Here is a 57,671-nt window from a genome sequence, read left to right on the forward strand (position 1 = left end):
AGGCCCATCTTTCCAAGCCCGATCATTGCAAACTTCATCATTTATCGCCTCTCTTTTGATATATTAATATTTCACTATACCAATTATACAGATTTTTAAAAACACACGCAAGCGTTTTCATTACATAATATTCTTTTCAAAAACATCAAACTTTTCTTCTGCTTCAAAAATGCCATTTAAATATGCAATCCCCAAAGCTCTATCATATAAGCCATAACCTGGCCGTCCAACTTCTCCCCAAATCATTCGACCATGATCAGGACGTACGTATCCATCCCAACCATTTTCTACAAGAGTATGCACAACCCCATACATATCAATAGAACCATCGGAAGTCAGATGAGAAGATTCATGAAAATTATTTTTCTCCTCATCCATAAACTTAATATTACGTAAATGAACAAATGGAATACGATTCATCCTACTTAATTTTTTCGTAATTTCAATTACATTATTTTGAAGATTTACTCCCAATGACCCTGTACATAAAGTAATACCATTATAAGGACTATCTACTGATTTCACGATTCTTAACAAATCTGACTCAGTACTTACAATTTTAGGCAATCCAAAAATGGGGTACGCCGGATCATCTGGATGTAATGCCATTTTTACTCCTACTTCTTCACATACAGGAATAATATTTTTCAAAAAATAAACTAGATTATCAAATAATTGCTGATTATCAATTTTCTTATATTTGTTAAATAAACTCTGAATATCATCCAAACGATCTTTTTCCCAACCAGGTAAACTAAAACCATTTGAACCAGATTCCATATTTTTTATAAGTTCATCAGCAGTTTTAGGAACATCATTTTTAAAATATGCCATAGCATTAGATCCATCTGATAAAGGATAAGCTAAATTTGTACGTAACCAATCAAACACTGGCATAAAATTATAACAAATCACCTTCACACCATATTTACTTAAATTTCTAATAGTAGTTTTATAGTTTTCAATATGCTGGTCCCTTAAAGCTCCTCCGTTTTTGATATCATCTGATACATTAACAGACTCAATAACTTCAGCTTTCAACCCAGATTGATTAATTTCTTCAATCATTACCTTAATTTTATCTTCAGGCCAAGCTTCTCCTACTGGAACATCAGATAAAGCTGGCACAACTCCGTTAACACCTGGAATTTGCTTAATTTGTTCTAAAGTAATGCTATCATCATTAGCTCCGAACCAACGAAAAGTCATTTTCATAATATTCTACCTCTTTTCACTATATTAGAGAACAAAGATGCTTATCTGTTTGAAATATTAATATATTAAATATAATAAACTTCAAGTAAGCGCTTTCTTTATAATATATCATATTCCACAATGAACTAACTACATTCTTGCAAAATTTCTGCCTTAATTTTTAAAACTAAATTAGAAAATTCATTTATTATATCGTATCCCTATATAATTGTTCTTCAATTCTGAATGAATGTAATGGCCAATTGGATCAACTCCTAATTGAGTAAAATCTACTGTATGTTCTAACCGGGCCACCCCAGTTGCTACGTTAACCTCTGCTCCTGTAAATATTTATAAAAGTGATTAGCTTCCCATAGTGGCACATCTAAATCGGTTGCTACAAAATCTGCCATGGCTTCACCCATTGTTACAACTTCACTCATTTGTACTACTCCTTTATTTATTTTTTGATGAATTTTATTATAGATACCTTTTTGAAAGGTTAACAATCAACCTTATTAAAAACTCTTCTTAATTACTTTTTTATTATAAATTATTTTTAATGCTCATATAACGTTCCATGTATTCATGAGCATTCTTTGTTAATCCTTCCCAATCATCGTTATCAGACGGTTCTAATAAGTCACCACCCACTCCTACAGCTACAACTCCTGCTTCAAACCATTTATGCATATTATCTAAATTAACCCCTCCAGTGGGCATAATATTAACTTGTGGTAGCGGACCTTTGATTGCCTTAACCATGTCAGGAGAAGTTTCAGAGCCGGGGAACAACTTAATAATATCTACGCCATATTCTAAAGCAGATTTCATCTCTATAATTGTCATAGCCCCTGCTATATACGGAATTTGATATAGGTTAGATAATTTTGCAATCTCAATATCAAAATAAGGAGACACAATATACTTCGCTCCAGATAAAATGGCCAATCTAGCAGTAATAGCATCTAAAACCGTTCCAGCACCAATTAATACATCTTTATTCATATATTTATTCGTTAATTTTTCAATTACATGATCAGCATGTGGAACTGTAAAAGTTAATTCGATATCTCTGATCCCTCCAAGCACCAACTGATCTACTATTTTAATGGCTCGTTCCTCACTATCAGCTCGTACTACAGCAATCACTCCTGCATCAGTTAAACTTTTTAATATCTCTAATTTATTCATAATAATCTCCATATTTATTTTTATTACAAAGACTCGTTTTATATTCTAGACATATAATCATCGAACTAAATAGCCTCCATCAATGGGCATGGCTGTTCCTGTAATGTAATTTGAAGCATCAGAGCTCAGAAAAACTCCCCCTCCCATTAATTCATTAGTTTTACCCCAATGACCTGCTGCAATTCGATTTAATATTTCATCGTTTCGTTCTGCCCCAGCCCTGATTTGAGCCGTATTAGCAGTTTCTATATATCCTGGTGCAATTGCATTCACTTGAACATTCCAGACACTCGCCTTTGATGCCAAAGCCTTCGTTAAACCAACTACATCATGTTTAGAGGCAATATAACTAGGAACATATTTTCCACCAAAATAAGACGACATAGATGCAATATTAATAATTTCCCCATTTACTATGACTATCTTTCCATTCAAATTAAATAAATCCATATTGAAATTTTTTAAACTATCTGTACGATCTTTAATTTCCTCAATTGATTCTTTGGATCCCGCCATAATAGTGACTATCTTTTTACTTTAAATCATGCATATCAATTGCATCCATATCATCATATGCAATATTCTCACCGCACATAGCCCAAATAAATGAATATGAGCCTGTTGCAACTCCAGAATGAATTGACCATGATGGATTTGTGATCGCTTGCTCATTTTCCAAAAATATATGCTTCGTCTCATTAGGAGTCCCCATTATATGCATGGCTCGCGTATTTTTATCAAAAAAATCAAAATACATGTATGTTTCCATACGTCTCATATGCGTATGCGCAGGCATTGTATTCCAAGAAGATCCATTTTCTAGAATCGTATATCCCATTTGCAATTGGTTGGTTTCTACTTGATTGGGGTGAATATACTGATATATTTTTCGCTTATTCATATGATCTTGATCACCCAGAACTAATGGGGCTATCTTATCGACAGAAATTTTCTTAGATGGGTATTTCTTATGCGCTGGAGCTGAAGCAATATAAAATTTAGCTGGTTTATGTAAATCTACAGACTCAAATAATACTTCATGCGTTCCCAAGCCCACATAATACCCATCTTGCTTTTTTATAGAATTTTTTTGACCGTCAATAGTTATATATCCATCTCCGCCAATATTAATGACGCCTAGTTCCCTTCGTTCCAAGAAATATTGAACTCCTAATTCTGAATCCAAGACTACTTCTAAAGGCTCACTTGCGGGCGTAATACCGCCAAATATAAGGCGATCATTCATCGTATAAGTCAGCAAAACATCTCCTGGGTTAAAAATTTTTTCCATTAAAAATTCTTCCCTCATTTCCTCTGTAGAATAATGTCTTATATCCTTGGGTGCATGAGCGTACTTAATTTCCATATTAAAAGCCATATTGTCACCTTCCTTTTTCCTATAAAGAAATATAGTTTCTTTTTTATTTGCGATTTAATTATACCTGAAAACGCTTTCTTTGTCGGTCTAGAATTATTTTAATAAAAAAGGCAGGTTAAAATAGACCGCTTTTCTCTATTTCATTCAATTTAAAAAGTATTTTACATATAATGTTATAAACGGTTTCATAAGAAATGTTAATCTTTGACCTACTCTCCATAAATAAAAAACCTCAGTTATCCTGAGATTTTTTATAATTTTATTTAACTAGAAACTTAGGCTGATTACCACTTAATACAGCTACAATATCATGTGCCGCATCAACTGCCATCCGTTGTTTCGTTTCAACTGTATTCGAAGCAATATGGGGGGTCAATAAAACATTCTCAAATTGTGTTAAAGGATGATCTTTAGGTAGCGGTTCTTCTTCAAATACATCTAATGCCGCACCACCAATAATACCTTGTTGTAAGGCTTCTACCAACTCGTCTTCCACTAAGATACTTCCCCTGGCCATATTAATTAATACCGCATCGTTTTTCATCATCTGAAATTCCCTAGCACCAATCGAATGCTGCGTTGCAGGCATCGCTGGCAAATGAACCAATATATAATCAGATTCTTCAAACAATTGATCGCGTTCGACCATTGAAACATCATCATTACCTTGTGCTTTGGGATCAACGGCAATCAAACGAACGTTAAAGCCCCGCAATTTTTTAGCAACCGCTTGTCCAATTCGTCCAAAACCTAAAATACCAATTGTTTTACCAGACAAATCACGTCCCAAATGGGCCTTTTTATATTTCCATTCGCCATCATAAATGGACTTACTATTCCAATATAAATTCTTCGCAATCCCTAATAATTCAGCTACAGTATTTTCGGCGACTGCATCCGTTAAAGCAGTCGGAGTATTAACCACTTTAATTCCACGCTCATGAGCCGCTTCAACATCAACTGCGTCATATCCTACCCCATTACGAGCAATAACTTCCAATTGGGGCATAGCATCCATAATTTCTGCCGTAAACGGTTGCGTCCCGATTAAAACCGCACTAGCTTCGTGACCTTCTTGCATCATTTGGTTAGCTTGCCGCCCGCTCCCATTAATAATTTCATAACCAGCATCAATGATAATTTGCTCCCCAATTGCTGAAACTGCATCAGGTATTAAAACTTTCTTAGTCATTTTTTATCCCCTCTTTTTTGCCTTTAACAAAAAGTTCTTCAATTCATCAGGTGTTGGATATCCATCATTATCTCCTGGTGTCTGAACTTGTAAAGCACCAACTGCATTCGCCCTTTCCACTGCTTCAGGCATCTTTAGTCCGTCTAACAAACCAGTAATCAATCCAAGTGCAAAACCATCACCTGCACCAACTGTATCGACCACATGTTCCACTACAAAACCAGGAACTGTATATGTCGTTCCATCTTTTTGCTTTACATATGCACCAGCTTCACCTAATTTAATAATCACCGTTTCTGTTAATTCACTATTTTGCAAATAAAAATCAGCAATAACGCTAGGATCATCAGACCCTACTAAGATTTTACCTTCATTGATTCCAGGCATCACGATGTTACCATATTTAGCTAAATCATTAATAGTCGCAACCATTTCTTCCTTAGATTCCCATAATGCCGGCCGTAAATTGGGATCAAATGTCGTGGTAATCCCATGACTAATAAGTTCTTTCGCAAAATCACGAAAAGTCTCTTGCGCTGTAGCTGAAATCGCAGGGAAAATTCCTGATAGATGCCCAATTTTGACATCTGAGAAATCAAGTTCAGATAACTGTTCTTTAGTCAGATGTGCTGCTGCCGAGTTACGCCGAAAATTAAATGTCTGTGCATCCCCTACACTAACAAGTTCTTTCAATTGAAATGCCGTCCAATTTCGATCATCTACTGTCACATATTGATGACCAACCCCATACTTTTCAATTTCCTGTAGTGTAAATTTACCTAGTGGGTCAGCCCCTACTTGAGATACATATTCTGTAGAATGTTTGAGCCGTTCAATGCCAATTAATACATTTAATTCCGCTCCTCCCAAAAATTTAAAATAATTAATACTGTCAACTAACCCTTGATCCAAGTCTTTACTCATAAAAGTCACAATGGGCTCACCTAATGTCATTACTTCACTCATTTTTTTATTCCTTTACTTTATCAATTTTTTAAATAGTTATCTTATTCTGCTTACCCAAAGAAAGCGTAACCAACTAAGGTGTTAATTATTGAAACAACCCACATTACAGGTATGCCCATCTTTAAGTAAGTTTTAGCATCCAAACCGGAATAATCCAAAGCCCATGTATTCCATGATTGCGTTAAATCAATCGAAACCGCCATGATACTAGCTGTATATAACAATGGTAATAATAAATTAGGCGAGAATGTCCCCGTTGCAGCCAATACTGAAGCAGTCGCAGCTCCGGCCCCCCAAACATGTAACGGTCCACGAAATAATGCTAGTGGTGCCAAAATACCAATAGCTAAAGCCAAAACTAAAGCGCTATTTGGAACAATAACCTCAATAATACTCTTGAAGTGTGGCACATTAACCGATGCAGCTCCTACGAACATAATTAAAGCCATTAAGAAGAAAATCAAACCTGAAATGTCATTAATCGCCTTTTTAGTGGTTGAATTAATAAACTCCAACATTCCTTTCCAACTAGCCATTTTATGCGTCATTAACATTGCTAAGATAGTAGAAACCACTAGCGATGGAATGGCATCCCACTTGAAAATAATATTAAAAGCAACTGGTAAGATAGGAATCACATATGTCCAACGATTTACGTGCACATCATTGTCCACATTATCTGTTTCTCCTTCAATCACTTCCGGTGTACCATTTTCAATTGCCTTTCGGTTTAACAAAATGAAAATAACGACACCTATTAATTGAATGATCATCGCTACAATTCCAAACGACAAATACTGACCTGAATAACTAACTGATGGGAAAAACACTTTGATTTGGTTAAATAACACCACATTAATATACATTGGCGCCCCAATTGCCATTGTAAAAGCTGGTATTGCAATTTTTTTAGGAATTCCAATAGACAACATAATCGGAATTAAAATAACTCCAATTGCCATTACTGACCCAACTCCATAAGCCGATGAAAAAATTAAAGCTGTAACTAATACCACTAAGATAGCAGCAAGTACTGGCGCCTTTCGTCCGACCTTTTCTGTTTGTCGAGAAATTGAAGCCGCAATACCTGAATCAACCAAAACACGTCCAAACCATGAACCAAAAACAATATATATAATAGTTGGACCATAATTTAGAGCTGGCTCTGCAATTACTTTTTGCATAAACGTATCAAGTGGAACGAGACCGATAATAGACCAGAGAATAGTCATTAAAAAGAATCCTACTAATAAATTACCACCTTTAATAATGTAGACAATAAATAATATAAAAGTAATTAACAATAATGTGCTAATAATAACATTAGTCATATTATTTAGCCTCCCACTTGTCTAATAACTCAATACCTTCTTCAATTTCATCAGACGAATTGGTTGGGTATTCTAAAGCAACCGGAATTTTCTTTGGCAAAATTTCTAGAACTTTCTGCCAATCAATTTCTCCGTGACCCAACGTTACGGTGGTAGCATTTGGATAAGTCCCAAATCCATCTTTGACATGAATATACCGGACATAAGCAGCTAATTGTTCCGCCGCCTTAATTTCATCTTGCCCCACATACCGCCAATTACCTAAATCATAAACATAACCAATATTTACACCAGCTTTCTCTGTTGCTTGCATAAATTTATTGATTACTTCGATTCTTCCAGCTTGTGGAGTTTGATTATTTTCTATATTAACCGCCATTCCCATAGATAATAAATTTTGTATTTGATGGATATTTTCAGCATCCCATGCCTCAAATTCGCCAATATTAAATTTTAAATACTGTACTCCAAGCTTTTTTGCTTCTTGAAAATATTCAATTAAAGCCGGGTTTAAGTTACCTGCTTTAAATAAATCTTCAGGGACTGAATAAAATAAAGTCATCTTTTGTTCGCTAACGTAATTAGCTATAGCAGGCGTTTCTGCATTAATATCATTAAAATATTCACGTCGTAATTCCGCATTTTTAATACCTAAACTATTAATTTGATGCAGCATTCCTAATTGTAATTCACCTTGCTGATGTGCCTGTTCAAATAATAAATTATTTAATACTACTTGTGTACTTTTCATGATTGATATCCCTTTTCACTTGATTAAAATTAGATCGGATTGATATTATTGAAAACGTAAACCGTTTTCGGAAACCGGTTTACAAAGATTATAGTAACCGCTTTCATTATTTTTGTCAACTTATCCCTAATTTTTAATTTAAGGTATAATAAAAACATGAAAAAAAAATTAACTATTAACGACATTGCCGCACAGGCCAATGTATCTAAAACCACTGTTTCACGCTTTTTAAATCATAAATATGACAACATGTCTGAAGCGACTAAAAACAAAATTGCTCAAACTATTGAAGCTTCTGGTTATCAACCTAATCGACAAGCTCAAACACTAAAAACCGCTAGTACTCATACCATTGGCGTCTCAGTTGCTGATCTTTCTAATCTTTATACATCTCGATTACTCAAGGGAATTAGTACATTCTTGCACCAAACGCAATACCAAATGATTATTATGGATGCAGATAATAACTTGCAACGCGAACAAAACAATTTACAAGTTCTTTTAAATGAAAATATCGATGGACTAATTATTCAACCATTAGCTCATCACCCAGATACTTATCAAATCATCCAAGATAATTCTTTACCTACTATTCAAGTTGATCGCTACGTAGAACCTTTTACTTGGCCCGCAGTTGTTTCTGATAACTTTCAAAAATCAGTAGAAGTGGCCAAATTGCTTGAAAAAAATAATTTTAAACACATTATTATAATATCTAATAACATAACAGGCATTAGTAGTCGAATGAATCGTGTTCAAGGTATTACATCTCATCTACAAGCGAATGATATATCTTACGAATTATTAGAAATTGATGGTTCTAACGACTGGCAGATACAACTACAATCAAAAATTAAACAAAGTTATAAAAAGGTAGCTATTTATGCCTTAAACAGCCAAGTACTATGGCCGATTATGCGCGTTTTAAATACCTCTAATTTAAAAGTACCACAAGATGTCGGTGTTATAGGTTTCAATGATGACGATTTAGCTGATTTAGTAGCTCCCGGTATTACCGCCATCGAGCAAAATCCAATTTTGATTGGTGAAACGGCCGTCCAGCAGTTAATCGACAATTTAAAACAGCACGAAAGCAATACAGATATCACTAGAATCGAAGCCAAAATTGAAATCCGCAACTCGCTCTAAATATCAAAAAAGGAAGCTCATGATAGAGCTTCCTTTTTGATGCACAAAACAATCGTCTTTGCTCCCTAGTATAAAGCAAAAGATCATTAATCAGCTAACCAAGTATGCATGGCGGCACTTAAAAATGAGCCACCGCCGGCAACCTTTTGATCATAATATGCGGTGAAATCAGGACTATCAGCATACATATCTGCTAATCCTGCATACGCCTGATCTGGAATATTTTTCCAAGTAAACCCTAACCAACGGCGATGCAACTCTACTAATTGAACGGCTAAGTCTGAGCTAGGATCTTTGGTTGCTACTGCAGCAGCCAACAAATTTAAAATTTCTTCTTCCAATTCTTTAAATTCTCGATATTTAGCTTCAGACATTTTTAATAATTGCCGATTACTCTCATCAACCATCGCATCCCCATAATCTCGTCGAACTTCTGTCCCATACTGCTCTTCATTCTCATCAATCAATTGTTGCTTAAAAGCTTTAAATTTTGCCGTATCTGCCATTTTTATTCCCCTTTGCTTTGTTATAATCGTCTGTCGAATTGTTTGAATGACCGCATCTAAATGTTCGCGTTGGTCTGCTAACAACTTGGCCTGAGCCTCTAACGCTTGAATTTCATCAAGGTTTGATTCCACGACTAATCGTTTGATTTTGTCTAATGGAAAATCTAGTTCCTTATAAAACAAAATCTGTTGAAGTTGATCTACTTCCTTTTCTGTATACATGCGATACCCCGCCAAACTTAATTGCGCTGGTTTTAACAGACCAATTTGATCATAATACCTTAGGGTCCGGGTCGATACACCCGACAACTGTGCTAATTCACTAATCGTATAATTCATTACATCCTCCCTTCACCTATTATCTTAAAGCTTCACGTTACGTTAAACACAAGTCTTTTCCTGCTTTAAATCAATATATTTTTCTACTTAAACCAATTAACCTGCTATTTATGTTTAACTTTGTAATCGTTTATACTTTTTTATAAACATACTTAATTAAATCAGCTTAACCTTTGCACTCACAATATTGTTTACAAAGGGACAATCTTTCTATCTAGACCACTCTTTAAAACAACTGTGTTATGACGTTACCACTCCACCATGAATAAAATATGGTCCCAAACAACAAAGCTGATCTAAATTTGAAAAGCCTTGTTTTTTATGAATAGATGGTGTAACATCGCTTCCTCAATTTTAAAATTACTATTTCTGAAGAATGTTTTCAGCAAATTATTGCCCAATAAATTATCTCATGCTATCAAATTTGGATTATCATTCCCAATTGGGTAGTTTTTTTGCACAAAAAAAGCCCTCACCAAGGCGAGCGCTTTTTGTTTCCCAAATGATAGTATAAAATTAACGCTTTGAGAATTGTGAAGCTTTACGGGCTTTCTTAAGTCCTGGCTTCTTACGTTCCTTCATACGTGAGTCACGAGTCAACAATCCAGCTGACTTCAAGGCTGCGCGGAATTCAGGGTCAACATTCAACAAAGCACGTGAGATACCGTGACGGATCGCACCAGCTTGTCCTGAGAATCCACCACCGTTAACATTAACCAAAACATCATAGTTTCCCAATGTTTCAGTTGCGTTAAATGGTTGAATCATAACCTCACGCAAGTTAGCGAAAGGAATGTACTCTTCGGCTGACTTACCGTTGATAGTAATTGCTCCATTACCAGGTACTAAACGTACACGCGCAACAGAGTTCTTACGACGACCAGTTCCGTAATATTGTACAGTAGACATAACTTAATTCTCCTTTCCGCTAAATTAGATTAAGCTGTTGATATCCAAGACTTCAGGCTTTTGGGCTTCGTGGGCGTGGTTAGCATCCGCAAAGACGTGAAGCTTCAAAGCTTGTTGGTGACCAAGTGAATTCTTTGGCAACATTCCTTGAACTGAAAGTTCAATCAAACGTTGTGGGTTCTTGGCCCGCAAATCACCAGCTTGACGCTCCTTCAATCCACCAGGGTGGTTTGAGTGGTGATAGTAAATCTTATCAGTGGCCTTCTTACCAGTCAAGGCAACGTTGGCAGCATTGATAACAATAACGTTATCTCCAGTGTCAATGTTAGGAGTGTAAGTAGGCTTGTTCTTACCACGTAAGATAGATGCTACGACCGTTGATAGACGACCCAAAGGTACATCAGTGGCATCAACAATATACCACTTACGATCGATCTCACCTGGCTTTGCCATATAAGTTGTACGCATGGAAATTTCCTCCAATAATTCTGTTTGTTTAACATTACCAATAATAAAAAGTCGTACCAGGACATTCCCACATGTGGTTATGGTAAACAATACCAACAATTAGTGTACCCTTTTTAACAGGGTTCGTCAATTAATTTATTCCGTAAAAAGCTAACTATCTGTTAACTTTTAAACCTTTTTATACAAATAAAATTAATGCTAGCACAACTAATTTAAATCCCACTAGTAATAAGTGTCTGATTGTGTTGCCCTGCCAAGGTATATACCGTATCCAAACCAATGTTTCGCGGATTCTCATCCATAATTAGATGCACATCTTGGGGCATGCTAAATGCTTTATATCGGTCGTAAATAGAATAATATTGGAGATGCGAAACTCCGTTCAAAAATAAGTAATTTTGATCATATCGATTTGACAACATCGCTGATACTACTTGATGCTTTGGTTGTTTTGAATTAATCACCGTCACTTTAACGCCATACCGCTCAAACAAGGCAACATAATTTTTAGGCTGATGCCAAGTCACTAGTACGACCTGCTTACCCTTCGTTTGCGCTAAATTCGTCTATTGGTTTTTAATATGACTTAATTCTTGTTGTAACTGCTGAATTTCTCAAACTTTTTTTTACCGTACGATCCAGACCAGCATCTAACTTCTACTCCGGCTGCTTTTAATTGATTTGACGAATAGCTTGAGCTTTTGCGCGACCTTGCGCTAATAATCTCGATCGAGTCGTTTGTTTTTTATTGCTGACATTCTTTTTGCTTATGATATTCATCATATCTGTTCCCAATTAATCTAACCCTTCATATTTTTTTCATCACATTTTTAATTATACCGAAATTTTATATCAGTACGGACTGTTGTTGGTTTTCAAGATTTTTTCAACACCAGTGATTTTAAATCAATATAAAACAATGACTCTTAAATAATAAATATACCATAGCATAGATAAGATAGGCCTTAAATGTCTTATTAGGTAAGACTATGCTTAACATTTAGTCCAAGCAGGACATGCCTAGAGCTGCCACATTAAATTAAGCTAAATGCGATTTAATTTTATAATAACTTTCATTGAACCCTTTTAGTACTGATACGCGTAATTCTAAATTACGCTGTCAGTTAGTCCAAGGGTTCTTTTGTATATTTTTATTCCTAAGGTATGCGCTTAATAGTCTTAAAGAAAGAAACCCTGTGAAAACTTTCAATGTAATCTATCTTTTACAAAAATTGATGTCGCCTATAAATGTACTAAAAAGTGCTGCAATTACAAAAACAAACCTTATAAACGGATATATTAAGTCATTTATAATGTCGGAAACTAACATAATATATTCGGTTCATACAAAAGAATATCATCGAATTCGTACGATATTGATGAAACCGTAACATATAAAACTTGCTTATATGCTGAAGTATTAACGACGACGTCATAAATAATTAGTTTTATAGCAATAGTTTGTTAGCTATCATTAAACAAAAAATGAATAACGATGGTATTATCGTTGATTGACATTCACTTTTTAAAATTAATATACTCGACTACACTAATCAAATTTTCTAAATAAATAATAAAAACCCCTTAATAGTGAGATTTCCTCACCATTAAGGGATTTATTTTTTAACCACATATCCTTACTCAACACTTTGTAAAGTTATGAATAATTCTATAGATTATTTACGCTTCTTCCATACAATTAATCCTACAATTGATGCCATTACTACACTGATAATTCCAGCTAATGCTAATCTCTTAGCGGCTGTATCTGGTAATACTGAATCCGCACCCTTAACAATTATGTCAATAATTGTAGCACCTGGTGTACTTGGTTGTGATGGCTTATCCGGCTTGTCATTTCCAGGTTTTTCTGGTGTTGATGGTTCATCAACTTTAGGCACATCTACATTTGGATCATCCGTCGCTGGCGTTCCCGTTGGTGTATCTCCTGTAATGTTAGCGATGTTTTCGATCACTGAACCTACCGCACTATCGTTAACCTTCGCTTGGAATTCTACCTTCACACTCTCGTTATACTTCAAGTTGATATGGTATGGATCCTTACTTGAGACCTTGATGTTGTTACCAGTCACCGCTACATTCACTTGCTTGGTAATGTCGTTACCGGCATTATCGTAAACCTTCACGCTTGCAGCATCGACATCTACGCCACCTGGCACATCATCGTTAATCACGACAGCATTAACGATAGAACATTAATTTCCTGTTAAATAATCACATTAAATAAATCTCTTCAAAAAATATAAAAATCTCCGCTAATATTACAATTTATTGGTTAAATCATACCATTGCCACGGAATTATCTAAGAACGCAAAAGAACGATAAGCAGATACAGTGCACTTAATGGGACATAAACATTTCAATCAATTTATGTTAATTATCGAAACGTCATTAGCGACAGTAATGAGCATACTTGACGATTAAACATCATTTTGAAACCCTCGCTGTAATACAACTTCTTTCAATGAAATAAAATTAATTGAATATAACTAAAAATATATAAAAAAATTGCATGATACCAAGCATTACGAAAATTTTCGTTCCACTTAATTTCATGCAATTTTTAATAAAATATGCCGTCGGTGGGAATCGAACCCACACTCTCTTGCGAGAACGGGAGTTTGAGTCCCGCGCGTCTACCTATTCCGCCACAACGGCATGATTACACAATGTAATCGAGATATATATGAGATATTAGTCTCGAGGGCGGATGATGGGAATCGAACCCACGCGTGTCGGTACCACAAACCGATGTGTTAACCACTTCACCACATCCGCCATTATATCAGCAGGGATAGAGGGAATCGAACCCCCACCAACGGTTTTGGAGACCGTCGTACTACCGTTATACTATATCCCTATTTAGTTTTTATGGAACTGGTGTCCCAATGGCGCGGGAGGGAATCGAACCCCCGACACTACGAGCTTCAATCGTATGCTCTACCAACTGAGCTACCGAGCCATTAACGGTCACAACGGGGCTCGAACCCGTGATCTCCTGCGTGACAGGCAGGCGTCCTAGCCAACTAGACCATGCGACCAATGGACGTTACAGGGATCGAACCTGTGACCCCCTGCTTGTAAGGCAGGTGCTCTCCCAGCTGAGCTAAACGTCCATTTTTAATTTGTTACCACCGCAACAACAAAAATAATTATATCGGATATTTGCTCAATTGACAACCCTTTTTTACAAAAAAGTTCCACTTTGTTTTTAACAAGCTCAATAAGGGCTTNACCCGCGATAATAATAAATGAAGCAAAGGAGATGGTGGGATTCGAACCCACGCGCCGGTTTCCCGACCTGACGGTTTTCAAGACCGTTCCCTTCAGCCAGACTTGGGTACATCTCCAGTATTAATCAACAGGACCTGCTTCAATGGACCCTGTCGGACTCGAACCGACGACCGGACGGTTATGAGCCGTCTGCTCTAACCNCATCTCCAGTATTAATCAACAGGACCTGCTTCAATGGACCCTGTCGGACTCGAACCGACGACCGGACGGTTATGAGCCGTCTGCTCTAACCAACTGAGCTAAAGGTCCTTGGCTAAGCCAATCGCGGCGGGGGGAATCGAACCCTCGACCTCCCGGGTATGAACCGGACGCTCTAGCCAGCTGAGCTACACCGCGAATACAATATTTCAAACGAAACACTATATTAATCGGGACGACAGGATTCGAACCTGCGACCCCCTGGTCCCAATCCAGGTGCTCTACCAAGCTGAGCTACATCCCGATATTAAACTAAAATAATCAAAGCAAGTGATTAATGCACCTGGCAGGACTCGAACCTGCTACCTTCTGATTCGTAGTCAGACACTCTATCCAGTTGCGCTACAGGTGCATATTATATTTAAATGCTGGATACCGGAATCGAACCGGTACGATGTTTCCATCGGGGGATTTTAAGTCCCCTGCGTCTACCTATTCCGCCAATCCAGCGATGCCGACTAAAGGACTCGAACCTTCGACCCCCGCTTTACAAGAGCGATGCTCTACCAACTGAGCTAAGTCGGCAATGCCATTGCCATAAAAATACATAAACTGGGCAATGGGTCGTCAGGGGCTCGAACCCTGGACCCATGGATTAAAAGTCCACTGCTCTACCAACTGAGCTAACGACCCAATGGACGTTACAGGGATCGAACCTGTGACCCCCTGCTTGTAAGGCAGGTGCTCTCCCAGCTGAGCTAAACGTCCATTTTTAATTTGTTACCACCGCAACAACAAAAATAATTATATCGGATATTTGCTCAATTGACAACCCTTTTTTACAAAAAAGTTCCACTTTGTTTTTAACAAGCTCAATAAGGGCTTTCTAATCACATTAATTCAACAAGCATTTTTACCAATACCTAATATTATAAACCCTTTATCACCTTTTGACCAACGTATAGCAGGTTAAAAGCCCGCTATACAAGCATTGCTTTTATGCTGGGATTCCCGTATAATACTTTATTGTTGGTAACAATGGTAGTGTAGCCAAGCGGTAAGGCATCGGTCTGCAAAACCGTGATCGCCGGTTCGATTCCGGTCACTACCTTCACTTACATAATCAAAAGCTTGAGGTAGTCATCTACCTCAAGCTTTTTTGTATCTTCATTAATCAGCTAACAATTGCTGCCAAGCAGAGCCAAAATTCGCTAAATCAAATGCTTGCGCTTTTTTCAGGCTTGCCTGACTCATTTGCTGCCAGACCTGCGCATCTTCCAAAATTTGTACGATTTTTTGTACATCTCCCGTAAATGGCAGATTTTTTAAACGATAACCATTAATCCCGTCCTCAACCACCGCGGTCGGCGTATAGCGATTATCCACCGTGATAAGGGGCAACCCCGCGGCCAAACCTTCAACCAATTGCATACCAAACGCCTCATGGCTCGAAGGATCAACTAACACTTGGGCCCGTCGTAAAGCCGTCTGCACTTGATTTGCATCCCCATATTCCGAAATAAAGACCTGCTCTCCTAAGCCTAAAGTTTGCACTTGGGCTTTAAATTGTGTCAAATAGTCCGGACTACTAGGATAACCCATGAATTCCATCGTTACATCCGGCAAATAATTCCGAATTGCCGCCAATAGCTGCAACGCTAATTCCGGAGCTTTTTCCGCGCTTAAACGTCCTAAAACTAATAAATGTCCTGGGATGCGTTGATCACGCGCTGGAACATGTTGCGACAATGTGACAACTGTATCCGGTGCCACCTGAAAATTTTGTTTTGGATAACGGACGTGTAAGTCTACACGTTGTTGCTGAGATGGAACAAAAATTGTATCAAAAGCGGGGGCTAACGATTCAAACAAATCCTGATAACCTGCATACAGCGTGCCAGCGGGCAATTCCGTATTTGTCACAGTGTGCATTTCATGCAAAATCGCATAGCGCTTGTCCATCCCCTGGACTTGACTCACCGCCCAATCCACGGTTCGCCGTTCTGACCATAAATTAACCTGACCATCATTTTGTCGGATTAACTCATTTAAAAAGAACCTAAATAAATTATCTTCCGTGGCAAACCGGTAATTTTTCCCATGATATTGTTTTAATTCCCAAATCGTTGGTTGTGAAACCCCATCTTTCACCATAAAGATAACTTCTAAAACGGGGTCTCCCGCTAAATTCAAATATTGAGTAACTTGCACCTGCCCATCCGGTGTAAAACGGTCAACTGAAGAAAGAAAGCCACGCCAATCCCAATTTTCACGCCGCGTGGGGTTACCAGCCCGATCATTATAAATCACCTCATTCACCAAGCCAACGGTGGCGGGCAACACTGTAATCCGAGCTACTTGTCGCCCAGCTTTTTTCACCAATGAAAAATTCGGATTACTACTATCTAAATGATCTGTTCGCCAATTAAAATCAGCTAAATCATGGAGACTCTGTTTTTGCATGGGGGCTGTTTGAGTACCTTGGAAATAATCATACATATTAATAACCATCTGCATATCCAAGGTTAAGCCGGCCGCGTCTCGAGCCAAAAAACGGTTATAATTGCGTGTTACATAATAAGCTGGCATACCAAGCTTTTGAAAAGCCCGTATCCGGCGTGCTTGCGCATGTTCCGTTCCAGAATTAAAGGCATATAGGTTTTCATTTACAAATAAATTTACTTTTGCCGTCATTTACCTTTCCCTTCTGGCAACGCTGCCCAAAACGCAGCGGCATCTTGAAATAAAGCGTCCCAAGCTTGATATACCTGCTCCTCAGAATAACGATGAGCTGATTCATACGCCCCTGTTGAATAACGTTGTGCTAACTGCGGGTCAGCTAAAATATCAAGAATTGCCTGGGCTAAAGCTACATAATCTTGATAAGCAACTACTCGACCATTCCAATCATCTTGAATAATTTCATTTGGCCCATAATTGACGTCATACGTCACCCCAATTAAGCCGTGCGAAACACCTTCCAACAAAGCTAAATTGAACCCTTCCATCCGTGAAGTTAGGCCATATAGCATTGCTTGCTGTTCAATTGCATCAATCTGATCTGTATAACCTTTAAGGTGAACCACTTGCTCCAAATGCTGGTCTTGAATTACAGTTTCAATCTCACGGCGAGCTCGATATTGGTCGGTGGGGTCCGCATAACCATACAGGTCTAAGGAAACAGCTGCATTTTGCTGATGCACCAGCCCGACTGCTCGTACTAAATCAACCAACTGCTTTTCTGGAGCAATCCGGGCAAAGGCCACAATTTTACCATATTGACGCTGAGCCACCGGGATTTGGGGTTGTTCGCATAGCTTTTGATCAACAATCCCCACCGGAATAGTCCATAATTTACTTTTAGGCCGAAAGCGCGTTTGCACATCACGGGTTTGTTGTGGTGTTGCCGCAACCACCGCATTATACCGGTCTAAATTATGTAAAGCATACTCATAATGTTGATTCAACGGCGCGGTTAACGGTTCCTGAGCATTACTAGTTTGTGCATTATGTAAATGCAAAACGGTATAGGCCGGCAAATCTAAATTCAATAGGGCCGCGTCCCCCAGATGTGCGCGATCCAAAATAAAAATATTCGGCGTTTCCGCTGACCAAAATTCATGATTAATTTGATTTAAAAAATGCGTCGTTAATTCATCCAACGTATCAAATTGAAATTGTTGCTTGTCCGTCTTTAATTGCCAATGCGTCGTCTCTAGATTACCTGGATTGCCCATTGTATACTTTCGATAATTTTCAATCACTGGGTGTCCATTCACATCCAACCAGGTCTCACCGCTGACCTGATTATTCGCAGTATACCACTGAACCATGGAAGGAAAGCCCCGCCAATCATAATATTCAGCTTTGTACAAATTTTGTTGGGTATCAAACCATTCCACCAAGCGCACTTGCTGATCAGCTGGATAATAATGCACCCGCGCAATTACTTCATCAGCTTGATTAGATATTAACCAACGTTGCTGTTCTGGTTCAATTTGCCAGATTAAAGGCGTTACCCCAAAGTCCAAATCACGCGCAGTCACTTTACACCAAGGTACCGTGGTCGCTTGCTGGTAAAAATCAAACATATTCAATACTAAAGCATCTGGTAAGGCTTCTTTTTGTAATTGTAAATGCAATTTAGGATCCCACTCCCTTAAAACTAACCTTTGGGATACTTGCTTTTGCGCAAACAATTTTATTCGCTTTAACTCGGCATGCTCAATGCCGGATTTATGAGCTGGCATGGTCGCATTAATATGAAACAGCATTACTTCCCTCACTTCTGTCGCGATGAATTAAAATTTCATCTTTATTTTCAATTATACACCCCAAGCTTAACTAAATTTAAAAGCACTCAAATTCCACTTTAACCTGCAAGCAGACCACCGTGTTCATTTTGTGGTCACTGGTCAATCAAAGCTGCGTGTTCATTGACAACATTAGCAAAAAGTAACCGCTTCCATCGTGAAAAATACTGTTATAATTAAAGTGAAACAAAATTTATCTTGTTCAAGAAAGGATTTTTAATATGCCAAAATTAAATTTAGGTAACTCCGGTCTCATGGTGTCAGATGTCGCTTTAGGTGTCATGCGCATGGCTGACAAAACCGCATCTGAAGCCCAGAACGTCGTTCAAACTGCCTTAGACAAAGGCATCAACTTTTTTGACACCGCCGATATTTATGCGGGAGGCCGTTCTTCAACGGCTTTAGGCCAAGTTTTACATGCTTTACAATTACCACGTGATCAATATTTCATCCAGTCCAAAGGTGGAATTATTCTAGAAAATGGGCAAATTAATGGGGATGGGTTTACCGGCCCACGTTATGACTTCAATAAAGAACATATCATTTCGGCCGTTGATACCGAGCTGCAACGGCTTCAAACGGATTATCTGGATGTCTTTTTGCTCCATCGTCCGGATACACTACAAGATCCAACCGAAATCGCCGAAGCCTTTGATCAATTAAAGATCAGCGGTAAAGTTCGTCAATTTGGGGTTTCAAATATGAATCCTTGGCAAGTTGAATTCCTGCAAGCAGCCTTGAATCAAAAGTTAGTGGCCAACCAACTTCAATTCGGGTTAATGCATACTGGCATGATTGATGCAGAATTCCACGTTAATATGCAAGATCAACCTTCAATTGATCATGATGGTGGCATCTTAGCTTACTCACGCTTGCATCAAATGACAATCCAAGCTTGGTCACCATTCCAATATGGTTTCTTTGCGGGACCATTTATTGATAATCCCGAATTCCCTGAGGTTAATGCCAAGTTACAAGAAATTGCGGATAAAAACAACACCAGCAAGAATGCGGTCGCGGTGGCTTGGATTACCTACCACCCTGCTCACATGCAGGTAATCTTAGGCTCAATGAATCCAACGCGGCTTGATGAAATGACCGATCATGACCAAGTGCAACTAACTAATCAAGAATGGTATGACCTTTACTTAGCCGCTGGGAACGATTTGCCCTAAGCTGTATCTAAGTTCAGTGGATTAATCATCCAGAAAGCAGGTGCCGATGCTTAATTTAATCTTTGCTTTTCCTTTTGAAAAACAGTCGCAAATTATCGAATTCATCCAACAAAAGGTTTCACAGGACTCGCCGTTTAATCTGCAAGTCGCTTTGATGGGAACTTCAAAACAAACCTTGAACACCGAACAATTAGCAACCTTCCAAAATTTAAAGCCAAATCAATTTCAATTATTGATCAGCCTCGATCCAATGCAAAGTCTCCACGAACTCCTCACTCAAGCAGATACTGAAGCTACGGAAACAACCGTAATAGTTGATCATGCCTTTGAATGGGCTGAAAGCATCATGGGACCTTATAATTGGATTGGGCACGACATCATGAAGTTGCATAACGCTTCAATTGAAATTATCTAACAATGTAGAATCGATTCAACAAGGATTATTCTTGTCGGATTGATTTTTTTATTTTTCCAACCATTAAAAAAACGCCGCAGTTTAAACTGAGGACGTTTTGAAAATTTTTATTCAATTAAATTAATTACCGATCTTGATAACCTTCTGGATGAGTTTGATGCCAAGTCCAGGCTGTCTTAATAATTTCTTGGACCGACTCATACTTAGGAGCCCAACCCAAAATTTCACGAGCCCGGGTTGAATCAGCAATCAATGAATCAGGGTCACCAGGACGCCGTGGCCCCACCTTGGCTGGAATTTCCATACCGGTCGCTTCACGAGCTGCTTCCACCATTTGCTTGACCGAATAACCATTGGCCGTTCCTAAATTAAATTGATTTGAATCATGACCTTGTGCCAAATAATCCAACGCTAAGACGTGTGCATCGACCAAATCCATCACATGGACATAATCACGCACATTAAAGCCATCTGGAGTATTGTAGTCATCCCCAAACATGGTAATTTCGTCACGTTCACCCAAAGCTGTTTGCAAAATGATTGGAACCAAGTGTGTCTCAGTTGGGTGATCTTCACCAATTGAACCATCAGACTTAGCTCCGGCCACATTAAAGTAACGCAAAGCCACCCACTTCAAATCGTAAGCCTTGTCTGCCCAGCCCATAATTTGCTCCATTTGCAGCTTTGACAAACCATAAGGGTTAATTGGCAATTGTGGTGTAGTTTCCTTGATAGGACTTTCTTTAGCATCACCATATGTGGCTGCCGTTGATGAAAAGACAATCTGCTTAACGTTATGCTTGATCATCACTTCCAACAATGCAATCATTCCCGCCGTATTATTATCAAAATACTTCAATGGCTTTTCCATTGATTCTGGAACAATTGAAGAAGCCGCAAAATGCACCACCTGCTCAATATTTTCACGATCAAAAACATCGGACAAGGCTTGCTTGTCACGAATATCTACTTCATAAAATGGAACGTTGGCTGGGACTGCTTTCCGGTGCCCGGTCGCTAAATTATCGACAACCACCACGTCTTTATTTTGACTAAGTAACAAATCCACCATATGAGAACCAATATATCCGGCTCCCCCTAAGACTAATGTACTCATTGCATTCTCCTTAATTATATGTAGCACGAATGGCTTTTATTCTGATGAACCGACATAATTACATCACATCATTGCCCTAATTATATGCTTTTCTTAAGCCTGCGTCCATTTGATTGCCACTTCCGCCGACAATTCATTCCCATACCAAATCTGATGCTTTGTTTCATTTGCTTGTTGAGCAATCTTAACATCAATCATTTCGCCCCACCGGACTTCATGCTCAAACTTAATATTAACTTCTTTTGGCTCGTGCGTCCGCAAAAAGTCCATTCCCAGCGGATCTTGCGCCCAATCCAGATATCTAGCATTATTAACATGCTGATTTGAATCAATATCTGAATACCGCACTTGATAGGCTTGCTCATAAGTAATCGCTTCATCTTCTGCAATACGGTCAGGCGTGTCGGGATGCGGGACACGCTTCACCTGATCCGGATCAAACACATCCACTAAATCGGCCGGAATGCGTGCCATCTTACGTTTTTTCATATCCAACATCGCATACAATGAATCAACCTGGATAATTTTATAACCTTGTTCATCGACAAAGGTATAATCGCGCTTGGCTAAAAATGGGTTGAATTCTTTTCCATGGGTACTAATCGTAATTGTTTCCCCATATTCAGGCCGCCGGTTAATCGTGATTACATGTTGTAGTACAATCCAGCCTAAGCCCACCTCATGCGTATATTCAGGACCAACTCCATATGCTAACGATTGCTTGGTCGAAGCCCCAATTGAGAGGCTTAAAATCTTAGGTAACGTTAATTTACCAGTAACATCAATTTCATCATCCAAAATTTCATGCTTGGTTTCATATATCCGCATTTCTAATTACCCTTCTTTTATTTTTCTAATCCTTGAACGGCTAAGTATAACGCCTGTCGATCAAGTTCACGCAATTTAGCAACTTGCTTGACTGCCTGGGTAGTTTTCAACCCTTGATGTATCAACGCCATTACTGCTTCAACATCAGTCAACCCTTCTAACGGGTCAATTACTGGATTTTGTTCAACAACACCATCCACCAGCAACACAAATTCCCCACGAATTTCGTTAGTTTGGGCCCAATTAGCTAATTCTGTGGCACTTCCCCGTAAAAATTCCTCATACCGTTTCGTTAATTCGCGTGCTAAAACGACTTGTCGCTCAGCCCCCAACACTTGACTAATATTCGCCAAAGTTTTAGCCAAACGATGCGGCGCTTCGTAGAAAATCATTGTTTCTTGATGGTTTACCACGTGTTCTAACGCCGCAATTCGCTCCTTTTGCTTACGGGGCAAAAAGCCATAAAAGGTAAAGGGCTGAGGGGCCAGACCTGAAGCAATCAAAGCCGTAATCCCTGCCGAAGCTCCTGGAATTGGTACGACGGGTACATCGGCTGCCAACGCTGCTACCACTAGTTCATGTCCTGGGTCTGAAATTGAAGGCATCCCCGCATCAGAAACTTGCGCCAAATCAAGCCCAGCTTGTATTTTTTCCACTAATTCTGGAATGCGCATTTCTTTATTATGCTCATGAAACGAAATTTGTTTCGTCTCAATTTGAAATTGATTCAATAGTTGAGCTGTATGTCGGGTATCTTCAGCAGCAATTAAATCAACTGCTTTTAAAACTTCAATAGAACGTTGCGTCATATCTCCTAAATTACCAATCGGCGTTGGCACTAGGTAAAGCGTCCCCGTCGCATGTTGTTTAAAACTTTGTTGCGTTTGCATGCCTTTCATCCTTCCATTCTTCATTTGCTACGCGCAATTAATGGGTTCCACCAAGCGCAAATTGGCATTTCAAAACGCCGGTTTCAACCGTGGTTTGAAAGCCTATGTTTTGTTGTAACAGTACTGGAAGTGTCAAAATTATATCTTGCGCTGCGAGCAACTGTTCAACTGAATATTTAGCTAAAGCCGTTTGCCAAGCCGTATTATCAACAAAGCGTAAATTAGTATCAGCTTGTATTTTCATCATTACCACATCGCGCCACGCTGCGGCCAGCATCGCAATTAAAACGCCTTGCCGCTCACGTTCTTTAGCTAAGGGCATGAATTCCATTTGCACTGAATTAAACGCTTCGGGATCGAGAATCAAAATTTGTGTGACTAACTTAACCACTGCTTCCTGACTCAACTTAAACCAATCATCTTCTAACCATGTTTTGGCCATTGATAAACTATCGGTTAACGCCATCACTAAGGGCGTCTCATATTCCGTAAAGCCTTGATTCAACAACTGTTGCTGATAAGCTTTTGGTTGCATTTGATGAAATTCAATCACCTGCGTTCGTGAAACAATCGTTGGTAAGAGTTGCTTGGGATTTTCCACCATTAAAATAGCAGTTTGTTGACCATGGGGCTCTTCAATAAATTTCAATAAACCATTGGCCGCATTGTCCGTCATTTTATCCGCTTCATAGATAATAAAAATTTTCTGAGCTCCCTCGACTGCTGTCTTCGTAAACTCATCTTGCAAATACCGAATTTGGTCAATTTTAATCGACAAGCCATCCGGATGGACTTCAATCACATCGGGGTGTTCGTGCTGACTAATCCGTTGACATTGAGAACACGTTCCATCAGGGTCACCATTGGCCATTGGATTTTCACACATCAAGCGCATTGCGAGCCATGACGCAACAGCCGCTTGTCCTTGTCCGTTTGGTCCCGCAAATAAAAAAGCATGCGCCAACTGTTGACTAGCGACCGCCTTTTGTAACCGTGTTATAACGGTTTGTTGCTGGTGATGTGCGGTTTGAATTACCTCATTTGCATCCATGGTCGCCCTCCCCTGCAAGTCTTAAAAATGATAAAATTGCTCAACATTTTGGATAAAGACTGTCGCTCCACCCACCTGTACTTCCATTGGCATGGTATTCATTGATTCAAATGATAAATCTAAACTTGCAGCCGGTGTGACATATTGTTTCCGCGCTTTAGCAGTTTCCTTAATCAAAGCTAAGACTTCTTCCACCCGTTCATCTTCGACCCCAATCATAAATGTTGTATTCCCAGCGCGTAAAAAGCCACCAGAAGTCGCTGTCCGTGTTGCGCGTATGTTGTTTTTCACAAAAACATTACCCAACTTATTAGCATCTTTATCTTGCACTACTGCTGTAATCATTTTCATGAGCTAAATCTCCTCTTTCATAGCTTGCCAAGTGTCTTCTACAACTTGGGTTAATGGTTGTTCCCCATTAATTACAATAAAACGTGCTGGGTTCATTTGGATTAATTTTTGATAACCCGCATACACCCGCTGATGAAATTCTAATGAAGCTAAATCTAATCGATTAACTTCATTTTGCCGTTGCTCTTGAATACGTTGTAAACCAATTTCAGGCCGAACATCTAAAAAAATTGTCCGATCCGGCCAAAAATCTTCAATGGCAAATTGATTTAAGGCTAAGACCGCCTCAAACCCGATTTCACGTCCGGCACCCTGATAAGCGATCGAGCTATCCACATAGCGATCAGATAAAACTAATTTATCTTGCGTTAAAGCTGGTTTAATTGTTTTTTGAATATGCTCACGCCGTGAAGCGGCATATAACAATGCCTCAGTTTTGACATCCATCGCTGGATAATTGGGACTGAGCACCACATCACGAATTGCTTCAGCCACTGGATTATGGGTACCGCCTGGTTCACGTGTCACCAACAACTGGTCTCCATACACTGCCGTTAAGCGTTGAATAATTTCACGTAAGACACTCGTTTTACCAGCGCCATCAGGGCCCTCAAAGCTAATAAATTTTCCCGTCATTTTCAGCCATCCTCACCTTTATTCAAACCAAGTACTTTGTTGAGGACCACGCCCCTTCATCTTCCGTTGACGCGCCGCCCGCAGAACAAAAAAATACTTTTGTTTGGCAAACGCTGTCTGAGCTTTAATCCAGCGCGGATCAATATTGCTTTCATATAAGGCTTCTTCTGAGGCCTTTGCTTTATCAAAATCATATTTAGCGTCTTGGATCGTATCAAATAAATCTTGATCATATTGCGCAGAATTTAATTTTGACTTATTAAATAGTCCAAACATTACATTTTTGTCCTCCCTTCGACTGACTTAATCAACGTAATTTCATCGGCATAGTCAATATCACTACCGACTGATAATCCAGTTGCCAAACGTGTCACCCGAATCCCAGCTGGTTTTAATAAGCGGCTTAAGTACATCGCCGTCGCTTCTCCTTCAGCATTCGCATTTGTTCCCACAATCACTTCTTCAATTTTTTCATTTTTTTGTAAGCGTGTCACCAATGATTCAATGTTAATATCATCTGGACCTTGTCCGGCTAATGGTGATAAAACGCCGTGTAAAACATGGTACAAACCATGGTATTCATTAGTATTCTCAAGGGCCATTAAATCTTTAACTTCCTCAACCACTAAGACCGTACTCTGATTACGTGTGTCATCTGTACAAATAGCACAAGGATCCTCTTCGGTTAAATTTCCACAAATACTACAAAACTTTAAATCTCGTTTAGCCGAAATTAAAGACTGTGCAAAATGTGTCACATCTTCTTCGTCCATATTAACCGTATAAAATGCCAGGCGGGTGGCCGTTTTAATTCCAATCCCCGGTAATTTTGTATAACTATCGATTAATTTGGCAATTGGCTCTGGATATTGCATAACCGCCCCTTTCATTAATCCTTTAATTATTAATCTGCATGCACTTCTACTAAATCATCACCAAACATTTCGCGGGCCTTTTGCACAACTGGTGCTGGTGCTTCAGCTTCAGGTAAATCAATGGCACTTTCTTCCAACGCCGGTTGCGCAGCTTGTTCCGCATTCGACTTGCTTTGCTTAATATGATGCTGTTGCACCCACGCACTCCGTAAGTCACTCCATTCTTCATTCGTGACCAAAACCAATTTGCGTTCATGCTCAGATCCGCTCAAAGTTTGCATTTGTTCCATTAAAAATGGGACCAAAGTTTCGTCACGTAACGTCTTATCTCGGAAAATTTCAAAATCAAACCCGAGGACCACCCCGTCAGGCGAAGCCGCTAGCGGTTTGGCTGTATTCAGCATGGCCTTTTTAGTGACTTCTAACTGGGCCAAAATATCTGCCCAAACGCCCTCCACTCGGTTCAAATCGCCCCGGGTTGCCACGTCCAACACGGCAAAAACATGCTGCTCATCAGCGCTAGCTTTTTTAACATTTGCCTTAGCAATAGTGCTGGTTGGAGTTGGTTGGCTTGGTACCACCGTTTTGGCTGGTGTCACTGGCTTTTCAACCATTTGTGCCGGCTCTTCGGCTGGGGTCGGCTGGGCTGCTACTTTTGATTGCGCGGCTGTTTGCACGATTTGCGCTTCCGCTAGTTTCAACTCTAAGCGACTCAACTTCACCGTTAAGACTTCCAAATAAATGCTTGGCCGGTTCGTAAACCGTAACTGTTGCTGAACCTCATTTAAAGTATCAATCATTTGATACCAAAGTTGCTCGTCTTCTTGCAATAATTCATTAAAATTATCATCAGGCACCAAATTAACTAGCTCCGGTGCTTCATGCGCAATCAATAAATCTCGCGCATAACTAATTAAATCTTCAATAAAGCGGTTAGCATCTTTCCCCTCAGCTAAAACTTTAGTGAGTTCTGCGAGCGCCTGATCTGTTTGGTGTGCAACAACGGTCTTTAAATAATCACCAAGTAAAGTCTGGGTCACGGAACCTGTCACTAATAGGGCGTTATCCAAAGTAACTTGTCCATCCCCAAAGGAAAGGGCTTGATCCAAAATACTTAAAGCATCCCGCATCCCCCCATCCGCAGAGTTAGCAATGACCTTCAAAGCCTTTTCATCATATTTATTGTCCCGTTGTTGCAGGATATAAACCATCCGCTCATACGCTTCATTAGCACTAATACGCCGAAAATCAAACCGTTGCGTTCGCGAAATGATCGTCGCTGGAATCTTTTGCGGCTCAGTCGTAGCCAAAATAAAAATTACATTGGCTGGAGGTTCTTCCAAAGTCTTCAACAAAGCATTAAAAGCTCCGGTTGAAAGCATATGTACCTCGTCAATAATATAAACTTTATACTTCGCCAAGGTTGGGGCATAATTCACATCTTCGCGAATTTCACGAATTTCATCCACCCCGTTATTTGAGGCTGCATCCAGCTCAATAATATCGCCCAATGTCCCTTGATCAATGGCTTGACATACCTCACAGGTCCCGTCAGCTTCGCCATCAACTGGATGTAAACAATTTACGGTTTTAGCAAAAATTTTAGCTGCTGAAGTCTTTCCTGTTCCTCGTGGACCAGTAAACAAATAAGCGTGCGAAATTTGTCCCATCCGCAACGCATTTTGAAGCGTTTTAGTCACCACTTCTTGACCTACCATATCCGCAAATTTTTGTGGTCGCCAAGTGCGATAAAGTGCTTGATACGCCATCTTACTGCCCCCTTCAAATCCGACTTAATATTATCACCATACGATTAAATTTCTCTTAAATCGCAGCCATGCCTTCATTTTGCGGTCCAAACTCCTCTTAAATTAACTGAGGTTTCCAACCACGGAAAGTGTCTCTTTAAATTATCAATATTAATTTAAAGCTTAGATTTTATTTTACCATTATTTTAAAAGCAAGCCCACCCAAAAGAGCGAACTTGCTAGAAAATAATTAAGGAGGGCAATTGCCCTTCATTGCAGCATTCTTCAGTTCTAAAAAACCAAAAAAAGAGGCTATGGTCATTCAACCACAGCCTCTTGTTAAATTCTACATTAAGGCACAGTATACGGTCTCCTTAGTGCTGCTGCCTTCCGACCCTGACACGGTTCGAAGTGCACACTTGCCTTTGTCTTTCGACATCTATAATATTAACATCTTTTAAATCTGACTGCAAGCTATTACCGGCTTTTTAAAAGGCATCATTTCCAGATATTTCTAGTAATCCACTGATTTTAAATATAGTCCGCTTGCCGGCGCCGTCAATCGGGCTTGTTGCCGATCTTTTGCCGCTAATAACCTTGGAATATCATGTACCGACCGACTGCCCATGCCAATTTCAAGTAAGACACCAACCATGATGCGAATCTGATTATATAAAAATCCCGTTCCCGTGAATTCAAAAATCAATTCATCATCAGCCACTTGCTCCAAGGTCGCCCGAGTCACCGTCCGCACCGTCGTTTTGGCCTGATACCCCGCCGCCGCAAAACTTTGCCAATCATGTTCGCCCACATAATCGCCAATTGCCATTTGCATTGCAGCAACATTTAAGTGGCGCGGCCAATAACCAGTGTAATTGCGGCGAAATGGATCCCGAAATTCCCGATTGGTCAGCCGATAACGATAGGTTTTGGTATGCGCACTGTATTGCGCATGAAAATCACTATCAACCCGCTGAATTTGTTTAATTTCAATATCGTACGGCAATATTGTCGATAAGCCTTTACGCACGCCTTCTTCAGGAATCTCAAATGGCAAATCAAAATGTGCAACTTGACCTAGCGCGTGGACGCCGGCATCCGTGCGCCCGGAACCATGTACTTTTAACGCTGGATCAGGATACTTAGCCATCCGATTCACCGCTTTTTCCAGTTCCCCCTGCACCGTTCGTTTGCCTGGCTGCACTTGCCAGCCCAGAAATTCTGTTCCATCATACGCTATCAGTGCCCGATATCTTGGCATCCTTATTTCCTCTATTTTCATCTTAAATTCAAACTACAACTTATCCAAAACGGTACCGTAGCCAAGCTAAACAGCAACTAAAAACAATAAAACTCAGCAGGGCCACGGTATCATCCTTTTGCCAATGATGTTGTCGATATTTGGTTCGTTCAACATCACCTCGATAACCACGTGCTTCCATCGCGTCTCCTAATTCAATTGCGCGTTTAATCGCATTAACAAAGAGGGGAATCAAAACAGGCACGAAGGCTTTGATGCGTTGCAAAAGATTGCCTTCATTAAAGCGCACCCCGCGCGCCCGTTGTGCATTCACAATTTTTTCCGCCTCATCAAGCAAAGTCGGGATAAAACGCAATGCAATCGATAGCATTAATGCCAATTCGGCCACTGGGACCCCAACTTTTTTCAATGGTTGCAATATTTGTTCCATCGCGTCTGCTAAATCTAACGGCGCGGTTGTGAGCGTTAGAACGGTCGAGATGAGAATAATCAACAAAAAGCGAATAAAAATCGCAATTCCATTCACAACCCCATCTTCAGTAATTTTCAGCCAACCCCACTGCCACCAAATGGGGCCTGTCGTCACAAATAAAATCTGTAGAGCGGTGGTAAACAACATCAAATAAATCAACGGCCGAATTCCACGCAAATAGACCCGCAGTCCCAGACCTGTCATCGCAACAACTAATAACGTAAAGAAACTGGCCCACAGATATGATGGCCAGCTTGTCGCCAAAAAAATCACAAAAATAAAAGCAATACTAACAATCAGTTTCACCCGGGCATCTAAGCGATGAATCCACGAAGTACCAGGAATAAACCGCCCGATCAAAATTTTATTAAACATCGCGGCCTCCTTGAATTTTGGCCACAATTTGAGCCGTCAATTGATCTAAATCAAGCGTTGGTGCTAACGTCACCCCTTTTTGCGTTAACAAATCAGTAAATTGGCGAACCATGGGTACATCTAATTGCCGTTCCCGCAACCACGCACTATCCGCAAAGATGTCGGCTGGTGCTCCTTCTTTGACCACGGTCCCCTGCTCAAAAACTACCACATGCTGCGCATACTGCGCGACAAATTCCATCTGGTGTGTCACAACGACAACCGTCAAATGCCGTTCCTGTTGCAACCGAGCAAACAAGGCCATCAAATCCGCCTGCCCTTTAGGGTCTAAACCGGCTGTAGGTTCATCTAAAATCAAAAGTTCCGGTTCTAAAGCTAACACGCCCGCGATAGCTACGCGCCGCATTTGCCCACCGGATAAATCAAACGGTGAATGGCTTTCAAATTCGGCATCCAAACCGACCAACCTTAAGGCCGTCCGCGCTCTTTGTTCCGCTTCGGTTGTACTAGCACCAAAATTTAAGGGACCAAACATCACATCTCTTAACACTGTGTCCTCAAACAACTGCGCCTCAGGAAATTGAAATACCAACCCCACATGCTCCCGCAATTGATTCGTCGTCTTAATCAGGGTGTCAGATCGTAACGTTTGGTTTAAAACTTCCACTTCTCCCACCGTTGGCAGAGTCAATCCATCTAGCAACTGTAATGTCGTCGATTTTCCCGAACCAGTATGTCCAATTAGCGCCGTAAATTGCTGTAGTGGAATTTGAAAATTAACATCATGCAGACCCGCGCTCGCAAACGGCGTCCCAGCTTGATATGTAAAGCCTACTTTTTGGAAATTAATTGCCATATCCACTCCGCCATTCCTTCCATTGTTTCATATTGAGCTGGTACTGCCACCCCTTGTGCGGCTAACTTCGCTTTTAACTGTTCCGCAAAAGGCACACCTAAGCCGAGCGCTTGTAATTTTTGCGCATCCGTAAAAATTTCAGCCGGCGCCCCCGTTTCAACTAATTGACCATCATTTAACACAATCACTTGATCAGCGCTGGCAGCTTCATCAATATCATGTGTAATCGAAATAACCGTTAAATCTGAATCCAGGTCAGCTTTTAACTGTCGAACCTCTTCCATTATTTCAAACCGGCCTTTTGGATCCAACATGGCTGTTGCTTCATCTAAAATCAAAATTTGGGGCTTGATGGCTAGAGCGCTCGCAATGGCCACCCGCTGCTTTTGTCCCCCAGAAAGATGCCCCGGTTCACGCTTGGCAAATTCCCACATATGCACTTCTTCTAAAACAGTTTTAACACGCTCTTGCATCTGCACATAGGGCATTTGCCGATTTTCTAAGCCAAACGCTACATCATCAGCCACTGTTGCCCCAACAAACTGATTATCAGGATTTTGGAACACCATCCCCACTCGATTCCGAATAGCATTGACATGGTCATCATCCACCGGAATTTGATCAATTAAAATTTGTCCTGCACTCGGGGTGAGTAAATGGTTTAATAATTTAGCCAGGGTCGATTTTCCCGAACCATTATGTCCAATTAAAGCCACCCAAGCACCTCGTTTCACCGTTAAAGATAAATTTTGTAGGGCCGCTTTAGTTTGATTCGGATACGTATACGTTAAATCTTTTATTTCAATTATTTTTTCCATGGTATTTATCCTTTATCAACATTACAAATATATTTTACCAAATTACACGCATATCTTGTTACAATAAAAATAACGCTAACCATTTTAGCTAAAAATGCTTGGCCAATTTATTAACGAAAAGAGGGTCTTAGCATGGCTGAGATTGATTTATCACACTCAAATGATTATCGAAATGTTACTGATTATTATAAAAACATGTCTGACGAAGCGATTCGGGCTGATTTAGACCAAAAACGCAGCCCTGCCGTGTCGGTTATGCAAAATTTAACGCATGATTTTAATAAAGCCACCGCAGTTCGCAATAGCAACGCCTTTGCAACCCGCAAATTAATTTTCTTAAATCCCATCAACCAATCATTTCCGGATCGACCAGAAGGAGCTAAGAAATGGGATCGACGCGGTTCAGTCGGCACTTATAACTATGAACACGTTGAACACCATCGTGTGACTGATTACCAACAAGTTTTTGATCAACTGCATGCGGAAGGTTATACCATTTATGCCATTGATAATATCGAAAGCTACCAACCACAAAATTTATTTACCACTCAATTAGCGACGAAAGCCGCCTTTGTCTTCGGAGAAGAACAAATCGGTTTAGCTGATGATCTAATTGCCGCCACTGATCAAATGTTATACATTCCACAAGCCGGCAGTGTCCGTTCATTAAACGTCTCGGTTGCCCACGGGATTGTGATGGCCTTTTATGCTGCACAACATCCAAAAAAGCCAGCTAATTAACCACCACCAAGATCATACAAACTATAAAATGAGAGGCTGAAACCTGGTTCCAACCTCTTTTTATTTCACTCAATTTACTTTTCAGCTAAATCATTATAACTTGCCTTGCTGTCACCAGTAATTAACGTCCCAAGGTTCTTCTTCAACCAAGGAATTAACCAATGATCAACGCCAAACGAGCGTCCCGCTCCATTCATCAATGCAATTCCCACAAAAGGCAAAAGCAATGCAGAAATCGAAAACGACGTACCCAGCATAATTAACGAAAGGATTAAGGTTAAAAAGCCAGCTAAAGTTGTCATAAAACCAATAAACAATGCGATGCCGACCAGGGCAAAGAAGCCACCGATGCCCCCACCAACTGCGACCCCGGTAATCATTAAGAAAATCCCCGTCGCCAAACGGAGTGGCACAGACCATAAAACATTACCAACATTCGCGACATTTCCTTGTTGTTCTGGTAACTTAGCGGCACTTTCAAAAATTTCACGCTGAATATATTTACCCATCTGATAAAATGAGCCAATTGAACGTAAGAAATTTAAATTGCTCCAGTGCTTGACGTGGCGCGCCAAGAACCCTGTCGTAGCTAAATGTGATTTCCAAACTGCAACGCCATACCGCGAGCCCACCGAAATAAAGATACGTTGCGTAGCCGGCTTAATTTTCTGAAGTTCGCCTTTATTGCGCACCTTTACCTGAATGTTATGTGCCGCAACCTTAGCTTCGCGAACAGCCGCATTCACATTTGACAAACGATCACCAGCCTTTTGAACTGCATCACCCACAGCATAAACATCTTTTAAGCCCTGCACTTGCATCAATGCATTCACTTCGATATGCTGTTGTGCGTTCGTCGGAAAGGGTGAATTAGTAACTTGTTGGCGTCCTTGCGTTCCACCTGCCCAAATCACCGTTCGACTCATTAATTGCGTGCCATCATTTAACACCACGCCCTCTGCCGTAACCATTTCAACCGCCTGATTCAAATATAGTTTCACACCTTGATGCTTTAAATAATTCGCTACTTTCTGGCTCACGCGTTTATCCGCTAGACTCGTTAATATCTGGGGCTGATTTGCCACTAAAACCAATTCAATTTCACGTTGCCGTAACTGATTAGCCTTCGCCAAAACGCGGCGCTCATCCAGCAATTCCCCAAGCATCTGTATTCCCGTATAATCACCACCAACGACCACTAATCGTAATTTAGCTTGACGTTCTTCCGATTCTAATTCAATGGCCCCCTGACGCACCATCTCTTCAATCCGGACCCGCAACCGTGTCGCTTGATCTAAACTCCACAATGGGAAGCCATATTCGGCTACTCCTGGAATTTTGGTTTGGGCTTCAACCCCAATAGCCCAAATTAATTGATTATACTCAATCGGACCGACCGATGTCGTTAGCATCTTCTTTTCAACGTCCACTTGTTCCACGTGTGTCGTCACAATTTTAACGTTTTTTTGATGCATAAATAATTGGCGTAAATCAAATTGAACATCACTCGGTTCAATTCGTTTCGCTGCTACTTCATGTAAACTTGTGCGATAGGTAAAAAAGGGGTGATCATCTAAAAGGACAATCTGATATTCTGACTGATTTTCCAACTGTTGAGCCAATTGATGTGTAGCCGTAACTCCGGCATATCCGGCTCCCACAATGACAATATTCTTTACCATGGCGCACCTCGTTTTATTTATGACTTCCTTTCACCTTATTGTACCTTATTCCCTATAAAAGTGCGATATCGCACGAAATCTTCTTAATAAATTTTAACAGATTCACTCAAAGCCAAACTAACCTAATTTCTTTAATATTTTTTTATGCAATCTGGTAAATGGAATTGAAGCCTTTGATACTGAACTAATCAAAAGGACATTGGTCTCCGGTTCAACGTTATATATATTAATAAATTTATTATGGCATGATGTAAACTTTCATCCGCTGCTAAACCCTCACTCCAGATGCTGAATACAAAATAAAGAGAACGATTGATCTAATACCAATCGTTCTCAATTATTTAATTCATTTTAAACCGCAAAACCGAGCTTAGAATTGGTCAATCAACAATTGACGGATTTCTTCCAAACGAGGTTGGCGAGGGTTTCCAGCAGTACACTGGTCGTTGTAAACCAAGTCCATCAACTTATCGATTGATGCATCGAAGTCCTTCTTAGAAACACCATTTCCTGACAAAGTGATGTCAACATCCAAAGCATCCGTTAACTTCTTGATTTCTTTCAACAAAGCATCGACTAATTCAGCGTCATTCTTTCCTTGCAAACCAAGGTGACGTGCGATATCAGCATAATCCTTTTGTGCAGTATAAGTCTCGTAACGTGGGAATGGTGTCCGCTTAACGTTACCCGTTACCGCATTAAACTTAATTACGTGTGGCATAGCAATTGAAATTGCCAATCCGTGTGGCAAACCAAATTCTCCACCAGTCTTGTGGGCCAACGAGTGGTTAATTCCCAAGAAGGCATTGGCAAATGATTGTCCAGCCAAAGTTGAAGCATAGTGCATCTTGGTCCGAGCTTGACGACCTTCCAAAGTTGGATGGCTTGGGTCATAGTTATATGAAGTAACCAAGTTCTCAAAGATCAACTTAATTGCTTGCAAAGCCCATGGACGGGTGAATTCTGAAGACATAACTGAAACGTATGACTCCAAGGCGTGTGACAAAGCGTCTAGTCCGGAATAAGCAACCGTCCGCTTTGGTACCGTCATAACAAATTCTGGGTCAACAATCGCAACTTGTGGGGTCAACTCATAGTCGGCCAATGGATACTTAACGTGGGTTTCGTCATCAGTAACCACCGCAAATGGTGTGACTTCTGATCCAGTTCCTGAAGTAGTTGGAATCGCAACTAATTGCGTTGAACGTGGCTCATCGAACTTAACAATTCGCTTACGGATATCCATAAACTTTTGTTGCAATTCTCCAAACAAGTTCTTCAAAGCCGCATCATCTTCCAAGATTCCTGGGTGGGTTGTTGAGTATTCGTACAAGAACCGTGAAATCTTTCCGGCATCAAGGGCTGATCCTCCCCCAAGAGCAATCACTGTATCAGGCTTAAAGTCTGACATTTGACGGGCAATTTCAACAGCTTGTGAAATGGTTGGATCGGGGCGCACTGTTCCGTACAATGAAGTCTTAACAGGGGTTGTACTCAAGTTAAATTGATCCAAGACCTTGTCAACAAAGCCAAATTGAACCATTCCTGGGTCAGCAACGATAAAGGCCCGGCTCACTCCGGTCAAATCTTGCAAATATGTGATTGAATTTGATTCGTAGTAAATATCCTTTGGTAAACGGACCCATTGTGGCCGGTTACGCCGCCGAGCAACAGTCTTAACATTTAGCAAATCGTAAGTTGAAAGATTGTGTGACAATGAATTCTTCCCCCATGATCCAGTTCCAAGCGTCAATGATGGACGCAATGCATCAGTATAAATGTCTCCAACTCCACCAATTGAATCTGGTTGGTTAACCAAAATTCGTGAAGCTTCAACAGCATCAGCATATTCCTTAACAAATGGGTCGTCTTGCGCCCCGATTTGGATTGCAGCGTTATGCCCGGCTCCTTGATAAGCCAACAATGAACGAACAATTGAAATTGCTTCTTGACGTGATCCAGCCTTATAAATTGACAAAACTGGGCTCAACTTTTCAGAGGACAAAGCTTCCCCAATATTCTTCTTGTCCAATTCAACTAACAAAACGTCAGCGTCAGCAGGCATTGAAATTCCAGCGCGCTTAGCAATGTTTTGACCAGACATTCCAGCAACCGGTCCTTGAACTCCATAACCATCGGCGTTCTTAACAAAGACCCCTTCAGCCAACTTTTCGTGATCCTTAACAGGTACTAAGTAAGCCCCTTGCTCTTGCATTTGCTTCATGAACTTGTCATAAATGTCAGCTGCAACAACCGCTGAATTCTCAGTAGCACAAATCATTCCATTATCGAAACGCTTTGAAAGCAACAAATCTTCAACGGCCCGTTCTACATCAGCCGTTGCGTCAATGTAAACCGCTCCGTTACCAGCTCCAACACCCATTGATGGATTTCCTGAAGTCAAGGCAGCGTGCACCATTGAAGGTCCACCAGTTGCCAAAATTGAGGCAATTCCTGGGTTCTTGATCAAAGCGGTCGTCCCTTCCAAAGAAGGCTTGTCAATCCATTGAATGAAGTTTTCAGGTGCCCCAGCTGCTATGGCTGCATCGTAAACGATTTTAGCTGCATGTGCTGATGACTTTTGTGCCTGTGGGTGGAAAGCGAAAACAATCGTGTTACGGGTCTTAGCAGCCAACATTGACTTAAAGATGGCTGTCGCAGTTGGGTTCGTTGTCGGAACGATTCCAGCTAAGACCCCAAGTGGGGCTGCTAATTCAACTTTACCAGTCACGCGATCCTCATTGATTACGCCAACCGTCTTATCATTCTTAATTGCGTTATAAACTGATTCAGATGCGAAACGATTCTTCGTATCCTTATCTTCCACAACTCCACGGCCCGTTTCTTCAACCGCTTCGTGGGCCAACAACAATGAGTTTTCAGAACCAGCCAGAGCCATTGCCGCAACAATCTTATCAACTTGTTCTTGCGAATAAGTAGCAAATTCTACTTCAGCTTTTTGGGCCTTTTCAATCAATGATTCCGTCATCTTTTCAGCTGCTTTAACTCGCGCAGCTTTTTCTTCCGGCGTTAAAACTTTCTTTGCTTTTTTAGGTGCTTTTGTTTCAGCCATGTGTATATCTCCGTTTATTTATATTCTCTTTGTGCATTTATTAACATTGATAAGTATAGCACCTCAATTGTATCTGTCAACACTATTAAGCCATTCTTTTGACCGGTTACAAGCGGTTCTTACCGTGCTTTTAGCCCGTGCATGTGAAATTGTTATAAATGTTAACGCTTTCATTGGTTAAAATTAAAAGTTCATTTTTTGGACATATTGTGAAGTAAGATTCAATTTTAACCCGAAATTAATTTTTATTTTTTTAATTAAAAAAGCACGCCTGCCAGCTTAACTGACAAACGTGCTTATTTTATCTCAATTCTTAAATTCGATTGCGCCATTTACCAAATCATAATCCGGTCCTTTGGATCCCGCCACATTTGATCACCCGGCTCTACCCCAAAGGTTTCAAAAAACAAATCAAAATTAGCAACTTGTACATTAACCCGCAACTTAGCTGGTCCATGGACATCGATACTCGTCATCATTTGCATATACTCCTTCCGGGCTTTCATGCGCCAAATGGTGGCCCAGTTAATAAAGAAGCTCTCAGCTGAAAAGTCGGCATCTTGTTGCGCCGCAGCTAAAGCAGCTGCAAGCCCACCTAAGTCAGCCACATTTTCCGAAACCGTCAATTTACCATTGACTGGCACACCATATGAATCTAAGCCGTCAAATTGATTAACAACTGCCTGCGTTCGCTTTTCAAAGGCCGCATAATCTTCTGGGCGCCACCAATCATGCAGACTTCCCGAAGCATCAAACGAGGCTCCATTGGTGTCAAAAGCATGCGAAATTTCATGCGCAATCACCGCCCCAATACCACCATAATTAGCTGATGATGACTGTTCCAAAGAATAAAACGGCGCCTGCAAAATAGCAGCGGGGAAAACAATTTGATTTTGTTGTGGGTCATAATAAGCATTAACCATATGCGCTGGCATATGCCATTCTGTCCGATCAACCGGTTGATTCCACTTTAACCATGCTTCTGCAATATTTTGCCGTGTTAACATCATCAAATTTTTAAATAAGCCTTTTTGTGGATGAATAACTTTCGCCTGATAACGTTTCGGCAAAGTCTCAGGGTACCCAATTTTGGTATCAATGGCACTTAATTTCTCAATGGCTGCCGTTTTAGTTGTCGGCTGTAACCACGTATTCTCCTCCAAACGATGTTGATACACATCAATCATCACTTGCACCTTATGCTCCACGTCAGCCTTAGCCACCGCCGGGAAATTTTGATGCGCGTACCACAGACCCAAAGCTTGGTTAAATGGTCCCGCCGCCAAATAATAAGCGGCTTTTTTAGCAGTGACCGCCTCAGGTGTACCGCTGACATAGCGTCCATATGCGCCACCAAGTACGCGCAAGTCATCCGTCAACCAGCCCGTATAACTCAAAGCGGTCTCGACTATTAAGTAAGCCTTCAATTCAGGCCAAGCTTCCTCACTATAAAACTCCTGCGCATGTTGCCAGAAACGTTCTTCGGGGACAATGATTTGATCCGGTTGAGTTCCAATGACACCATTCATAAATTGATTCAAATGTAATTGGGGAACCAGGCTTGTAAAATCCTGCCAAGCATATGGGTGATACAATTTAGCATATTCTGAGCCTTCTTCATTCGACAAAACATACCGTGCGATTTTAGCGTCATACGCTAAGGTTTGATTCAATAAATAATCAATCTCACCCGTCTGGTAACCAAATTGTGCCAAAATTTCTCTCGTAGTCTTCCGATAGACGTCCAAGAGTTCCTGCTTTTTGGGGTGATCAGCAGCATAATATGTCGTATCTGGCAAAATAGTTCCTAATGCATCCGCCCACAAAACATTTAATTGAGCATTCTTAAAATCAGGTGCAACCCCTAAAGGTAATGCATTCGGGTAACCTTGCTTTTCAAAATCAACTAAATGATTAACGTAATCCGAAAAACTTGTTAAAGATTCAATTTTTTGCAAAATATTTTGCACCGGTTGAACACCGACCTGTTGCCGAGCCGTTTGGTCACTCGTTAAATGGTGTAATTTAATAAAATTATTTAAAATTGCATCATCGGGTACATTTTCACCGGCCAACCACTGGTCGGTCGTCTGAAGCATTAATTCTTCAATCTCGTCACTCAAATCGTTAAAGCCACCGGTCCGGACTTTATCCGCTGGGATTTCCGCTTGTACAGCCCATTTACCATTGATGGCTTCATAAAAATCATCCTGTTTTCGTACCATGCCAAATTACTCCCATTCTCTATAATCCGTCTTCTATTATAGGCGGTTTAAGACCACGGGTAAACGGTAAACCACTTGCGCCCGTGACAGATGTCACCTTAGGCTTCCGTTTCAAAAACTACGTGCCCATTTTCAAACGCCTTAATTCGCGCTAAAGCTTCAATACGCACTTGTTGGTCATCCAACAAAGTCCGCCCCCGTTGGAACGTCTTTTCAATCACAATCCCTGCACCGACAACTGTCGCTCCCGCTGTCTGAGCAATATCAAGCATTCCTTGTACGGCTTGACCATTAGCTAAAAAATCATCAATCAACAAAACCCGCTCCCCCGGTAAGATAAAACGTTTGTCGACAATAATATGGTTAGTTTCTTGCTTCGTAAATGAATAAACATCAGCTTGATAATTATCATTAGTGAGCGTCAAAGACTTTTTCTTACGTGCAAAGACCAACGGCACATTCAAGGCTAATGCGGTAAACACAGCAGGGGCAATTCCAGATGATTCTACGGTTAATACTCGATCCACTTTTTCATCAGCAAACCGATGTGCAAATTCTTGACCAAGCGCTTGCATCAACTGCGGATCCACTTGATGATTCAAAAAAGTATCCACCTTTAAAACATCTTCTCCTAATACTTTCCCATCCTTTTGAATCCGTTGTTCTAATAATTGCATCTGTTTCGCTCCTTTTGATTAGTAACAAAAAACGCCCATCAAAAAACGAATGGACGTTAAATACATTCCTTAGTAGTCCACAGCTTAGGTGTGGGTAGGTCTCATCAGCCATTCTCCGATGATTATACTAAAGTTTAATTGATTTAAGTAATTGCCTTTAATCTTACTGGAAAACGTTGAAGTTATCAACTCTTTTCCGGTTGAAAAGTTAAAATGGATTTTCCGACTAATTGATTGGTCCGCGCTAACCGATGTTGCTCTTGCAAATTGGCTAACGTAAAAGGTACCACTTGCCCAATTTGGACCTGCCACTTTTTTTGTGCCAAATAATCTAAAACGGTTGCTAATGTCGGCCGTAAAATCTGCGAATAAGTTGATTCAACCCGCGTATCATCCGCTAATGCTGCTGGCACCGGACCCAGCGCCAATAAATGGCCCGTTGGTTTTAAGCTGATTATTTCTTGGATGACGCTTGCACCACCAATAGGGTCTAAAATCGCATCAAAAGCCGGTAATTGCTGATAGTCAACCGCATGATAATCCACGACGCGCGTGGCACCAAGAGCCTGTACCTGCGCAAAATTCTTGGGACTAGCTGTTGCAGTCACCTCGGCCCCAAGTGCCACGGCTGCCTGAACGGCCATAGCCCCAACTTGGCCCGCCCCTCCTTGAATTAAGACTTGCTCACCAGCTTGCACCTTTAAGCGCTCCGCAATCATCTGATAGCCCGTTGCGCCACCGAGTGCCACGGCCACCGCCTCCTCATAATTTAGCTGCGCTGGAATTTTAGCCAGGGCTTTCTCAGCAACTGGGACAAATTCGGCATAAGTTTTCAAATGACGGGTGGCGACGACGCGATCCCCCACTTTAAAATCTTGGACTAAAGCACCGAGCGCTGTAACGCGACCTGCCACGCTTGAGCCAGGAATTACCGGCCATTTATCATTTGGCCCAAAAACTCCGGCGACATATTTCACATCGTAAGGATCAATTGCCACCGCATAATTTTGCACTAAGACCTGATGATCACCTAAATTAGGTAAAGCAACCTCGGCCATTTCCATCACATCGACTGAACCAAATTGATTAATTTGAACTGCTTGCATAATGCCCCTCCTTCAAAAGATCAGCGGATGGATTAAAACTTTACTTCATCCCCGCCTTTAACATTTTACCAACTACTGGTAATTGGCCCAAACGATCGACCTGCTCACTAGGTACCACAATGGTATTCGCTGGATTTTCACCGATACTTCTAAACGCTTCAATTGACTGATTTTGAAAATACTTTTGATCAGCTTGTTGCAACGCATCTTGAATCGTATCAATCCGATACTTTTCCGCATCAGCCCGCGTTTTCGTGGCGTCGGCTTCAGCTTTGGCGGTCGACATTAAAGCGTCGTTTTTCGCTTTAGTTGTCAAATCAATCGAACGCGCTTCCCCCTCAGCCTTAGCAATTGCAGCCACTCGTTCCCGATCGGCGGTTAATTGCTTATCCATGGCCTCTTGAATGGCCCGTGACGGCGTCAATTCATCAATATTAATGCGATCCACATTAATTCCATAGACATTGGTGAGGTCACCAATCGCTAAGCTTAACTCCTGATTAATCTTAGCGGTTGATCCTAACGCTTCATTCAATTCCATTCGCCCAATAATATCCCGCAAATGTCCGCGCACCAATTGAGCCATTGATTCCACAGAATCCGTATTTTCATACATATATTTCACTGCATCAGTCACATGATAGTTCAAAGTCACGCTCGCTGATACATCCGCATTATCCTTAGTGATTACTGAATAATTTGGTAACCGCAAAGGCTCCATCGCTAAACTAACCCGCCGAATCCGTTGTAAAAAGGGAATATAAAACGTCAATCCTGAATTGACCGTACTTTTATATTTTCCTAATGTTTCCCGTAATCCCACATTATTTTGGGGAACAATTTTAATTCCAAATGGCATATTCTTTACCCGACTCCTCTATTTTTGATTAGCATCTAAAGCTAAGTAAACTTGATTTCCTTCAATTTTAACCACCCGATACTTAGCTTGGGGGTCAACCTTTGTCGTCCCTTCCAATTGATATCGATAATTAATTCCATCCAATAAGACCAAACCTAATTGTTCATCAATCATTCGCCCTAAGAGCTTTCTTTGTCCAAATTGACGTTCTTCAAAAGTAGCAGGGGCTGCTACTCCAAATTCTGTGTTTAACAACTGCATAACGTAGTCTGCAACTGAAATATGCTGATAATCAGCATATTTTTTTACCGTTTGATACAACTTATCCGGTAAATTTAATTCGATTGATTTTTTCGCCATGCATCCCTCCTATGCTCTCTGGTTTATATTATAGCATGGGTAGTTTTGGAATTTTCTTCGACGCTCAAATTTATTTATTTTCTTTAATAACACTTATTAAAAAATAATAAATGTATAGATATACTGTAACTTTTACTACAAAAAGGTCAGAACAATATTTGCTCTGACCTTCAATCAAGTAACTTAATTTGATTTTAATGTGCTTCATTTTTAATCGCAGTTTCCAAAGCAACATGCATCATATTAGCAAATGACGTTTGGCGTTCGGCCGCAGATAGAGCGTCACCACGGAAAATATGGTCAGAACAAGTTAAAATGTCCAATGTTTGGATTTTTAACTTTGCCCCCAGCAAATAGAGTCCCGCAACTTCCATTTCCGTTCCTAAAATCCCGTAATCACTTAGCTTTTGCATATCAATTTCATCATTATAAAAACGATCGGCGGCGAAAATATTACCCACCGTAATCGGAATATCTAATTCTTTAGCGGTATGATAAGCAATATCCAACAATTTAAAATCAGGCACCGTTGAATAATAGATTCCAGGACCAAAAGTATTGGCGACAACTGAAGAATCAGTTGAGCCCCCTGAAGCTAAAACAACATCACCTAGCTGCAAATCAGGGGCCATCCCTCCAAATGAGCCAACCCGCATGATGGTTTTAACCCCATATTCTCGCACTAATTCATTAATATAGATTGACATTGAAGGGATTCCCATTCCAGAACCCTGCACCGAAATCCGATGTCCTTTATACGTACCCGTAAAGCCTAATGCCCCACGAACCCCGTTCACTTGTACAACATCTTCGAGAAAATTATCAGCAATATATTTTGCCCGGAGTGGATCACCAGGTAAAAGTACTGTCTCGGCGTAATCGCCCATCTTCGCTTCATTATGTGGAGTTGCCATAGTCTTATCTCAACTTTCTTTTATTTTAAATTTCATAAGCTAGCGTCAAATTTACTGAACTACTTCTTATTTAATCACCGCGTGAATCAACTCTGGCTTCATCGCCTCTGGTCCAATATCAACATGTTCCAAAATATAATCAATAATATCTGGAATCTGTTCCTTTTCCGTCGCAATCGTCATCAAACTCTCGCCTGCTGAGACTGCATCACCCAATTTCTTATGGAGCGTAATACCAACCCCATAATCCAAAAGGTCATCCTTCTTAGTACGTCCGCCACCAAGCCGCATGGAAGCAATTCCAATAGCATTGGCATCTAAGCGCGCTACATAACCTGTCGCTGGAGCGGGTACTTCGACTTGATACTGAGCGTGTGGCATCAAGCTATAATCATTTAAGACGGCGATATCTCCACCTTGAGCCGCAATCATTTCGCCAAACTTAGCTAAAGCTGAACCATCCGCTAGGGTTCCTAATAGCATTGCACGCGCAGTTGCTTCATCATCAGCTTGATGCGCCATCAGCACCATTGGTACTGCTAAGGCTAACGTCACCTCTAACAAATCAGCTGGAGCGTCACCCTTTAACATGTCTAAGGTTTCTTCGATTTCCAGAGTGTTACCAACCTTATTTCCCAATGGCTGATTCATATCTGAAATCACCGCTTGCATTTGCATACCTGCTTCACGACCGATTTTAACCATAATTTGCGCCAAAGCTTCAGCTTGCGATTGTTCTTGCATAAAGGCTCCTGCCCCAGTTTTCACATCCAAAACCAAGGCGTCATTACCAGTTGCTAATTTCTTAGACATAATCGAAGCGGCAATCAAAGGAATCGAGTCCACTGTCGCCGTCACATCGCGCAGAGCATACATTTTCTTATCCGCTGGGGCAATATTTCCTGTTGCACCGATAATGGCGGTCCCAACTGTTTTAATTTGTTGCTTAAAATCTTGTTCGCTAATTTCGACTTGATAGCCAGGAATAGCTTCTAGCTTGTCTAACGTGCCTCCTGTATGCCCAAGCCCACGTCCAGAAATCATTGGGACTTTAATTCCCAAAGCAGCCAACATTGGAGCCAAAGGTAAGCTAACTTTATCACCCACCCCACCGGTCGAATGTTTGTCGACTTTAATACCTTCCACATCACTAAAATCAATTACATCGCCCGAATGCATCATAGCTAAGGTTAAATGTGTTAATTCTGACAGGGTCATACCTGTAAAATAGGTTGCCATTAAAAACGCAGAAATTTGATAGTCGGGAATCTGATCGGCAGTAATGTCTTTAATCATCGTTTCCAATTCGACCTGTGATAATTCTTCGTTATTTCGTTTTTTCATCAAAGTTTCAAGCATTGTCATAATGAATCCTCTTTATTTCAAAGTAGCTAAGAAGCTAGCCCCAACCTGGTTATCAATCTTAAAGTTATCCAAAACGGTTGCCCCAAAATCCGAGTAGCTCTCACGAATTCCTAGCGATCCATGCTGCTGCATTGAAGGTGAGTAGGCTAACACTGGCACTTGTTCACGTGTATGATCGGATCCCTTAAAGCCTGGATCATTTCCGTGATCAGCCGTAATTAGTAGCAAATCATCTGGACGTAGCGCCTTCATCACTGCCCCTAGGCGTCGATCAAAGTCCATTAAGGCCTTGCCCATTCCTTCTGGATCACGTCGATGACCGTACAAAGTATCAAAATCAACTAAATTTGTAAACGCGAAGCCAGTAAAGTCTTGTTGTAAAACATGGTCAACATGATCCATGCCATCCATATTCGATTCATTATGATAACCTTCATCAATTCCTTGGCCAGAGAAGATATCATTAATTTTTCCAATCCCAATTACTTTTTGCCCAGCAGCCTGCAACTTAACTAAATCAGTTTCACCCGTGGGGGCCAAGGCAAAGTCATGCCGGTTTGCGGTCCGCTTGAAATTATCTGCTTGCGTACCAACAAAAGGACGTGCAATAATGCGCCCAATAATATCAGGAGCTTCATTCACTAATGAACGCGCATATTCACAAATTTTATACAATTCTTCAACTGGGACGACCTCTTCATGGGCCGCAATTTGTAATACCGGATCAGCGGAGGTATAAATAATTAATGCTCCTTCTTTAACTGCCTGCTCGCCATAATCTTTGATTACTTCAGTCCCTGAATACGGACCTTTAGCAATTACAGGACGGCCCGCAAAAGCTGAAATTTTATCAATCAATGCTTTTGGAAAGCCATTCGGATAAGTACTTAATTCATACATCATGGGTAATCCCATCATTTCCCAATGTCCATCCAAAGAATCTTTTCCAGCTGAAATTTCAGTCATCTTACCATAATATCCCACTGGTTGATCAATGGGCTCAACCCCCAAAATTGGATTATCAGCCCGAATATTACCGAGCCCAATTTTTTGGAGGTTAGGGAGCGACCAGTTTCCTTGAAAATGTTCCCCAATATGTCCTAAGGTATCGGCCCCCTCATCGTCATACTTGGCTGCATCCGGCGCTGTACCAATTCCAATTGAATCTAACACAATTCCAAAAACACGCTTATACATTTGCTTTACCTCTTTTTTACGCAACTTTAAAAAATATGAATTTTAGCGATAGCAAAAAAAGCCTAGACACGATTAGTATCCAGGACCCTTTTGGTCACCTTCGTTGTTAATCGTGATATACCATCACAATTTTAAACATTTTCTAGTAATTACTATCTGAGACTTCATCATTCATAATGGCGACTGAAGCTGAAACACCTAGGCGGGTTGCCCCGGCCGCAATCATCGTATCGGCTTCGGCGCGGGAATGGATACCACCTGAGGCTTTCACACCGAAATCAGATCCTACTGTCTCACGCATCAACTTAACATCTTCTGCCTTCGCTCCCGAAGTTGAAAAGCCAGTTGAAGTCTTAACAAAGTCAGCACCACCATTCAAAGTATCCTTTGAGGCCCGGACAATCTCTTCTTTTGTTAACAAGGCCGTTTCAATTATAACCTTCAAAATGGCATGGCGATCATGCGCTGCCTTCGCCAATTGTGCAATTTCGTCGGTAACCATGCGATCATTACCACCCTTGAGTTCTCCGATGTTAATCACCATATCAACCTCGGTCGCTCCGTTTTCAATGGCATCAATGGTCTCTGCCACTTTCACTGCCGTTGTATTAGCTCCCAGCGGGAAGCCAATCACTGTACATACATTGACATCTGTATCTTTGAGTTGTTCTGCCCCATAAGCCACCCAATAAGGATTAACGCAAATTGAAGCAAAATCATATTCTTTTGCTTCATCAATAATGGCTTGAATCTGTGCTTGCGTAGCCTCAGCCTTCAATAAGGTATGATCCATATATTTTGCTAATTCGTGCTTGGTTAATGACATAATAATATCACCTTTCAAAAATAAAATTATTTTAGGAATGCCCAACTTCCTAGCACTGGTAGTCTCCTCGCCACATCACTACCAACCCGCAGACGTTTGCCAATGTAAACGTTTACAAACATTATTGTAGCACATCTAAAATTAACACTCAATCATTTTCCTGATTTTATAAATAGCATTCTTTTTTCAGCCTAAATAAAAAAGACACGGCTGAAAGCTGCCATGTCTTATCATCTCGCATCAACTATGCTTTTATTAATAAATCAAGTGAATTAAAGTTAGTGCCAACCCCACTTGGAAAATAATGGTCACCAACCCATAACCTATATATTTCATCCCCGATTCAGCAATCGTTTTCCACTTTAAATTCAGCCCAATCCCGGCCAAATTCACCACGCCAAAGAAACCAGTAACGGCTTTGGCCCCATGTACCGTCGCTTGAGGTAACGTGACTACAGAACTAATGAGCAACAAAATCAAGAACGCATAAATAAACCAAGGTACGAGCTTATACACTTTAATCGGTGGTACGGTTGAGGTTTCACCCAGCACTTGTTGTTCATGTCTTTGCGCTGATCGTGACATCAGTAATACTACCACTGAAAGTAAAATCACACGCAACATCTTATACAAAGTAGCGTAACCAACCACATTAGCATTAACCAGAGATGCCGTTCCAATGACTTGACCCACTGACTGAACGGTCCCACCAATTAACGCCCCGACCAAAACATCGCTGTGCGGGAAAAGCACTGGACCTAAAGCTGGTAACACAAATAAAAGCACGACTCCGGATAACGATACGGTCGCGACTGCTGTCCGCCGCTGATCATCGGAAGCTTTAATTTCTGGAGCGACTGCCGCAATGGCACTGGATCCGCAGACAGCGTTTCCAGCCCCCATCAACATCCCCGCTTTCCGATCAACTTTAAATAAGACCCGACCAATCCACATGACAAAAAGAATCGTTATCGTCATCATCAAAACAATGTATAGGACTCCTTGCCAACCTAAAGCTTCGATGGTAGCTAAAGTAACTTCCATTCCCAATAGAGCAATCCCAATTTCAATTGGATATTTTTCAGACCATTTTACCCCTGCAGCTAATTGCGGTTGTGTCAATAATGTATTCCCTAAAACAATTCCTAACAATAACGCAATGGCTTCCGCCCCTAAACTCGGAATATACCAACTCATCCATTCGGCCAAGATTGAAACAAATAAAGTTACGCCAATTCCCATCCACATATTTCGCTTAATTCGCAAGATTCATATCCTTCTTCCTCTTTGATATATATAACTTTAAATCGTTTTTTATAATTAGTAAAATAGATTATAATAATGTTTGTTATTAATAATTTTAATGGGGGTCCAATATGTTTGAACTATTTGAAACTTTTATTGCCGTCTATGAAACTAAAAGCTTCACCCGGGCGGCCCAACATTTGTTTATTTCGCAACCGACCGTCAGTGTTCGCATTCAAAAATTAGAGGGCGAGCTGAAAACCCCTCTTTTTACACGAGATCAAAATCATCGGGTCCGTCCAACTGAGGCAGCGACTGTATTGTATCCACGAGCCTTAGAATATTTAGCTAATTGGGAACAGGTCCAAATGCAAATTCGCCAACGTTCGCTAACCAAAACGCCCTTTAAAATCGCAGTATCACACAGCGCCGCAACCAGTGTCATGCCTGAAATTTTCAAAAAATTGCAACCCTTTTTGCCTGAATTAAATCTAAATATTAGTATGCAAAACTCCGAAAAAGTCTTCCAATTAGTTGCCGATCACGATATTCATTTTGGCATTATCGAAAAACCAATTCGTGGCGACCTAACGCAAAGTTTCCCCCTCTTTAGTGATGAATTGGTTTTGGCGGGGTACCCAGAAAAACAAACCTTTTTCATTCGGGAAGCGGGGTCTGGCGTTAGTCACTATACGCAACAATTTTTAAAAACAAATCCATTCCCCATTCAACACATTATTCCCATGAATAGTAACGATATGATTATCGCCCACCTCAAAGCTGGACTGGGGGCGTCGTTAATCTCTAAGCGTTTCATAACGGATTTTCTCCCTTATCAACATTTATCCGATCAATATCAGCGTATTTTTTACGGTTTGGCGTACCTCGATGAACACGACCCCCTTATTTTAAAAATCATTGAACTTTTAAAACATAGCTCCCAGTTTTCCAGTGATACAGCTAAATAAGCAAAACAAAAAGGCATATCCCTGCGGGCATGCCTTTTATGTTCATGCACTTAACAATTACAATTGCATTGAATTCTCAATATCTGAGATTGAAGGAATACTTGTCCCTTCATCCGCTGCTACAATTGGTTCTGCTTCAAGCTTTGGCTTAACTGAGCGATACTCTGGCATTCCGGTTCCAGCTGGAATCAACTTACCAATAATAACGTTCTCCTTCAAACCAACCAATGGATCATTCTTTCCACGAATAGCAGCATCCGTCAAGACACGTGTTGTCTCTTGGAAGGAAGCAGCTGACAAGAATGAATTCGTCTCCAAGGAAGCTTTCGTAATTCCCAAAAGCACTGGACGCGCCGTTGCTGGCAACTTACCAGTCTTCAACGTATCCACGTTAGCTTCACGGAATTGCGCGATATCCAACAAAGTTCCAGGCAACAAATCAGTATCTCCAGGATCCATGACGCGCACCTTACGCAACATTTGCCGGGCCATAACCTCAATGTGCTTATCACCAATTTCAACTCCCTGCATCCGATAAACTTGTTGAACTTGTTCAACAATATAGTTTTCAGTTGCCATCGTATCGCGCACCTTAATGATTTCCTTTGGATCAGCTGATCCTTCAGTAATCGTATTACCACGATGGATATGATCTCCTTCGGCATACTTCATCCGTGCTGTCATTGGCAAAGTATAAGTCCGCGTATCGGTTTCACCCTTAATCGTAACTTCCTTCGTCCGATCAGCTGGATTTTCTTCAATTGATTCAACAATTCCAGAAACTTCAGAAATAGGCGCTTGCCCCTTAGGGTTACGAGCCTCAAAGATTTCCTGCACACGAGGCAATCCTTGTGTGATATCATCTCCGGCAACTCCACCAGTGTGGAACGTCCGCATCGTCAATTGAGTACCAGGTTCTCCGATTGATTGAGCAGCAACCGTACCAACGGCTTCTCCAATTTCAACCACATCACCAGTCGCCATGTTACGACCATAGCAACGCACACAAACTCCGTGTTCAGTGTTGCAAGTAAAGGCAGAACGAATATTAACGGTCTTAACTCCTGCAGCATCGATTGCCTTAGCGATATCTTCATCAATCATTTGGTTATGTTCAACCAAAACTTCACCAGTTTCAGGATCAACCACAGTCTTTTGCGCATAACGTCCTAAGACCCGGTCATACAATGGCTCGATAACTTCATTTCCATTCATAATGGCTGAAACATCCAAACCACGATCAGTACCGCAATCTTCCTCGCGGATAATAACATCTTGGGCCACGTCAACCAAACGACGGGTCAAGTATCCTGAATCGGCAGTCTTCAAGGCCGTGTCGGTCATTCCCTTACGAGCCCCGTGGGTTGAGAAGAACATTTCCAAAACTGACAATCCTTCACGGAAGTTCGCAATGATTGGCAACTCCATAATCTTACCATTAGGCGCAGCCATCAAACCACGCATTCCGGCTAATTGTGTAAAGTTAGAAATGTTTCCACGCGCTCCAGAATCTGACATCATGAAGATATTGTTGTCTGGCTCGAAATGCTCAATTAGCTTTTCAGTAATATCATCCTTGGCCTTATTCCAAATATCAATTACGCGATTATAACGCTCATCATCAGTAATCAAACCACGCCGGAATTGCTTTGAAACAGTCGCAACCTTGGCATGCGCAGCTTCGATAATGGCTGGTTTTTCCTTCAAATCCGTAACGTCGGACACTCCAACCGTCAATCCAGACTTAGTTGATTCATCGTAACCAAGGTCTTTCATCCGGTCCAAGAGTAATGACGTTTCGGTAACCTTATAAATCTTGTAGACTTCGGCAATAATATCTGATAAGTACCCCTTCTTAAAGGCGCCATAGATTGGCGTATTTTGCATGTACTCATTAATATCTTGACCTGGCTCCAAGAAGAATTTGTCATCAATTTGACGTAAATTATCTTCGGTTGGTTCGTTCAAGTATGGGAAGTCGACTGGCAAAATATCATTGAAAATTAACTTACCAACCGTCGTAATCATAATCTTGCTACGTTGATCATCCGTAAATGGCTTCTTCACATCAAATGATGAAGTTTGTACCCCAATCCTTGTGTGCAAGTGGACATACTTATTTTGCAAAGCTGTCCGTGCCTCATTGATGTCTTTGAAAATCATTCCTTCACCTTCACGACTAGCTTCTTCAGTCGTCAAGTAATAATTTCCAATAACCATATCCTGCGATGGCGCAACAATTGGCTTTCCATCCTTTGGTGCCAAAATGTGGCCAGCTGCTAACATCAAAAGCCGCGCTTCCGCTTGCGCTTCATCTGAAAGTGGCAAGTGAATAGCCATCTGGTCCCCATCAAAGTCGGCGTTATAAGCTTCGGTAACCAATGGGTGCAAACGCATCGCTTTACCTGAAACCAAGACTGGTTCAAAAGCCTGAATTCCCAAACGGTGCAATGTTGGGGCACGGTTCAAAAGCACTGGGTGCTCTTTAATTACGTCTTCCAACACGTCCATCACATCATCATCTTTACGATCAATTTTGCGCTTAGCAGCCCGAATGTTTCCAGCCAATCCACGTGCTACCAATTCCTTCATAATAAATGGACGGAACAATTCCATGGCCATTGGCATAGGCAATCCCATTTGATTCATCTTCAAAAATGGACCAACGTCAATAACTGAACGTCCTGAATAATCAACACGCTTTCCAAGCAAGTTTTGACGGAACCGTCCTTGCTTACCCTTCAACATGTGTGAAAGTGACTTCAATGGCCGATTTCCTGGTCCGGTAACTGGACGTCCACGCCGCCCGTTGTCGATCAAGGCATCAACCGCTTCTTGTAACATCCGCTTTTCGTTTTGCACGATGATACCAGGCGCATTCAAATCTAACAATCGCTTCAAACGGTTGTTACGGTTAATAACTCGACGGTACAAATCATTCAAATCAGAAGTGGCAAAACGACCACCTTCCAATTGAACCATTGGGCGCAAATCTGGTGGGATAACTGGAATAACATCCATCACCATCCACTCAGGTTTGTTGCCAGACTTAACAAAGGCTTCAATAATATCCAAACGCCGTACCGCGCGCACCCGCTTTTGACCAGTGGCTTCACGCAATTCTGCCTTTAATTGTTCAACTTCACCTTCTAAATCAGCTTGTTCCAACAAAGTCCGCACCGCTTCAGCTCCCATTTGAGCCTTAAAACGGTTACCAAAAGTAGCTTTGTTTTCACGGTATTCACGTTCTGACAACAATTGCTTTGCAACCAATGGTGTATCTCCACCATCTGTTACGACATAAGAAGCAAAGTAGATTACTTCTTCCAATTGCCGTGGTGACATATCAAGGACCAAGCCCATCCGTGAAGGAATTCCCTTAAAGTACCAAATGTGTGATACAGGGGCTGCTAATTCAATGTGACCCATCCGCTCGCGACGAACTTTAGCTGAAGTAACTTCAACCCCACAACGATCACAGACAATTCCTTTATAACGAATTCGCTTGTATTTTCCACATGCACATTCGTAATCTTTTGTTGGTCCAAAGATTCGCTCATCAAACAACCCATCTTTTTCAGGCTTTAATGTTCGATAATTGATTGTCTCTGGCTTTTTGACTTCACCGTACGACCAGCTACGAATCTTGTCTGGACTAGCCAAACCGATTTGCATGCTTTCAAACTTATTGACATCAATCAATGTTTTGACCCCTTTCAATCTAGATCCTTATCTTTATAAGTCACGTCTTAATCTATTCTTCAATTGTATTAGTGGCTGGGGTATCTGACTTTTTACCATCATCCGCAAAGCCTTGCGCCAACTTTTGTGCTTGTTCAGTGGCAACCTCGATGTTGACAACTGAATCATCTTCATCCATATCGCGCAATTCAATTTCACGATGGTCGGCATCCAAGACCTTCATATCCAAACCAAGTGACTGCAATTCCTTAACCAAGACCCGGAATGATTCTGGCACACCTGGCTTTGGAATTTGTTCTCCCTTCACAATGGCTTCATACGTCTTAACACGTCCGATTACGTCGTCTGACTTATACGTTAAGATTTCTTGCAAGGTGTGCGCTGCTCCATAAGCTTCCAACGCCCAAACTTCCATTTCTCCAAAACGCTGTCCTCCAAATTGAGCTTTTCCACCCAAAGGCTGTTGTGTAACCAATGAGTAAGGCCCGATTGAACGTGCGTGAATCTTATCATCAACCATGTGTGCTAGCTTCATGTAGTGCATAATTCCAACCGAAACGCGCTTGTCAAAAGCTTCTCCAGTCCGACCATCATACAAAACCGTCTTCCCATCAGCTGGCAAACCAGCTTCCTTAACGGCTTCCCAAATATCTGAGTCACGCGCCCCGTCAAAGACAGGTGATGCAATGTGAATTCCAAGTTCGCGAGCAGCCATTCCAAGATGCAACTCCAAAACTTGACCGATATTCATACGTGATGGCACACCCATTGGTGACAACATAATGTCAATTGGGGTTCCGTCTGGCATGTATGGCATGTCTTCAGAAGGGACAATTACGGAAACCGTACCCTTGTTTCCGTGACGACCGGCCATTTTATCTCCAACTTGAATCTTACGACGTTGGGCAATATAGACCCGGACCATCCGGTTAACACCTGGGGCTAATTCATCCCCATTTTCACGCGTAAAGATCCGCACATCTTGAACAACTCCGCCACCACCATGTGGTACCTTCAAAGATGTATCCCGAACTTCACGGGCCTTTTCACCAAAGATGGCATGCAACAAACGCTCTTCAGCTGATAATTCAGTCACTCCCTTAGGCGTAACCTTACCAACCAAAATATCACCATCTTCAACTTCAGCCCCAATCCGAATTGTTCCATCTTCATCCAAATTTTTCAATTGGTCTTCACCAGTATTTGGAATTTCTCGAGTAAATTCTTCAGGGCCGAGCTTTGTATCACGGGCCTCTGATTCATATTCTTCAATGTGAATTGAAGTATAAACATCATCACGAATCAAACGTTCGTTAATAATGATGGCATCCTCAAAGTTATATCCTTGCCAAGTCATAAAGGCAATCAATGGGTTTTGTCCCAAGGCTAACTCACCTTGTTCCATTGATGGCCCATCCGCAATTACTTCATCAGCATCAACTTGATCACCAACGCTTACAATTGGGCGTTGATTATAGTTCTTTCCGGCATTTGACCGACGGAACTTCATCAATTTGTATTTATCAAGTGAACCATCTTCACGCCGAATCCGAATTTCGCGACCGTCAACATACTCGACTGTTCCTGGGTGGCTCGCAATCATTGCGACCCCAGCGTCATGGGCAGCCTTGTATTCAATTCCCGTTCCAATCAATGGGGCATGTGGATTGATCAAAGGCACCGCTTGCCGTTGCATGTTGGCTCCCATCAAAGCACGGTTCGAGTCATCGTTTTCCAAGAATGGAATTGCCGCTGTGGCAACGGCAACAATTTGCTTAGGTGAAACGTCCATGTAATCGACTTGATCAATTGAAACTTCAATATTATCGTCTCCACGTCGTGCCAAGACCGTATCCGTCGCAAATGAACCATCTTCATTTAAGACTGAGTTTCCTTGCGCAACCGTGAAGTTATCTTCTTCATCCGCTGTTAAGAAGTCAATTCGATCGGTAACCTTATGATTTTCCCATGAAACCCGTCGGTATGGGGTTTCAATAAAGCCATATTTATTAACTTTTCCATACGTAGCCAATGAGTTAATCAAGCCAATATTAGGACCTTCAGGTGTTTCGATGGGGTCCATTCGTCCATAGTGCGTATAATGCACGTCTCGAACTTCATATCCGGCCCGATCACGCGTCAAACCACCAGGTCCCAAAGCAGACAGACGCCGCTTATTCGTCAATTCTCCCAAAGGATTAGTTTGATCCATAAACTGTGAAAGTTGTGATGAACCAAAGAATTCCTTGACTGCAGCAACAACGGGACGAATATTAATCAATTGTTGTGGCTTAACCGTTTCCGGATCTAACGTCGTCATCCGCTCACGAACAACTCGTTCCATCCGAGTCAAACCAATACGGAAGGTGTTTTGTAGCAATTCACCGACCCGACGAATCCGCCGGTTTCCAAGGTGATCGATATCATCCACATTTCCAATTCCATATGGCAAGTTCAAGAAATAATTCATTCCGGCAATGATGTCTGCAGGTTGAATTGTCCGGACGTTATCAGAAATATGTCCGTTTGAAATGACGGGCAAAGTTTGCTCTGGGTCAGTTGGGTCTTGTACCAAAATCGTTTGCAAAATCATTGGTTCTGAAACAACCGCGTCATCAGCTGGCGTGTACGTTGCTGTCTTGAAATTAGGATTTTGCAAGTAAGGCTTCAATTGTCCCAAAACTTGCTTATCCACAACTGTTCCCTTGGCGGCAATAACTTCTCCAGTTTCAGGATCAGCTAAAGTTTCACCCAAAGTTAAGCCAAGCAACCGATTTTCCATAGCCAGTTTCTTGTTAGCCTTATACCGTCCAACCATGGCAAGGTCGTAACGCTTAGGATCAAAGAAACGTGCCACTAATAAATTACGAGAAGCATCAACCGTCTTAGGCTCTCCTGGACGCAACTTTTCAAAAATATCCTTTAGGGCCTCTTCAACTCGTGAGTCGTTTAAGTCCTTGTGCACATCTTTTTCAAGAGTCAAATTAATTGAATCATATTGATCTCCTAAAATTTGCAAAATTTCATGATCTGAGCCATAGCCTAAGGCACGCACCAATTCAGTAATTGGCAACTTCCGCGTCCGGTCAATCCGCACGTAGCTCAAGCCCTTCGCGTCAGTCTCATATTCCAACCATGCTCCACGAGATGGAATATAGGTAGTTCCATAGCGAGGACGCCCGTTCTTATCATTTTCAACATTATAGTAAACACCTGGTGAGCGCACTAATTGTGAAACGATAACTCGTTCGGCACCGTTAATAATAAACGTTCCACTTGGCGTCATCTTAGGGAAATCACCGAAGAAAACGGCATCTTCTTGGATTTCACCAGTTTCATGATTAGTTAACCGTAATGTTACTTCCAAAGGCGCTGAATAATTTGCATCGTGCATGCGCGCCTCTTCTACCGTGTACTTTTCGTCTTTCAACTTATAGTCCACAAACTCCAAGGTTAATTTACCTTGGTAGTCTTCGATTGGCAAAATATCATTAAAAATTTCACTCAACCCTTCATCCATAAACCAATCATACGAATCTTTTTGAATCGCAATCAAATTTGGCAAGTCCAAGACTTCTTTAATTCGCGCATACGAACGCCGAACTCGGTGCTTACCGTACTTAACTAAATGATGTTCTGCCAAGTTTCCCACCTCACTAAAATTTTGGTCACTGTGTACCTGCGAAATATTACATTTTGGTTACAAATTGTGTACTCCGCTCATTTTTAAGCGCAAAAAAGATAATAACATTCGTTTTCCGTCAAATGCTATTATCTTTGATATCTAGCCATTTAGGGACAATATTTCCTAAATCGCCTTGTTAAATACACAGTTAAACTAATATAAATATACCACTTTATACAAATTTTTTCAATCCAGCCGCGTCAAGCCGCATATCGTTCTATGTTATGTGTTTTTAACTATTAATTTTTAAATGTAATTTCACCCTTATGGGCACCAATCGTTACCAATTGATTTGGCTTAATTTTTCCAGCTAAGACTTGCTCACTTATCTCGTCCTCAACCTTAGTTTGCAAAGCACGCCGCAAAGGCCTTGCTCCATATTCGGGATCAAATCCTTCATCTGCAATCAAAGCCACCGCTGCCGGTGTAATCTTAATTTGATAATTTTGTTCAGCCATCCGCGCCACCAATTGGTTCGCTAAGAGGCGTACAATGGCTTTCACTTCTGATTTATCTAAAGCTTTAAAGACCACCGCCTCATCCAAACGATTAATGAATTCTGGTTTAAAGGTCTCTTTTAAGGTTTGGCGAACCATCTGATTCATACGCTCATAATTATTAACATCATTATTAGCACCAAAACCAACGGTCTTCTCATCACGCAGGCGGGTCGCTCCCAAATTTGAAGTCATAATGATAATCGTATTGCGAAAATCAATCTTGCGCCCCTTAGCATCAGTCAGATATCCATCATCAAACACTTGTAACATCAAATTATAAACATCAGGGTGAGCCTTTTCCGCTTCATCTAGCAAAATCACTGAATATGGATGACGACGAACTTTTTCAGTTAATTGGCCACCTTCTTCAAAGCCGACATACCCGGGAGCAGCTCCCACCAACCGACTAGTTGAATATGATTCCATGAATTCCGACATATCAACACGAATCATATTATCTTCAGAACCAAACACCGTCGCAGCTAAGGCCTTCGCTAGCTCAGTTTTACCGACTCCAGTGGGGCCCAAGAACAT

General features: G+C 41.1%; 47 protein-coding genes, 17 tRNA genes, 1 other RNA gene and 1 pseudogene (1 of these 66 running past the window's edge). 6 read left to right on the plus strand and 60 right to left on the minus strand.

The window, feature by feature from the left end; translation table 11 throughout:
- Positions 1-120: 120 nt before the first annotated feature.
- The 8 genes and pseudogenes from uxuA to ACJQWY_RS04860 form a co-directional block, all read right to left on the minus strand.
- Positions 121-1,215, minus strand: coding sequence for a mannonate dehydratase (gene uxuA / locus ACJQWY_RS04825; protein WP_407076622.1), 1,095 nt, complete (start codon positions 1,213-1,215; stop codon positions 121-123).
- Positions 1,216-1,740: 525 nt separating this feature from the next.
- Positions 1,741-2,388, minus strand: a complete 648-nt coding sequence (locus ACJQWY_RS04830) for a bifunctional 2-keto-4-hydroxyglutarate aldolase/2-keto-3-deoxy-6-phosphogluconate aldolase (protein ID WP_407076623.1) — start codon at positions 2,386-2,388, stop codon at positions 1,741-1,743.
- Positions 2,389-2,445: 57 nt separating this feature from the next.
- Positions 2,446-2,799: pseudogene (locus tag ACJQWY_RS04835) on the minus strand (SDR family oxidoreductase); the annotation flags it as partial.
- A gap of 121 nt (positions 2,800-2,920) precedes the next feature.
- Positions 2,921-3,766: a 5-dehydro-4-deoxy-D-glucuronate isomerase gene (kduI, locus tag ACJQWY_RS04840; RefSeq protein ID WP_407076624.1), complete on the minus strand. Its 846-nt coding sequence runs from the start codon at positions 3,764-3,766 to the stop codon at positions 2,921-2,923.
- A 259-nt stretch (positions 3,767-4,025) separates the two neighbouring features.
- The gene (locus ACJQWY_RS04845) at positions 4,026-4,958 is read right to left on the minus strand and encodes a phosphoglycerate dehydrogenase (RefSeq protein WP_407076625.1); all 933 of its coding nucleotides are present in this window, start codon (positions 4,956-4,958) and stop codon (positions 4,026-4,028) included.
- A 3-nt stretch (positions 4,959-4,961) separates the two neighbouring features.
- Entirely contained in the window at positions 4,962-5,924 is a 963-nt protein-coding gene (locus ACJQWY_RS04850) for a sugar kinase (RefSeq protein ID WP_407076626.1), read from the minus strand.
- 50 nt (positions 5,925-5,974) lie between these two features.
- Entirely contained in the window at positions 5,975-7,255 is a 1,281-nt protein-coding gene (locus ACJQWY_RS04855; protein ID WP_407076627.1) for a gluconate:proton symporter, read from the minus strand.
- A 1-nt stretch (position 7,256) separates the two neighbouring features.
- The gene (locus ACJQWY_RS04860; RefSeq protein ID WP_407076628.1) at positions 7,257-8,006 is read right to left on the minus strand and encodes a sugar phosphate isomerase/epimerase family protein; all 750 of its coding nucleotides are present in this window, start codon (positions 8,004-8,006) and stop codon (positions 7,257-7,259) included.
- 156 nt (positions 8,007-8,162) lie between these two features.
- On the opposite strand from ACJQWY_RS04860, the gene ACJQWY_RS04865 reads away from it, so the two are divergent.
- Positions 8,163-9,155 carry a LacI family DNA-binding transcriptional regulator gene (locus ACJQWY_RS04865; RefSeq protein ID WP_407076629.1) on the plus strand — a complete coding sequence of 331 codons (993 nt, stop codon included), beginning with the start codon at positions 8,163-8,165 and terminating at the stop codon, positions 9,153-9,155.
- 86 nt (positions 9,156-9,241) lie between these two features.
- Here the strand turns inward: ACJQWY_RS04865 and ACJQWY_RS04870 are convergent, their stop codons facing one another.
- The 21 genes from ACJQWY_RS04870 to ACJQWY_RS04970 all read right to left on the minus strand — a co-directional run bounded on the left by ACJQWY_RS04870 (position 9,242) and on the right by ACJQWY_RS04970 (position 15,599).
- A complete protein-coding gene (locus tag ACJQWY_RS04870; protein ID WP_407076630.1) occupies positions 9,242-10,000 on the minus strand; it encodes a MerR family transcriptional regulator in 759 nt (252 codons plus the stop codon).
- A 516-nt stretch (positions 10,001-10,516) separates the two neighbouring features.
- Positions 10,517-10,909: a 30S ribosomal protein S9 gene (gene rpsI / locus ACJQWY_RS04875; RefSeq protein ID WP_057755636.1), complete on the minus strand. Its 393-nt coding sequence runs from the start codon at positions 10,907-10,909 to the stop codon at positions 10,517-10,519.
- A gap of 24 nt (positions 10,910-10,933) precedes the next feature.
- Positions 10,934-11,377, minus strand: a complete 444-nt coding sequence (gene rplM, locus ACJQWY_RS04880) for a 50S ribosomal protein L13 (protein ID WP_407076631.1) — start codon at positions 11,375-11,377, stop codon at positions 10,934-10,936.
- A gap of 212 nt (positions 11,378-11,589) precedes the next feature.
- Complete coding sequence (locus tag ACJQWY_RS04885; protein WP_407076632.1) at positions 11,590-11,904, minus strand: hypothetical protein; 315 nt, start codon at positions 11,902-11,904, stop codon at positions 11,590-11,592.
- Positions 11,905-13,053: 1,149 nt separating this feature from the next.
- Positions 13,054-13,572, minus strand: a complete 519-nt coding sequence (locus ACJQWY_RS04890) for an isopeptide-forming domain-containing fimbrial protein (protein WP_407076633.1) — start codon at positions 13,570-13,572, stop codon at positions 13,054-13,056.
- A gap of 401 nt (positions 13,573-13,973) precedes the next feature.
- Positions 13,974-14,057: transfer RNA gene (locus ACJQWY_RS04895), tRNA-Leu, on the minus strand.
- Positions 14,058-14,104: 47 nt separating this feature from the next.
- Positions 14,105-14,177 (minus strand) — tRNA-His (locus tag ACJQWY_RS04900).
- 11 nt (positions 14,178-14,188) lie between these two features.
- Positions 14,189-14,259 (minus strand) — tRNA-Trp (locus tag ACJQWY_RS04905).
- Between the two features lie 29 nt (positions 14,260-14,288).
- Positions 14,289-14,361: transfer RNA gene (locus tag ACJQWY_RS04910), tRNA-Phe, on the minus strand.
- 5 nt (positions 14,362-14,366) lie between these two features.
- Positions 14,367-14,440 (minus strand) — tRNA-Asp (locus tag ACJQWY_RS04915).
- Between the two features lie 2 nt (positions 14,441-14,442).
- Positions 14,443-14,515: transfer RNA gene (locus ACJQWY_RS04920), tRNA-Val, on the minus strand.
- 144 nt (positions 14,516-14,659) lie between these two features.
- Positions 14,660-14,749: transfer RNA gene (locus ACJQWY_RS04925), tRNA-Ser, on the minus strand.
- 27 nt (positions 14,750-14,776) lie between these two features.
- Positions 14,777-14,841 (minus strand) — tRNA-Ser (locus ACJQWY_RS04930).
- A 27-nt stretch (positions 14,842-14,868) separates the two neighbouring features.
- Positions 14,869-14,942, minus strand: a tRNA-Ile gene (locus ACJQWY_RS04935).
- A gap of 13 nt (positions 14,943-14,955) precedes the next feature.
- Positions 14,956-15,029: transfer RNA gene (locus ACJQWY_RS04940), tRNA-Met, on the minus strand.
- A 32-nt stretch (positions 15,030-15,061) separates the two neighbouring features.
- Positions 15,062-15,135 (minus strand) — tRNA-Pro (locus ACJQWY_RS04945).
- 34 nt (positions 15,136-15,169) lie between these two features.
- Positions 15,170-15,243 (minus strand) — tRNA-Arg (locus ACJQWY_RS04950).
- Between the two features lie 14 nt (positions 15,244-15,257).
- A tRNA-Leu gene (locus ACJQWY_RS04955) sits at positions 15,258-15,341 on the minus strand.
- Positions 15,342-15,343: 2 nt separating this feature from the next.
- Positions 15,344-15,416: transfer RNA gene (locus ACJQWY_RS04960), tRNA-Thr, on the minus strand.
- A gap of 35 nt (positions 15,417-15,451) precedes the next feature.
- Positions 15,452-15,524: transfer RNA gene (locus ACJQWY_RS04965), tRNA-Lys, on the minus strand.
- 2 nt (positions 15,525-15,526) lie between these two features.
- Positions 15,527-15,599 (minus strand) — tRNA-Val (locus tag ACJQWY_RS04970).
- 272 nt (positions 15,600-15,871) lie between these two features.
- Between ACJQWY_RS04970 and ACJQWY_RS04975 the strand changes: the two genes are divergently transcribed.
- Positions 15,872-15,942, plus strand: a tRNA-Cys gene (locus tag ACJQWY_RS04975).
- Between the two features lie 59 nt (positions 15,943-16,001).
- Here the strand turns inward: ACJQWY_RS04975 and ACJQWY_RS04980 are convergent.
- Positions 16,002-17,525, minus strand: a complete 1,524-nt coding sequence (locus ACJQWY_RS04980) for a glycosyltransferase (RefSeq protein ID WP_407076634.1) — start codon at positions 17,523-17,525, stop codon at positions 16,002-16,004.
- Positions 17,522-19,105 (minus strand): glycosyltransferase, encoded by a 1,584-nt coding sequence (locus ACJQWY_RS04985; RefSeq protein ID WP_407076635.1) that lies wholly within the window; start codon positions 19,103-19,105, stop codon positions 17,522-17,524. The genes ACJQWY_RS04980 and ACJQWY_RS04985 overlap by 4 nt, the downstream gene beginning before the upstream one ends.
- Before the next feature lie 260 nt (positions 19,106-19,365).
- On the opposite strand from ACJQWY_RS04985, the gene ACJQWY_RS04990 reads away from it, so the two are divergent.
- Together ACJQWY_RS04990 and ACJQWY_RS04995 are read left to right on the plus strand one after the other, a co-directional pair.
- Positions 19,366-20,319 (plus strand): aldo/keto reductase, encoded by a 954-nt coding sequence (locus ACJQWY_RS04990; protein ID WP_407076636.1) that lies wholly within the window; start codon positions 19,366-19,368, stop codon positions 20,317-20,319.
- 46 nt (positions 20,320-20,365) lie between these two features.
- Entirely contained in the window at positions 20,366-20,734 is a 369-nt protein-coding gene (locus ACJQWY_RS04995; RefSeq protein WP_407076637.1) for a hypothetical protein, read from the plus strand.
- A 124-nt stretch (positions 20,735-20,858) separates the two neighbouring features.
- On the opposite strand, the gene galE is transcribed toward ACJQWY_RS04995, so the two are convergent.
- From galE to ACJQWY_RS05065, 14 genes are all read right to left on the minus strand, one after another.
- The gene (galE, locus tag ACJQWY_RS05000; RefSeq protein WP_407076638.1) at positions 20,859-21,851 is read right to left on the minus strand and encodes a UDP-glucose 4-epimerase GalE; all 993 of its coding nucleotides are present in this window, start codon (positions 21,849-21,851) and stop codon (positions 20,859-20,861) included.
- 93 nt (positions 21,852-21,944) lie between these two features.
- The gene (locus ACJQWY_RS05005) at positions 21,945-22,679 is read right to left on the minus strand and encodes an acyl-[acyl-carrier-protein] thioesterase (RefSeq protein WP_407076639.1); all 735 of its coding nucleotides are present in this window, start codon (positions 22,677-22,679) and stop codon (positions 21,945-21,947) included.
- A 17-nt stretch (positions 22,680-22,696) separates the two neighbouring features.
- Positions 22,697-23,569 carry a 16S rRNA (cytidine(1402)-2'-O)-methyltransferase gene (rsmI, locus tag ACJQWY_RS05010; RefSeq protein ID WP_407076640.1) on the minus strand — a complete coding sequence of 291 codons (873 nt, stop codon included), beginning with the start codon at positions 23,567-23,569 and terminating at the stop codon, positions 22,697-22,699.
- A 37-nt stretch (positions 23,570-23,606) separates the two neighbouring features.
- The gene (gene holB, locus ACJQWY_RS05015) at positions 23,607-24,620 is read right to left on the minus strand and encodes a DNA polymerase III subunit delta' (RefSeq protein WP_407076641.1); all 1,014 of its coding nucleotides are present in this window, start codon (positions 24,618-24,620) and stop codon (positions 23,607-23,609) included.
- Positions 24,621-24,641: 21 nt separating this feature from the next.
- Complete coding sequence (locus tag ACJQWY_RS05020; protein WP_407076642.1) at positions 24,642-24,971, minus strand: cyclic-di-AMP receptor; 330 nt, start codon at positions 24,969-24,971, stop codon at positions 24,642-24,644.
- A gap of 3 nt (positions 24,972-24,974) precedes the next feature.
- Positions 24,975-25,607 (minus strand): dTMP kinase, encoded by a 633-nt coding sequence (gene tmk, locus ACJQWY_RS05025; RefSeq protein ID WP_407076643.1) that lies wholly within the window; start codon positions 25,605-25,607, stop codon positions 24,975-24,977.
- An 18-nt stretch (positions 25,608-25,625) separates the two neighbouring features.
- Positions 25,626-25,883, minus strand: a complete 258-nt coding sequence (locus ACJQWY_RS05030; protein ID WP_407076644.1) for a YaaL family protein — start codon at positions 25,881-25,883, stop codon at positions 25,626-25,628.
- A complete protein-coding gene (recR, locus tag ACJQWY_RS05035) occupies positions 25,883-26,482 on the minus strand; it encodes a recombination mediator RecR (protein ID WP_407076645.1) in 600 nt (199 codons plus the stop codon). Before recR ends, ACJQWY_RS05030 begins: the two co-directional genes overlap by 1 nt.
- 29 nt (positions 26,483-26,511) lie before the next feature.
- Positions 26,512-28,251 (minus strand): DNA polymerase III subunit gamma/tau, encoded by a 1,740-nt coding sequence (dnaX, locus tag ACJQWY_RS05040; protein WP_407076646.1) that lies wholly within the window; start codon positions 28,249-28,251, stop codon positions 26,512-26,514.
- A 319-nt stretch (positions 28,252-28,570) separates the two neighbouring features.
- Positions 28,571-28,664: signal recognition particle sRNA small type (ffs, locus tag ACJQWY_RS05045), an RNA gene on the minus strand.
- An 80-nt stretch (positions 28,665-28,744) separates the two neighbouring features.
- A complete protein-coding gene (truA, locus tag ACJQWY_RS05050) occupies positions 28,745-29,491 on the minus strand; it encodes a tRNA pseudouridine(38-40) synthase TruA (protein ID WP_407076647.1) in 747 nt (248 codons plus the stop codon).
- 40 nt (positions 29,492-29,531) lie between these two features.
- The gene (locus tag ACJQWY_RS05055; protein ID WP_407076648.1) at positions 29,532-30,338 is read right to left on the minus strand and encodes an energy-coupling factor transporter transmembrane component T family protein; all 807 of its coding nucleotides are present in this window, start codon (positions 30,336-30,338) and stop codon (positions 29,532-29,534) included.
- Complete coding sequence (locus ACJQWY_RS05060; RefSeq protein WP_407076649.1) at positions 30,331-31,194, minus strand: energy-coupling factor transporter ATPase; 864 nt, start codon at positions 31,192-31,194, stop codon at positions 30,331-30,333. The genes ACJQWY_RS05055 and ACJQWY_RS05060 overlap by 8 nt, the downstream gene beginning before the upstream one ends.
- Positions 31,170-32,012, minus strand: coding sequence for an energy-coupling factor ABC transporter ATP-binding protein (locus ACJQWY_RS05065; protein WP_407076650.1), 843 nt, complete (start codon positions 32,010-32,012; stop codon positions 31,170-31,172). Before ACJQWY_RS05065 ends, ACJQWY_RS05060 begins: the two co-directional genes overlap by 25 nt.
- Before the next feature lie 132 nt (positions 32,013-32,144).
- On the opposite strand from ACJQWY_RS05065, the gene ACJQWY_RS05070 reads away from it, so the two are divergent.
- Positions 32,145-32,753 carry a TrmH family RNA methyltransferase gene (locus ACJQWY_RS05070; RefSeq protein ID WP_407076651.1) on the plus strand — a complete coding sequence of 203 codons (609 nt, stop codon included), beginning with the start codon at positions 32,145-32,147 and terminating at the stop codon, positions 32,751-32,753.
- A 74-nt stretch (positions 32,754-32,827) separates the two neighbouring features.
- Here ACJQWY_RS05070 and ACJQWY_RS05075 read toward each other — a convergent pair whose 3' ends face one another.
- From ACJQWY_RS05075 to ACJQWY_RS05130, 12 genes are all read right to left on the minus strand, one after another.
- On the minus strand, positions 32,828-34,435 hold the full coding sequence (locus ACJQWY_RS05075; protein WP_407076652.1) for an NAD(P)/FAD-dependent oxidoreductase: 1,608 nt from the start codon (positions 34,433-34,435) through the stop codon (positions 32,828-32,830).
- A gap of 370 nt (positions 34,436-34,805) precedes the next feature.
- Positions 34,806-37,508: a bifunctional acetaldehyde-CoA/alcohol dehydrogenase gene (adhE, locus tag ACJQWY_RS05080; RefSeq protein ID WP_407076653.1), complete on the minus strand. Its 2,703-nt coding sequence runs from the start codon at positions 37,506-37,508 to the stop codon at positions 34,806-34,808.
- Between the two features lie 332 nt (positions 37,509-37,840).
- The gene (locus ACJQWY_RS05085) at positions 37,841-39,733 is read right to left on the minus strand and encodes a M13-type metalloendopeptidase (RefSeq protein ID WP_407076654.1); all 1,893 of its coding nucleotides are present in this window, start codon (positions 39,731-39,733) and stop codon (positions 37,841-37,843) included.
- Positions 39,734-39,831: 98 nt separating this feature from the next.
- On the minus strand, positions 39,832-40,410 hold the full coding sequence (locus tag ACJQWY_RS05090; protein ID WP_407076655.1) for a xanthine phosphoribosyltransferase: 579 nt from the start codon (positions 40,408-40,410) through the stop codon (positions 39,832-39,834).
- A gap of 185 nt (positions 40,411-40,595) precedes the next feature.
- Positions 40,596-41,516, minus strand: a complete 921-nt coding sequence (locus ACJQWY_RS05095; RefSeq protein WP_407076656.1) for an NADP-dependent oxidoreductase — start codon at positions 41,514-41,516, stop codon at positions 40,596-40,598.
- 40 nt (positions 41,517-41,556) lie between these two features.
- Positions 41,557-42,375 (minus strand): SPFH domain-containing protein, encoded by an 819-nt coding sequence (locus tag ACJQWY_RS05100; protein ID WP_407076657.1) that lies wholly within the window; start codon positions 42,373-42,375, stop codon positions 41,557-41,559.
- 18 nt (positions 42,376-42,393) lie between these two features.
- Positions 42,394-42,735 carry a hypothetical protein gene (locus tag ACJQWY_RS05105; protein ID WP_407076658.1) on the minus strand — a complete coding sequence of 114 codons (342 nt, stop codon included), beginning with the start codon at positions 42,733-42,735 and terminating at the stop codon, positions 42,394-42,396.
- A 194-nt stretch (positions 42,736-42,929) separates the two neighbouring features.
- Positions 42,930-43,649, minus strand: coding sequence for a purine-nucleoside phosphorylase (gene deoD, locus ACJQWY_RS05110; protein WP_407076659.1), 720 nt, complete (start codon positions 43,647-43,649; stop codon positions 42,930-42,932).
- Between the two features lie 66 nt (positions 43,650-43,715).
- Entirely contained in the window at positions 43,716-45,014 is a 1,299-nt protein-coding gene (locus tag ACJQWY_RS05115; protein WP_407076660.1) for a thymidine phosphorylase, read from the minus strand.
- A gap of 12 nt (positions 45,015-45,026) precedes the next feature.
- On the minus strand, positions 45,027-46,211 hold the full coding sequence (locus ACJQWY_RS05120) for a phosphopentomutase (RefSeq protein ID WP_407076661.1): 1,185 nt from the start codon (positions 46,209-46,211) through the stop codon (positions 45,027-45,029).
- Between the two features lie 142 nt (positions 46,212-46,353).
- The gene (deoC, locus tag ACJQWY_RS05125) at positions 46,354-47,037 is read right to left on the minus strand and encodes a deoxyribose-phosphate aldolase (RefSeq protein WP_407076662.1); all 684 of its coding nucleotides are present in this window, start codon (positions 47,035-47,037) and stop codon (positions 46,354-46,356) included.
- 255 nt (positions 47,038-47,292) lie between these two features.
- Positions 47,293-48,303, minus strand: coding sequence for a YeiH family protein (locus tag ACJQWY_RS05130; RefSeq protein WP_407076663.1), 1,011 nt, complete (start codon positions 48,301-48,303; stop codon positions 47,293-47,295).
- Positions 48,304-48,413: 110 nt separating this feature from the next.
- Between ACJQWY_RS05130 and ACJQWY_RS05135 the strand changes: the two genes are divergently transcribed.
- On the plus strand, positions 48,414-49,250 hold the full coding sequence (locus ACJQWY_RS05135) for a LysR family transcriptional regulator (RefSeq protein ID WP_407076664.1): 837 nt from the start codon (positions 48,414-48,416) through the stop codon (positions 49,248-49,250).
- A 57-nt stretch (positions 49,251-49,307) separates the two neighbouring features.
- Here ACJQWY_RS05135 and rpoC read toward each other — a convergent pair whose 3' ends face one another.
- The 3 genes from rpoC to ACJQWY_RS05150 all read right to left on the minus strand — a co-directional run.
- The gene (gene rpoC / locus ACJQWY_RS05140; protein WP_407076665.1) at positions 49,308-52,952 is read right to left on the minus strand and encodes a DNA-directed RNA polymerase subunit beta'; all 3,645 of its coding nucleotides are present in this window, start codon (positions 52,950-52,952) and stop codon (positions 49,308-49,310) included.
- A gap of 52 nt (positions 52,953-53,004) precedes the next feature.
- Positions 53,005-56,595: a DNA-directed RNA polymerase subunit beta gene (rpoB, locus tag ACJQWY_RS05145; protein ID WP_407076666.1), complete on the minus strand. Its 3,591-nt coding sequence runs from the start codon at positions 56,593-56,595 to the stop codon at positions 53,005-53,007.
- A gap of 281 nt (positions 56,596-56,876) precedes the next feature.
- A protein-coding gene (locus ACJQWY_RS05150) for an ATP-dependent Clp protease ATP-binding subunit (protein WP_407076667.1) crosses the window boundary here: on the minus strand, positions 56,877-57,671 show its end. Its footprint extends 1,650 nt past the window's final position; 795 of the gene's 2,445 nt are visible here — the last part of the coding sequence; its start codon lies beyond the right edge, outside the window — the gene reads right to left on this strand; it ends in the stop codon at positions 56,877-56,879.

The sequence above is a fragment of the Weissella kandleri genome, assembly GCF_045504165.1.
In the GTDB taxonomy this organism is placed as follows: domain Bacteria; phylum Bacillota; class Bacilli; order Lactobacillales; family Lactobacillaceae; genus Weissella; species Weissella kandleri_A.

Bases quoted from the DNA above. Each gene is read 5' to 3' on its own strand.
- truA (WP_407076647.1), bottom strand. From the start codon at position 29,491: ATGCCAAGATATCGGGCACTGATAGCGTATGATGGAACAGAATTTCTG.
- galE (WP_407076638.1), bottom strand. From the start codon at position 21,851: ATGAGTACATTAGTCTTAGGGGGAGCCGGATATATTGGTTCTCATATG.
- kduI (WP_407076624.1), bottom strand. From the start codon at position 3,766: ATGGCTTTTAATATGGAAATTAAGTACGCTCATGCACCCAAGGATATA.
- ACJQWY_RS05005 (WP_407076639.1), bottom strand. From the start codon at position 22,679: ATGCGGATATATGAAACCAAGCATGAAATTTTGGATGATGAAATTGAT.
- ACJQWY_RS05065 (WP_407076650.1), bottom strand. From the start codon at position 32,012: ATGGAAAAAATAATTGAAATAAAAGATTTAACGTATACGTATCCGAAT.
- rplM (WP_407076631.1), bottom strand. From the start codon at position 11,377: ATGCGTACAACTTATATGGCAAAGCCAGGTGAGATCGATCGTAAGTGG.
- recR (WP_407076645.1), bottom strand. From the start codon at position 26,482: ATGCAATATCCAGAGCCAATTGCCAAATTAATCGATAGTTATACAAAA.
- deoD (WP_407076659.1), bottom strand. From the start codon at position 43,649: ATGGCAACTCCACATAATGAAGCGAAGATGGGCGATTACGCCGAGACA.
- ACJQWY_RS05120 (WP_407076661.1), bottom strand. From the start codon at position 46,211: ATGTATAAGCGTGTTTTTGGAATTGTGTTAGATTCAATTGGAATTGGT.
- ACJQWY_RS04870 (WP_407076630.1), bottom strand. From the start codon at position 10,000: ATGAATTATACGATTAGTGAATTAGCACAGTTGTCGGGTGTATCGACC.
- ACJQWY_RS04990 (WP_407076636.1), top strand. From the start codon at position 19,366: ATGCCAAAATTAAATTTAGGTAACTCCGGTCTCATGGTGTCAGATGTC.
- ACJQWY_RS05060 (WP_407076649.1), bottom strand. From the start codon at position 31,194: ATGGCAATTAATTTCCAAAAAGTAGGCTTTACATATCAAGCTGGGACG.
- holB (WP_407076641.1), bottom strand. From the start codon at position 24,620: ATGGATGCAAATGAGGTAATTCAAACCGCACATCACCAGCAACAAACC.
- ACJQWY_RS04865 (WP_407076629.1), top strand. From the start codon at position 8,163: ATGAAAAAAAAATTAACTATTAACGACATTGCCGCACAGGCCAATGTA.
- uxuA (WP_407076622.1), bottom strand. From the start codon at position 1,215: ATGAAAATGACTTTTCGTTGGTTCGGAGCTAATGATGATAGCATTACT.
- ACJQWY_RS05090 (WP_407076655.1), bottom strand. From the start codon at position 40,410: ATGCAATTATTAGAACAACGGATTCAAAAGGATGGGAAAGTATTAGGA.
- rpsI (WP_057755636.1), bottom strand. From the start codon at position 10,909: ATGTCTACTGTACAATATTACGGAACTGGTCGTCGTAAGAACTCTGTT.
- ACJQWY_RS05075 (WP_407076652.1), bottom strand. From the start codon at position 34,435: ATGGTAAAGAATATTGTCATTGTGGGAGCCGGATATGCCGGAGTTACG.
- ACJQWY_RS04830 (WP_407076623.1), bottom strand. From the start codon at position 2,388: ATGAATAAATTAGAGATATTAAAAAGTTTAACTGATGCAGGAGTGATT.
- ACJQWY_RS05105 (WP_407076658.1), bottom strand. From the start codon at position 42,735: ATGGCGAAAAAATCAATCGAATTAAATTTACCGGATAAGTTGTATCAA.
- ACJQWY_RS04985 (WP_407076635.1), bottom strand. From the start codon at position 19,105: ATGCTGTTTCATATTAATGCGACCATGCCAGCTCATAAATCCGGCATT.
- ACJQWY_RS05030 (WP_407076644.1), bottom strand. From the start codon at position 25,883: ATGTTTGGACTATTTAATAAGTCAAAATTAAATTCTGCGCAATATGAT.
- ACJQWY_RS04980 (WP_407076634.1), bottom strand. From the start codon at position 17,525: ATGACGGCAAAAGTAAATTTATTTGTAAATGAAAACCTATATGCCTTT.
- ACJQWY_RS05095 (WP_407076656.1), bottom strand. From the start codon at position 41,516: ATGCAAGCAGTTCAAATTAATCAATTTGGTTCAGTCGATGTGATGGAA.
- ACJQWY_RS04850 (WP_407076626.1), bottom strand. From the start codon at position 5,924: ATGAGTGAAGTAATGACATTAGGTGAGCCCATTGTGACTTTTATGAGT.
- deoC (WP_407076662.1), bottom strand. From the start codon at position 47,037: ATGTCATTAACCAAGCACGAATTAGCAAAATATATGGATCATACCTTA.
- ACJQWY_RS05085 (WP_407076654.1), bottom strand. From the start codon at position 39,733: ATGGTACGAAAACAGGATGATTTTTATGAAGCCATCAATGGTAAATGG.
- ACJQWY_RS05100 (WP_407076657.1), bottom strand. From the start codon at position 42,375: ATGCCATTTGGAATTAAAATTGTTCCCCAAAATAATGTGGGATTACGG.
- ACJQWY_RS05055 (WP_407076648.1), bottom strand. From the start codon at position 30,338: ATGTTTAATAAAATTTTGATCGGGCGGTTTATTCCTGGTACTTCGTGG.
- ACJQWY_RS04855 (WP_407076627.1), bottom strand. From the start codon at position 7,255: ATGACTAATGTTATTATTAGCACATTATTGTTAATTACTTTTATATTA.
- tmk (WP_407076643.1), bottom strand. From the start codon at position 25,607: ATGACGGGAAAATTTATTAGCTTTGAGGGCCCTGATGGCGCTGGTAAA.
- ACJQWY_RS04860 (WP_407076628.1), bottom strand. From the start codon at position 8,006: ATGAAAAGTACACAAGTAGTATTAAATAATTTATTATTTGAACAGGCA.
- ACJQWY_RS04845 (WP_407076625.1), bottom strand. From the start codon at position 4,958: ATGACTAAGAAAGTTTTAATACCTGATGCAGTTTCAGCAATTGGGGAG.
- dnaX (WP_407076646.1), bottom strand. From the start codon at position 28,251: ATGGCGTATCAAGCACTTTATCGCACTTGGCGACCACAAAAATTTGCG.
- ACJQWY_RS05115 (WP_407076660.1), bottom strand. From the start codon at position 45,014: ATGACAATGCTTGAAACTTTGATGAAAAAACGAAATAACGAAGAATTA.
- ACJQWY_RS05135 (WP_407076664.1), top strand. From the start codon at position 48,414: ATGTTTGAACTATTTGAAACTTTTATTGCCGTCTATGAAACTAAAAGC.
- ACJQWY_RS04995 (WP_407076637.1), top strand. From the start codon at position 20,366: ATGCTTAATTTAATCTTTGCTTTTCCTTTTGAAAAACAGTCGCAAATT.
- ACJQWY_RS05020 (WP_407076642.1), bottom strand. From the start codon at position 24,971: ATGAAAATGATTACAGCAGTAGTGCAAGATAAAGATGCTAATAAGTTG.
- adhE (WP_407076653.1), bottom strand. From the start codon at position 37,508: ATGGCTGAAACAAAAGCACCTAAAAAAGCAAAGAAAGTTTTAACGCCG.
- rsmI (WP_407076640.1), bottom strand. From the start codon at position 23,569: ATGCAAACGCAACAAAGTTTTAAACAACATGCGACGGGGACGCTTTAC.
- ACJQWY_RS05070 (WP_407076651.1), top strand. From the start codon at position 32,145: ATGGCTGAGATTGATTTATCACACTCAAATGATTATCGAAATGTTACT.